Below are 57,339 nucleotides of genomic sequence, written 5' to 3' on the forward strand. Positions count from 1 at the left end.
TTCGCCTTGGCCAGCAGCGCATCGATCTGTTCTTTGAGTTCCAGCTCGGCTTTCTTCATCCGCTCGTAACTCATCGCCTTATGACGCGACGCATTGGCCTTGATCTTCGTGCCGTCAACGGCAATCGTCCCGAGCTTGACCAGTCCGCATTCCTTCGCCAGCTTCACCACTTGCACAAACAGCTCCGACAGTTCCTTCAAGTGAAAGGCGCGAAAGTCGCAAAGCGTGCGATGCGCCGGATAGTTGCCCGCGGCGAGGACCCGGAACGCGATATCTTCATGCAGCTTCCTGGCCAGCTTGCGCGACGAAAACACCCCGGTCGCATAGCCGTAGACGAGCACCTTCACCATCATCGCCGGATGAAAGGGTTGATTGCGCGGGCCGCCGCCCGCATACCGCGCATGGAAGCTTGACAGGTCGAGCGAATCCACCGTGTCGCTGATGTAATAAGCCAGGTGCCCTTCCGGCAGCCAGTCTTGCAGCGCGTGGGGCAGCAACATCTGCTGCTGCGGCTCGTATGGGAGATAACTTGTTGGCATCTGCTAACAACGTCTTCTCCGCTCGGCCGGATGACATCAGATTTCTGCCGCGCACGCTCCTAGGTCGAACGGTGGCAGCGAGACGCTTTCGAATTCGCGCAATGCCGCGATGTCGAGGCGCAGCGGCCGCTCCACCTGCCCGCCGATGGTCAGAAGCGGTTCAGTCGAAACATTCGCCGTGGACTCGTCCATTTGCAGCCTCGCGCTCACTGTGCGATCGGATCAACCGATCCGAACTATACGCGAGGATATAACGGAACCACGGCGCGTGAAACGAGTCGCCGCAATATGGCGTTCATGTCGGGTCCGACATAACGCGCGCCTGCCGGGCGGCAACCGGCCCGCTCAGCCGAGCGCAATTGGCACGCTCGATGGCTTCACGGTGCTCGCCCGGAGCGTCACATGTCGTGTTCATCCGCCTGCGCATCCCGGCCTGGAATCCTCAACTGCCGCAGCTTGTGATACAGCGTTTTGCGCGGCATGCCCAGTTCCTCGCTCGCCGCGCCGACGTTGCCGTTGTGACGCCGCATCATCTCCTCGATCAGCACGCGCTCGATATACGCAAGCTGCTCGTTCAGCGAGCCGCCGCGCGGCCGGTCGCCGGACGGAATAAGCTCGTCGCCCGCGAGGCCTAGCACGAAGCGATCCGCCACGTTCTGCAACTCGCGCACATTGCCCGGCCATTGATGCGCCGTCAGTTCCGAGAACTGGGCGGCGGTGATAGTGGGTGCGTCCGTACCGAAGCGCTGCGCCGCGGCGAGCACGAAATGCTCGAACAGCAGCGGCACATCCTCGCGGCGTTCGCGCAGCGGCGGCAGGTCGATCAACGCGACATTGAGCCGATAGAGCAGGTCGGCGCGAAAGCGGCCCTCGTTCGCGAGTAATGCGAGGTCGCCCTTCGACGCCGCGACCACGCGACAATCCACCGCGACCGATTCGTTGGAACCGAGGCGTTCCACGCGGCGCTCCTGCAGCACGCGCAGCAGCTTGATCTGCAATGCGATCGGCATGGTTTCGATTTCATCGAGAAAGAGCGTGCCGCCGTCCGCCCACTCGATCTTCCCGATGCGATTCTTCGTCGCCCCGGTGAACGCGCCCGCCTCGTGCCCGAAGAGCTCGCTCTCGAAAAGCTGCTCGGGCAAGCCGCCGCAATTGAGCGCGACGAAGTGATGCTCGCGCCGCCTGCCATGGTCATGCAGCGCCCGCGCGATCAGTTCCTTGCCGGTGCCCGTCTCGCCCGTGATGAGCACGGAGACCGACGTATCCGCGAGCCGCAGAATCTTCTTTCGCACATCGGCGATGGCTGGTGACTTGCCCAGGATGAGCGCCTCGATGCCGCGCCAGTTGTGCAGGGCGGCGCGCAGGCCTTCGACCTCGAGCGTGAGCCGGCGCTTCTCGACCGCCCGCGCGACGCGTCCCGCGATATGCTCGGACGAGAACGGCTTCTCGATGAAATCGTAGGCGCCCACGCGCATCGCGCCGACGGCCGTCGATATGTCGGCATGGCCGCTGATGAGGACCACGGGAATCTGCGCATCGATGGCGAGCACGCGTTCGAGCAGTTGCATGCCGTCCATGCCCGGCATGCGCAGGTCCGAGACGAACACCACCGGCGCGCCGGGCACGGCCGCGGCGAGCGCGCTTGCCGCCGATGCGTGCGATTCCACCGCGAAGCCCGCAAGCGCGACCGCCTGCTCGACGCCGAGGCGCACGTCCTCGTCGTCCTCGACGATCACCACGCGGATCTCGTCACGGGCCTGCTGGTTCGACTTCTTGTTCACTGTCCGTTCTCCCGCCGTTTGCCGCTACGAATTCGATCGTGAATTGTGCGCCCCCGCCTTCGGGATTGACAGCCGATATCCTCGCGCCGAATCCCTCGACGATGCGCGAGGTGATCGCCAGTCCGAGGCCGAGTCCGTGCCCGCGCGGCTTGGTCGTCACGAATGGCTCGAAGAGATGCGCGAGCACTTGCGGATCGATGCCCGGACCGTTATCGGCGATGAAGAACAGCACGCGGGACGGATCGTCGGACCGGTCGGCGCCGATGCGGATGCGGCGCTCGTCGCGTCCGGCGAGCGCATCGAGCGAATTGCCGAGCAGGTTGACGATTACCTGTTGCAGCCGTCCCGGCTCGGCTTCCACGACCGCGTCCGGCGGAATGGCGACATCGACATGCACGCCTTCGTCGCGGATGCGCGCCTCGTGGATGAGCCGCGCGTGCGCGACCGCGTCCGCGAGCGCGACGGGCACCGTGCGTCCGTCGGGCTTCCTCGCGAACGCCTTCAGCTCGGCGGTGAGATTCGCCATGCCGTCGACGAGCTTGCCGACTCTCGCCAGATTGGCGATGGCCTGCGCGGGCTGGTCGCGCTCGAAGAACGTGCGCGCGTTGTCGCACAGCGTGCGGATGGCGACGAGCGGTTGATTGATCTCGTGCGTGAGGCCGGCCGCCATCTGCCCGAGCACGGCGAGCTTGCCGGCGTGCACGAGCTCCTGTTGCGAATCGCGCAGCTTTTGCTCCGTCAGCACGCGCTCGTCGATCTCCTGCTGCATGCGCTCGTTGGCGAGCACGAGCGCGGCCGTGCGCTGCTGCACGGTCGCTTCGAGACGCTCGTTCGCGCGTTGGAGCGCGTCCTGCGCCGCGAGCCGCTCCGCGATCACGCGGCGCTTCTGCATGGCGTAGAGCGCGTACAGGACCGCGATCAGGAACGCGCCCGTCACGAACGCGAACGCGAGTTGCTGCTGACGCCGCGCCGCCGAAAGATCGAGGGCCACCATGATCGCGTCGCCTGCTTGCGGCGCGCTGCGCGACATCACGAGATAGCGCCGCTCGCGCCCCGGATGCGACCAGTCGGGCAGGCGCGCGAACCACGCGCCGTTGCGCCAGTCGTCGAGTCTCGCGTAGCCGAGGTTCTCGACCTTGTGGCCCGCATACTGACGCGATGCCTGGATCTGCTGCTGCTTCTGCGCGGCGATGGGCGCAAGCGCGGTGAACTTCCACGCGGGCACGGTCGAGATCACGACGACGCCGTTGCCATCGACGACCATTGCGGCTTCGTTCGGCACGCGCCACGCGGATTCGAGCGGATCGACGCTGATCTTGACGGCCGTCGCGCCGAGCACCTTTTGCGCGCCGCGCACCGCGCTCGCGAAGTACAGGCCCGGCTGGCCCGTGTTCGTGCCGATGCCGAAAAAGCGGCCGCTGCCGCTCGAAAGGGAATCGGCGAAGTACGGACGGTACGCGACGTTCGTGCCGACGAAGCTCACCGGCTGATTCCAGTTGCTTGCCGCGATGACGTCGCCATTCAGATCGATGACGTCGACAGCGACGCTGCCCGCGTCACCGTTGACCGCTTCCAGATACTCGTTGACGCCGGGAAGCAGGGCGCGCCGCGCGTCGGGCGGCGCTTCGAGCAGCGCCTTGATGCTGTCCTGACGCGCTGCGATCGCGGGCAGGATTTCATAGCGGCCCAGTTCGCTCCTGAGGCTCGCGGCGTACAGATCCAGCCGGTGCGCGCCCGCTTCGGTCAGTGCGTCCAGCCCGCGATGCCACGCCACTTCGACCGCGGCCGCCGCCACGGCGACATAGAGCGCCACGCCTGCCAACACCGCCCACAGCGGGACGCCCAGCATCGTCATCGTCTGTCATCCGAAGTGCGCCAGCACCAGCAAGGTGAGCGTGACCACGATCGCACCGCCGATGCGCGTCGCGATCTGCGCGAACGGCATCAGCGTCATGCGGTTCGCGGCGGTCAGGATCGCCACGTCGCCCGTGCCGCCCTGGCCGCTGTGGCACGCGTTCACGATCGCGGTGTCGATAGGGTACATCTTCAGCAGGCGTCCCACCACGAAGCCCGTGCCCATCAGGGTGGCCACCGTCACGACGATCGTCACGATGTTCGCCACCGTGAACGCCGCCATCAGCTTGTCCCACGGCGTCATCGCCACGCCGATCGCGAACAGCAGCGGATACGTCACCGCCGTCGAGAAGAACTTGTACACGACGAACGCGCCTTCCTGAAGCTGCGGCGACACCGCGCGCGCGAGCTTCACCAGCACCGCGAGAAACAGCATCGCGACCGGCGCCGGCAGGCCGAAGAGGTTCCGGCACATCAGGCCGAGCAGATACAGCGTGATCGCCGTGATGCCGGCCGCCGCGATATGCGTCACGTCGATATGCCCGCGAATCTCTTCCTGCACCGGGTCCATCTCGTCCTGCTCGCCGACTTGCAGGCGGCCCTGGCCCGTCAGATGCGGATAGCGGCGGCCCACCAGGTCGAGCACGCCCGACAGCAGGATCGCCGTGAGGCTGCCGAGCATGACCGGCGGCAACACCTGTGCGAAGAGTTCGCCCTGCGGCAAATGCATGATCTCCGAGTAGCCGATCGACAGCGGAATCGCGCCTTCGCCTACGCCGCCCGCCATGATCGGCACGACGATATAGAGCAGCGTATGACGCGCGCCGAGCCCGAACGCCATGCCGACCAGCGTGCCGACGATCGCCGCCGCGACTGAGCCGACCGCGAGCGGGATGAAGATCTTGATGAAGCCCTGGATCAGCACGCGCCGGTCCATGCTCAGGATGCTGCCGACGATGATCGACGCGATGAACAGATACAGGAAGTTGGTCTGCTTCGTGAACTCCGTCGTGAGATGCAGGATCGGCTTCGGCAGCAGATGGTAGTAGGTGAGCGCGGACGGAATGAAGGTCGCGAAGATCGCCGCCGCGCCGATGTTGCGCACGAGCGGCATGCGCTTGCCGATTTCCGCGCACGTGAAGCCGAAGAAGGCGAGCACGGCGATCGCCATCGAGATTTCTCCCGGCACCTTGCCCGTCACCGCGAAGCCGCTGATCAGAACGAGCAGCAGCACGTACACCGGCAGCGGAATGATGCCGATGCGGGTTTCCATCAGCTTCCACCAGCCCTCGGGCCAGAAACGCTCCTTCGGGATCGATGCCTGTTGCGCATCGTCATGCTGCGCGGTATGGGATGTGATGTGCACGAATGTCTCCTTGCTTCGGCGGGCGTGGTCGCCGGAATGGCGGCGACAGCCTCCCGCGCGGCGCCTTCGAAGGCGCGCGATGGTGATCGGGAAAAACAGGTCAGGGAAAAGCGGGGCCGGCTATCGGAATGCCGGTGGTCGGTTGGGCAAGGGCAGGGTCAAGGTGTCGTCTCCGTACGTGGCTGGCTCTGTGCCGGCTGGCTGGCCTCGAACCGCGAAACGCTTTCGCGGCGGGTCTATGCGCAATAACAAGGCAAGGCCCATGCCAAGCGAGACGTGCGCGCTAATATGCGTAAGTCTTTGATTTAGAGGGAAATTGTTTGGGACCGGACACAGGCCCGATCCGCGCCGTTCTGAAATCTCAGAATTCGTCGATTTGGATGGCCGAGCGCTCAGCCTGTCGCGCGATGCGCGCGACGGCAGAAGCGAAGATCAGCGACCAAGCCCGCTTGCCGCGATCTGCTGCTCCACGTATTGCGCGAAAAGCGCGTGCATGCGTGTCGTCGGGTGCAGTTCGTCGGCGAACATATAGGTCTGGTCGGCGTTCTGCGAAACGTAGGTGGGCGGCGAGCAGAGCAGGGCCGTGTCGCGCGGCGTCTTTTGCGGGTCGCAGGCCTGCGCCGTATTGGACACGGTGAACCCATTGGCCCGGAAGTTCCCGATGGTCTGCGTCGTCCACGTGTAGGAGTCGATCAGGATGACCTTGCCTTGCACGCCGTTGGCCTGCAACGCGGAAGTCAGGGTCGCATTGAAGAGCTGCGATAGCTGGGTGAAGTTCGCACCGCCGTCGGACGATTTGATGCCATCGGGTGCGAGTCCGATATTCGGCACGTTGACCAAAACGACGTGCGTGGCCCCGTGCTGCACGATCTGGCCGACGAGTTGCGCGAGCGTCGTGGCCGCATTCTGGACCGTCGTGTTGGCGGCGGGCGGGCTGCCTGCGCGCCGCACGTCGTTCGAGCCGGCCCAGACGAGCACCAGCTGGCCTGAATTGAAACTGCCGTGCGCGGACAGATAGCTCGAAATCTGCACGTTGACCGGCATCTCGACGTCGCCGATCACATCGGTCAGAAATTGCGCCTGATCGGCCGGCGTGGCGACGGTGGAACCGCCCTGCGCATAGCCCAATCCGCTCTGCGGCTTCAACTCGTGCCCGAGGTCGATGGTGTAAGCCGCCGTGAGCGTGTCGCCGTAATACTGCGCGACGTCCTGCGTCCATACCTGGCCGGGATTCGTCGTGAAGCGCCCGCCGCCGACCGTGTTCGCGACTGGCGCATAGGTGCCGACGTCCGACAGGCTATCCCCGAACGACACGACCTGCAGATGGATGCCGCCCGCCGGCGTGGACGCGCTGCTCCCGCCCGCGTTTCCGCCCGAGTCGCTTCCGCCGCCGCACGCGGTAAGCAGTGCAATCAGCGAGGCAGAAATTGCGCGGCGGATGCCGGATGTGATCCCGATATGGCGCATGGCTCCTCCGTTCCATCGCTTGCCAGGACGGCTTCGTGCCTGGCGAAGGTCGTTCGCCAGGCGAGGATGAAGTCGCCACGTCGCCTATCGGTCAAGCAAGAAAGATGCGCTGATGCGCTCGCCGGTTCGCGATGGCCGGGCTCAACCCGGCCGCGCCTGCTGGCATTCCGCCTGATACCAGCGATCGACCTGACGCTGCGCCGCCTGCAGGTCGTCCGGATAGTACGGATCGTAAAACTTCGACGGATCGTAGCCCGCGGCCTTGAGCGCCGCGAGCTCGCTCAGATTGCGCTCGCGCGTGGGGGGTGCGTTGTTCCTGAGCGCGGTGAGATCGCGGCATTGCGTCGGGCTGAGATGCGTCGCGCCTTGCGGCACGCTGCCCGCCGCACAGCCGGCGAGAGAGAAGGCCGACGCACAGATCATCGGCCAGATCTTCGGCGAGTTCTTCATGTCGGGTCTTCCTCTCGGACATTTTGCGCGAGCCGCTTCGACGACGAGCATTCTTGCATGACCGTGGTGTCGCCGCTTATCCGGAACGCAAATGAAGCGGGTTGGCTAAAGTCTGGCGATCACCCGGCCGATATACGGCGAACCATGCTCGAAAATTCATCCAAAGTGTCGACCTCCACGGTGCACTGGTTCAACAAGGCGCGTTTGCGTGCGTATTGCGGGACGATCCTGCTGGCGTCGCTGATCTACGGACTGCGCTGCGCCTGGCATAGCTGGACGCTGTATGGCCAGCCGAACGGGATGGACTTCACGACGTTCTGGGCGGCGTCGCGCCTATGGCTCGACGGCACGCCGCTCGAAGCCTACTCGTTCCCGGCGCTGGTCCATGCCGCGCGGCACATCTCACCGAACCTGCCGGCGCCCGGCCCGTTCTTCTACCCGCCGAACTTCCTTCTGCTGCTGCGGCCGTTCGCGCTGTTGCCCGCGCCGGTCGCCTACGTGATCTTCGCTGTCTCCACGGCCGCCGTTTTCGTCGTGCTGTTGCGCAAGGTATTGCCGATGCGCGGCGCCTTGCTGCCCATTCTCGCGTTTCCGGGTATCTGGCTGACCATGACGCAAGGGCAGAATTCGTGCATCACCGCCGCGCTCGCGCTCGGCGCCCTGCTGCTGTTGAACAGGCGGCCGATTCTCGCCGGTATATGCATCGGCATGTTGTCGATCAAGCCGCATCTGGCGATCCTGTTTCCGCTCGTGCTCGCATGCGCGGGAATGTGGACCGCCTTCATCGCCGCCGGCGTCACCGCGCTGCTGCTGACGGGAATATCGATCGCCGTCTTCGGCCTGGCCGTGATTCCGGTATTCCTGCATGGCGTGAGCCTCGCCAACAGCGCCATCGCGATCGGCGCGCTGCCGTGGTGGCAGACGGCGAGCCTGTTCGCGACCCTGCGCGTCATTCATGTGCCGATCGCGCCCGCCTACGTGGCGCAGGCGTGCCAGGCGATCGTCGCCGCGGGCGCGGTTCTCTGGGTATGGCGGCAGTCGGACGATCTGGCCGTGCGCGCGACGGCGCTCGTCGCCGGAACCTGCATGATCAGTCCGTATCTCTTCAACTACGATGCCACGTGGCTCGGCGTGCCCATTGCGCTGCTCGCCGCGAAAGCGCTGCGGGACGGATGGCTGCCCTGGGAACGCGAAATCCTGGGCGTGGCGTGGCTGTATCCGGGATTGGGCGATCTGTGCGGGCTGTTTCTGAATGCGGGGATCGGCCCGGTCGTGTTCGCTTCGCTGTTGTTCGTGGCGGTGCGTCGCGCACGGATGGAAAAGCAGCGTGGCCGTGACAGTTCAGCGGATTCTTCCGGCGACGGGGCGGGCGTGCGTCTGCCGGATGCCGCGCGCCCATCCGGAAAAATCGAGCCGAGCGCCGCGTGAATCGACCGATCGACACAACCTCGGGGTTTTCCATGACCCGCCCGGTTGTCGATTCCGGCTTCGATGTATCGTCGTGGAAGTGTGTCCAATTCATCCCGTGAAAGGTGAGCACACCATGACTACCGGCACCGTCCGTCTCCACCGCGTCTTGCGCGCAACGCCCGAACGCGTCTACCGCGCCTTCCTCGAACCCGATGCCATCGTGAAGTGGCTTGCGCCCTACGGCTGCACCTGCCAGGTCCATCAGCTGGACGCACGCACGGGCGGCACGCACAGGATGTCCTTTCGCAATTTCGGCACCGGCAACGGCCATTCGTTCGGCGGCGAGTACATCGAACTGGTGCCGTACGAGAAGATCCGCTATACGGACCGCTTCGACGATCCGAACCTGCCCGGCGAGATGCATATCACGGTTTCATTGCGACAGGTGTCGTGTGGCACCGAGCTCAGCATCGTGCAGGAAGGCGTGCCCGAGGCGATTCCCGTCGAATTGTGCTATCTCGGCTGGCAGGAGGCGCTGGTTCAACTGGAAAGACTGGTCGAACCCGAGATTCCCGACTGACGACACGCCTGCAAGCCGCGCCGGGTTGGGCGCGCGATGATCGCGAGCCCAACCGCCGGGCACTCACGCAGCGGCCTTCAGACTGCCGTGCGGATCGATGACGAATTTCTTCGGCACGCCGGAATCGAATTCGGCGTAACCGCCGGGCGCCTGATCAAGCTCGATGACCGTCACGTTGACGACCTCGGCGATATTCAACCGGTCCCAGAGAATCGCCTGCATCAGATTGCGGTTGTACTTCATCACCGGCGTCTGGCCGGTGAAGAAGGAATGTGACTACGCCCAGCCGAGCCCGAAGCGCACCGAAAGACTGCCGTGCTTCGCGGCGGTATCGGTGGCGCCGGGGTCATCGGTCACATAGAGGCCCGGAATGCCGATCTTCCCGGCGGCGCGCGTGATTTCCATCAGCGAGTTCAGCACCGTGGCCGGCGCTTCGACCTGAGAGCCCGAGTGACCGTGTCCGCGCGCTTCGAAGCCGACGCAGTCGATCGCGCAATCGACTTCCGGTTCGCCGGATCGACCAGTTCGGGAAACGCGATGCTCCGCACTTCAACTTTCCCCGGCCCCACATAAACGACTCCACGATTTCCTGACATGACGTCTCCTGATGTGATGGGGTTATCGACAACGCGCTTTTGCGACGCAAGTCACAGCCAGTCGGTCTCGAAGCTGCATGTCGTGAGCGGAACGCAGCCGTGCTCCGTGAGCACGACCTGCTGCTCGAGCTTGACGCCCTCGTTGCCGCCATCCGCGCCGATATAGCTTTCGACGCACACGGTCATGCCGACTTCGAAGCGGCCGTCGTAGCCCGCGCTGTCCCAGTCGACGCTATGCGCGATCGACGGATACTCGTCCACCATGCCGATGCCGTGTGCAAGGCAGCAGTAGCGGTTCTTGACGAACGGCTCCGGAATCTTCCATGCCTTTTCCGAGAACTCCCTAAAGGTCATGCCGGGCCGCAGAAGATCCATGTTGAAGTGGACCTGCGCATAGGCGTACTCGTACAACTTGCGCTGCTCATCCGATGGACGGCCGTCGCCGACGAGCCACGTGCGCGAGATATCGGAGCAGTAGCCGTTCGGCCCCACCATGTCCGTGTCGAACGCGAGCAGGTCGCCATCCTGCAGGACACGCGAAGAACACTCGTGCATCCAGGGATTGGTGCGGTCGCCCGATGCGAGCAGCCGGGTCTCGATCCACTCGCCGCCGTGCCGGATATTCTCGAAATGCAGATGGGCCCAGATATCGTTCTCGGTCAGCCCCGCGCGCAGTTCGCGCCGCATGCGCTCGATGCCCTTCTCGGCGGTGCGCAAGGATTCGCCGATCAAAACCAGCTCGCCGGACGACTTGATGAGCCGGGCCGTCTCCATCAACGCCTGGCCGTCGAGCAGCGTGATGCCGTGCTTTTCCAGATAAGCGGCGCCGAACGGGTCCAGCCGATCGACGGCCAGCACGCGGTCGCCGGGCGCATGCTGGCGGAACACGTCGACGATCTCGGCGCCCCAGGTCTCGGCACGGCGCTCGGCTTCATGGCCCGCATTGAAGAAGGTCCAGCTGATGGCGCCGCGCAGTTCGACATCGAGGTTGAGCCCGTCCCACACATGCTCGCTGCTGTGAAATTCCCACGCGACGATGCGGCCATCGGCGAAAACCATCACATAGCGCGCGGGATTGCGGCCCGCCCAGACCTGCATGTTCGACGTGTCGGTCGCGTATCGGATGTTCACCGGGTCATACAGAAGAATCGCCGGGACCTTGTGCTTGAGGAGTTGCTCCTGCACCCGTGCAAGCCGATACGATCTCACGTCCCGCAACATCACTTCTCTGCCGCCGGGTTCGACTGCGCTGCCTGCGTCAACGGCTGGTTCGCCTGCCATACTCGTGCTCCTGGAAATAGTTTTAATGTGCGATTGCAGGGCGTGAATGCTGCCTCTCAGGTTCGGCTGCCTTCGCTGTGCGACGAGTATTCGTTCGCGATAAAGCACCGTCAATGCGCTTTATTTTCCGGGCCGCATTACTTTAGGTTATGCATCAGAGGCGGAGCCAGTCGGAGAGGCGCGAACCGAAAAAACCACGCCATGATCACCTACATCGTTCCGCTCACGCCGGAAAAGACTTTGGTGCGCACGAAGTGGCTCGTGCATGCCGACGCGGTTGAAGGCGTGGATTACGACATCACGAAGTTGACCGAGGTATGGGTCGCGACGAACGCGCAGGATGCGAGTCTCGTCGCGATCGATCACCGTGGCGCGCAGGACCCCGGCTATGTGCCCGGACCGTACTCGCCTTTCACGGAAACGTATGTCGATCGGTTCGTCGACTGGTACGCGTCACGCCACATGGCGCACGGCATCTGACGCTTCGGCCCCATACGCGAACGGGCCCATGACGGGCCCGTTTTTCCTGATACGCGATGCAGGATCACAACTGCTGTGAAACACCCAGAGGCGGAGCGACGGTGTCGATGACCGGCGTGCTCTCGGGATGCAGTTCGCGGATGAACGCCTCGGACAGCGCGATCACTCTCGCGAATGCGCGCGGATCGTAGAGCGCGTGATCGACATCCTTGCACACCGCGGTCTTCACGCGCGGGGCACGCGACAGCTTCTTGCCGTGCCTGCCGAAGTGTGCATTGAGCTGATCGAGACCATCGTCGCCCGCGCCGTACAGCAGCAGCGTTTGCACGCCTTTGCGTTCGAGCGTCTGAATGACGCCGTGCGGATGCGTGATCGACGCTTCGCCGGTGCCGCCAACCGCTTTCTTGCGATTCACGCCGAGCAACTGCGATTGCAGGCGCGCCGCGGCATTCGATGCGAAAGCCTTGGCGATCGGCCTGAGCCCGCGCTTGCCGCTCAGAACCAGCCACCACTTCGAAGGCTTCAGAATGGCCGGACCGAGACGCGCCATCGAATTGCGCTTTTCGTTCCTGAGCTCTTGCAGCGTCATTCTTTCGGGAATGTAGAAGCGCTGAAGATTGACCGCGATGACAGCCGCGATCGACGGCTCGATGAGCGATGCGCGCAACGCGCTATACGCACCCGAGCAGATGCCGAACGTGAGGACCGTATCGTAGCCCTTGCGCTTGAGCCATGCAGCCGCGGTCGCCACGTCCTCGACGATGGACTGCGCGTGAATCGGCGCCGCCGTCTCCGGTGTTTCATCGGTCGAGCGCGGCGGGCTGTCACCGATGCCGCGCGCATCGATGCGCAAAGATGCGATCCCGCGTCGCGCCATCTCCCGCGCGATGCGAACGGACAGGCGGCTGTCGCCGTGATGCACGCTGCCCGCAGTATTGGTGATGACGATGGCCGGCCCGCCCACGAGCCTGTCGCGCGGCTCGCACAGGATGCCGAAGAGTCCCGCTGCACCGAATACCACCGGACGCTCGATCGCTTCCGGCATCTCGATGATCGCATCGCGGTTCGTGCCCGGCCGCGTCGGCTTTCTCGTGCGGACTTTCATCGGATCGACGGAGCTGCCTTCCATCATGCCCTGTGCGATCCATTGCGCCGTTCGCGTGAGGGTCTTCTCCGGCAGGATGGACGACGCGGTCTCCTGCATGAATTCGAAGTAGTCGTCGAAGCCCTCGGTGTGGACCTCGACGCCTCGATCGCGCAGCGGACCGTATAGCGCCTGACTGGCTCCGGGCAGCACATCGACGACGAATACGCGCTTCGGAATCGCGCTCTGACGGCTCATGGCCTTTGCGAGATCGAGCTCGCTCAACCGGCTGCGAAACGCATCGCTATAGATTTGCCCGAGCACGCTGACGGGCGAATCGATCTGCCCGGCCCGCACGGGCACGGGAAGATTCTCGACCCAGGCCTTGTGCAATGCCGTCAGCTCGCGAAGATAACGGCGGCCGTTCATCACGGGCGCAAGCAACGCCAGCGAATCCACCAGCGGATGATGCGACGCGAGCGCCGCCAGCGTCCCGCCGAGACGCAAACCGCATAACGTTACCTTCGTTACGCCCGTCTCGTTGCGCAGGCAATCAACAGCCGCACCGATATCCGCGACGAAGCCATCGAGCTGATCGCCTTCATGATCGAGGCCGACCGAATCGCCCGTGGCGAGATAATCGAAGCGCAAGACCGGAATATCCATGCGAGCCAGATCTTCGGCCAGATGACGCATGGCTTTATGACCCCACGACTCTTCATGTCCAAAAGGCTTGCATAGCACGACGCCGTGCTTTCCATGGCCGGCATGAAGCCAGCCGAAACGGCCTCCGAAAACAATCGGCGTCATGAGTTGCCTCCCCGCTCCAAATGACCGATGTACGCTTCTGCGGTCAAAGACGCGTGAGGGGCAACGTTCTTTCCCTCAGAGCCGCTATATGTATTTGTCTTTTCGCGCATGTTTTTTCGCGTTGTCTTGCACGTGTGCAGCGATTAAACCTCCTATCGATTTTCCCTTTCGGTGCGTTGTCCAACATTTTCAGAGGCGGTTGTCCAGCCGGGTAACAGTTACGCGATCGCACGCTTTTCAAGGCAAATTCTTCACGCGTAAAGACAGATCGCACGTTCGATGAGTCCCTGATCCTCAAAAGCAATGGGGTCGGCGAATCGAGAATGATTCCAGCAAAAGTTATGTCTGCTTTCCCTCATAGCGCTTAAGTATTTGCTCCTGAACTGCAAGACAATTCGCTAACATTACATTTGTAAGGAACGATTTCGCCATGGACGTGTCTTGTCAATGACACAACCAGACGAGCGAGTAGCGCGAATGAACGCGCGGCACAAGGCAACCGAGTCCGTTCCAGACGGAGCCAAATCAACGGATAAAACGAATGGGCATATTGCTTAATCGTTTTATGACCGATCATCAGCAACGTTGAGGGAACCTACATGACATCTTCCGTTTTCGAGTCTGTCCGGCTAGACGAAGTCCTGCTGGAGCCATCTCCGATCGATCCGTCATGGATCCTCGAAGGCAATCCGGTGGCGCGGTGCGGTCAGTGGTCGAAAAGTCCCGACACGACGACGACATCGTGGGTCTGGGATTGCACGGCCGGACGTTTCAACTGGTATTTCGAGGAGGACGAGACGATCTACGTGATCGAAGGCGAGGTCATCATCACGGCGGAAGGCCAGGAGCCGCGCACGCTGCGCGCCGGTCATGCCGCGCTCTTCTATGCGGGCACGCGCTCCGAATGGCACGTTCCGCACTATGTGCGCAAGCACGCGATCCTGCGTCCGCACATCTCGAAACCGGTGCTGTTCGCGCTCAAGGTGAGCCGCAAACTCGGCCGCAAGCCGGCGGGTTATCTTGCGCGCACGTCGTCGCTCTGAAACAACGGGATATTCGTCTCTCTACAGGGACCGCGTTCAGGCGCGCACCGGTTTGAAAGCGAAGTCGGCGAAAAAATGATCGCCGGCTTCGCGAAGAAAGGCCGGAAGCGGGTCCGGCAATCCGTGCGCGCTTTCAATGCTTATTGCTGCAACCACGCCTGGACTTTTTCCGGATGTGCGTCGACGAACTTCTTCGCTGCGGCATTCCAGTCGTTCGTCGTGTTTCCGTCGAGTTCGATCGCTTCGACGTCGGCCAGCGTCAACTTGAAGTGGCGAACGAAGACGTCGGCACGCGGGAATTTGGCTGCGAATTTCTTCGACGCGAATCCGTGGATCTGTTCCTCACCGCCCAAGGTGCCCTTGGGATCTTTCAGATACCGCATCTTCCACCGCTGCCACAACCAATGCGGGCTCCATACGGTCGCCACGATCCAGGTCTTCGATTGATAGGCACGCGAAAGCGCGGCCAACATGCCGGCCTCGCTCGCCGCAATCAGGTTATAACCCGCAAGGTCATAGGCCTTGATGGTCTTCTCGGAGGCGACCATCTCGCCCGCGCCCGGATCGATACCTTGAATCTTGCTTTCCAGCTTGGTCTTGACATCGGGCTTGTTGAGATCGGCGAGTGAGGACAAGTCGCTTTCGGGCACGTAATCCGGAACCGCCCAGCCGATCTTCGCGCCGGAATAGATGACGCCCAGATCCTCCATCTCATTCTTGTAGCGGCTGTAGTAGGCTCCGTGCGTGACCGGAAGCCACGCTCCGAGCATGAGATCCAGGTCGCCCCGGGCGATGCCCTGATACTGAATGCCGATGTCCGTCGTCACCAGCGTGACCGGTTGCTGCAGCTTCGTTTCGAGAACGTATTTCGCGGTGTACACGACAGCTTGCGTATCGGCCCAGTTGGCCAGCGCGATCTTGATCGGCTCGGCGGCGGTGGCGCACATCGCGAACATGACTGTCGAGGCTGCAAGCGCGGCCTTCGTGACGAATCGTACGAGCGAGGTATTCTTCATATCGAGTTCCCTATGTCGTTTCGAGCGTCCAACAGGTGCACGCGATGCACCGAAGCCGTAGTATTCGGGCGCATAAAAGCGCCGTCAATGCCCTTTGCTCAGGTTTCGGCTCCGGTAGGTGTTATCCCGCGTGGGCTGCGCGCCGCGCCATCGCGAGGAAAGCACCCAGTCCCACCATGACGCCGCCTGAAATCCGGTTCAGCAGCCGGCCTTTCAGCACGCCGGATCGAAGCAGGCGAGCCGCGGCGAGCACCGCGATGACGTCGACGAGCGTGTTCAGCACGACGCAGACACTTCCCATCAACGCCAGTTGCGGCGCCAGCGCTTGCGCCGGGTCGGCGAACTGCGGCAGAAAAGCGAGAAAGAAGAGGGCCGTCTTCACGTTGAACGCTTCGACCATGATGCCCTCGCGCAGCGCACGGCGAACACCCTGCGATTCGATTCGCTGGGCGTCATGCGGCTGATCCGCGCGCAACAGCAAGCGTATTCCCAGATAGACGAGATACGCGGCCCCGATGTACTTGAGCATGCCGAAGAGCATCGCGGACTTCGCGATCAAAAGGGATAGCCCGAGCACCGCGGCGAGTACGTGGAGCAGTCCGCCGATCGCGGTGCCGATGCACGAAGCCAGCCCTTCGGACCGTCCTGCCGCAGCCGTGCGCGCGACGACGTAAGCGATGCCCGGCCCGGGCGTCATGGCAAGAACGATGGCGGCGATCAGAAACGCAACGAACGACATGTGAGGCTCCCTGTGTCCGAACTCACGCATCGGCGCGCATCGATTGCGCGAGTTCGTGATGTCCGCGCGACGCGAGCGCGTCGGCGGCGCCGTTGCGATCTCGCGCCTCCTTGTTCTGACTGAGTTTCGATTTGCCCACCAGCGATGTGACCGCGATCTCGATGCCCACGATCGAGCGCAGCATGCCATCGATGAATTCGGGCGGGGCGTCGCCCATCTTCCACGGCGCGGGCTCGTTCGCTTCATGCCGGCGCGTCAGTCGCGCGACCAAGCCGCGCACGAAGCGCTCGTCGTCGCGAATGGTGAGCGTGCCGTGCGCGTGCACGACTTCGTAATTCCACGTGGGCACTTGTCTGTGCGCCTCGTGTTTGCTCGGATACCAGTTCGGCGAGATGTACGCTTCCGCGCCGCGAAAGACGACCATCACGGGCGAGCCTGACGGACAGCGGCGCCACAGATCATTGGCGCGCGCCACGTGTGCGGTGAGCACGCCATGCGTGCCCTGGTCCGGATCGAACTCGAACGGGATGTGATCGGCGTCGAACCCCGCGCTGTCATGCGTGACGAGCATGCCCAGCGGATGCGCGCGGATGATCCGAAGCAATTCATCGGGACGTGTCTGTGCGAAGTGCGGAGGGATATACATCGTGGTCTCTCGAAAGCGAGTGCGAATGGTCCGTCACTGTCGCCTGAAACAGGCACAATGAGAAGATCCAGTTTTGATGACTTTCTATGGTCCAGTTTCGCAAGTCCAACGATGGCGCCGCCGGAACCGGGCGCCGCATCTACGATCTGCTGCGCGCGCAGATCGCCGATGGCACGCTGCCCGCCGGCGCCACCGTGCCATCGACGCGCGCCCTCGCGGCCGAGCTCGGCGTATCGCGGACCACGGTCACGTCGGCCTACGAGCAGCTCGCCGCGGAAGGATTCATCGTCACGTCGGCGGGCCGTGCCGCGCGCGTCGCGAGCCAGCCGGCGACACGCGCATCATCGGCGCGTTCGCCTCGCCGCGCCCGCAGCGCGCCGGTCTTGTCCGAGTACGGGCGTCGCGTGGAAAAGATTCGCGCGCCGACGCTGCCTTCCGCCGATCGACGCCGCATCGACTTCCTGTATGGCGCGCTCTCTGCGCGCGACTTCCCCACGCTGATCTGGCGACGCGCGTATCAGGCCGAACTGCTGCGCCAGCGGGGCGATCTCTACTATGTCGCGCCCGAAGGCGATGCGTCGTTGCGGCGCGCCCTTCAGACGTATCTGGGACGCGCGCGCGGTCTCGTCTGCGATGCGGAGCAGATCGTCGTGGTGAGCGGGACGCAGCAGGCCATCGATCTGTGCGCGCGCCTGTTGCTCGATCCCGGCGATGGCTTCGTCTTCGAGGACCCCGGCTATCTGATCGCGCGTCACTGCTTCGAGGCGTCGGGGGCGCGGCTCTTGCCCGCCACGGTCGATGAACATGGCATCGACACGAGCCGCCTTCCCGACGACGATCGCGCACGGCTCGCCTATGTCACGCCATCGCACCAGTTTCCGCTGGGCGGCGTCTTGCCCATCGGCCGGCGCTTCGAACTGCTGCAATGGGCGCAACGTCGGCGCGCGTGGATCATCGAGGACGATTACGACGGCGAGTTCCGTTATGGCCAGCGCCCGATCGACGCATTGCAGTCGATCGACGCCGGGGGCCGCGTGATCTATATCGGCACCTTTTCGAAGGCGTTGTCGCCGCATTTGCGGCTCGGCTATCTGGTGCTGCCACATGAACTCGTGCCGGTCTTCCGGCAGGCCAAGCGGCTCTGCGACCGGCACGCGCCCGTGCTCGAACAGCGTGTGCTGGCGTCGCTGATCGAAAGCGGCGCTTACGAGCGTCACGTGCGGCGCATGCGGCGCGAGTACGAGCGACGTCGAACGGCGCTGCTCGATGCCATCGCGCATCATTTGCCCGCCGGCTCTCACGTCACCGGATCGGCGGCGGGCTTGCATGTGCTGTTGTGGCTGCCCGCGTTGCGTGCGAAGGACGAGTCCGCTCTGGTGAGGACGGCCAGCGAGAGGGGTGTGGGAGTCTATCCGGTGTCGCCGCTGTTCGCGGGCGAAGCGGCTTCAGGGCGAAGCCGCGCGGCGGGTTTGATTCTGGGTTATGCGAGCCTGAGCGTCGAGCAGATAGGGCAGGGGATGCGCCTTCTCGCGGAGGTGATCGGGCAATTCAGCCCACGGTCGAGACGGGCCCGTTAGACGGGATTCCGCCCGACCGCATCGGTCCTTATGCCGCCAGCACGACTTTGGCGGCTTCCTCTTCCGCTTCCGCGATAACCGCCGCGTGCTCGCGAATGAGACGATAAACCGTCTCGCCCGGCACGGTCTCCGACTCCAGCAACTGATCGGCGATCGCGCGCAAGACCGGCTCGTTCGCCTGCAACAGCGCGAAGCATGCATCGCTCAGATCGTGCAGCAGCGCGTTCGCGTGCTCGATCGAGTTCTTCAACTGCAAGCCCGCGTATTGCTGCGGCAGCGCCGCGAGACTGAACAGGTTGCCGTCGGCGTTGAAGCCGAACTTCGACACCATGTCGAGGCTGATCCGCGATGCTTCCTGCAGATCCGATGCCGCGCCGCTCGATGCTTCGTCGAACATCAGGAGTTCGGCATTGCGTCCGCCGAGCAGAACCTGAATCTCGTTGCGCAGCTCCGTCTCGCGATACAGATGCTTGTCCTGCATCTTCGTGATGAGCGCGACACCGAGCGCGCCGCCGCGCGGCAGGATCGTGACCTCTTCGAGCACGCCCGTGCCGAGCAGCGCGGCGACGAGTCCGTGACCCGCTTCATGCACCGCGATGCGCGTGCGTTCGTCGTCGGAAAGGGCACGCTCCGCGCCGTTCACATCACCGATGCGCGCGATCTTGATCGCTTCCATGAAATGCGTTGCGCCGACTTCGCGATCGCCCGCCTTGCGCGCGACGAGGCCCGCCTGATTCACGATCATCGACAACGTGGCAGGCGACAGGCCCGTCGTCAGCCGCGCGAGCTGGTCGAAATCGATGTCGTCGGATTTCGTCTTCAGGTTGTCCGCGTAGAAGCGCAGGATTTCCGCGCGGTCTTCGACGCTCGGCAGGCGCACCTGCACCGTGCGATCGAAACGGCCGGGACGCCGCAGCGCTTCGTCGAGATTGTCCGGATGATTGGTCGCCGCGACGATGATCACGCCTTCGTTCGATGCGAAGCCGTCCATCTCCGCGAGCAGCTGATTGATGATGCGGTTGCTTTCCGCTTCGACCGGGCCGCCGCCCGTATCGGTGCGCTTGCCGAGGCCGTCCGCTTCGTCGATGAAGATCACGGTCGGCGCGTTCTTGCGCGCGAGCTCGAACAGATGCTTCACCTTCTGAATGCCGACGCCGTAGTACTTCGCGCTGAAGTAGCTGCCCGTGATCGCGATGAAGTTCGCGCCGCATTCCCCCGCGAGCGCCTGCGCGAGCCGCGTCTTGCCGACGCCCGGCCCGCCCGTCATCAGGATGCCGCACGGCGCGCGCACGCCCATGCCGGTAAATTGCGCAGGCTCGGTAAGAAACGCGCGCACATCGGTGAGCGCGGCTTTCGCTTCGCCCGCGCCGATGACGTCATCGAAACGCAGCGCCGGCGATGTGCTGAGCAATTGCGCGCCGCCGCGCATCTCGCGGCGCATGAACCACAGCAGACCGCCGATCATCAGCACCGGCAGCAGAAGACTCAGCACGTCGCGCGAACGATCGAACGTCTCGGTCCAGCGCGCCATCCCGACGCGCACGTTGGCGTCGGGCAGCCACACGAGCTGATAGGGCGCCGACGCGCCCGGCTTGAGATCGCCGAGCAGCAGCGCATTGGAGAAGGCGCCGTTATGGTCGGCGACATAGTACTTTTCGCCCTTCGACGTGGAGACGAGAATCGCGTCGGGGCTCACGCCGATCGTCGCGACGTTGCGCTCGCGAATGTCGGTCAGCATTTCCGATGCGTCTTTCTCGCGATGCGTCCACGCGGCCGCGTCATGGCGCATCTGGCTCGCAACGCCGGTCAGCGCGGCGGACCGCGACTGCGCGGCACGCTCATTGCTCCAGTGCAGAACGCCCACGCCCGTCACGAGCGCCGCAGCGATCACACCATACGCGATATATCGGCCAACGCGTGACCGCAGCGAATTCCTTACCGGTTTCATCAATTCTTTCCCATGGGGCCGCGAGGGCGGCGCCCTTCAATCTATCGTCGGATGAATGGCATCCGGACGTGTCTCTCGTGCCTCGGTGGTGGGATGCCCGCCGCGTATGTCTTGATGCTCAAGATGGCGAAGCGATCGACCTTGAACCGCAGATCGTCAACCATGCGAGCATGGCCCTTTTTAGGGGATTGCTCCGCTGGAATGGTGCCCGTATCGCATGACCATTCGATAACGCGGAACAGCGCGCGAACGAGCTTCACCGCGCCTTACAGTCACGTCCCTTTTTTATGATTAACGGCAGAGGACGAATCTTCTTGACGGCAGTGTAAAAGCGGATGATCCGCGCTCGCGGCGTGATTGCAGGTTTGATGGTGTACGCAGGACGAAGCAAGGATATCACGGCAGAATCCGATGCTCCATCCGGTAAGGAATACTGCTTGCTTATGCTAGGGAACTGTCCGCGCACATGGGGCGCGCGGCGGATCCGAAACCGGAGGGAGATACCATCATGTTGTATTACGCGTTGGTCTTTTTCATCATCGCGATCATCGCCGCGGCCCTCGGGTTCGGCGGCATCGCGGCAGGCGCGGCGGGCATCGCGAAGATTCTATTCTTCATATTCCTCGTCATATTCCTCGTGACGCTGGTCATGGGTCTCATGCGACGTTGACGGCCATCACGCGAAGGCGTCGTGCCGAGGCTGGTCGGCACGACGCCTTTTTTTCAACCGGCGATCCCGTCGCTCGCCTGATCGATCAATTTGAGCGAGCCCTCCGGATCGTTCATCTCACCGATTGCAAGCAATGCAAAGCGCGCGAGAAAGAGCGAAGCGTGCGCCTCGCCGAGTTGCGTCATCGTTTTGCACAGGCGCGTGTAGACGGCGTCGAGTTGTGCATCGGTCATGATCTTCTCCATCGTTCAGTCGTTTGATGCGGACAGTGCGCGCGCAAGCGCCGCTTCGATATCGCGCGGCTGCGCGTCGCGCCAGCGCCCGAGCACGTGGCCGTCAGGTCTGAGCAAATACACGGTGCCGGGCTTCGCGTCATAACGCTCGAAGATGCGTCCGGTGTGATCCCATGCATGCACGCCCGGCGTTTCCGGATGCAGATGCGCGCTCAACGGCACCGCCTTGAACGGCACGCCGCCGGTGCGCAGCGCGTTCGCGAGCGTCGCGAAAGCGGCGGGCACGATGCCGTCTTCGGTAAAGCAAAGCGCGGTGAAGATCGGGCCGGCGAGATCGGTCAGATGCGCTTCGCGCCCGTGTCCGCTTTCCGCGATCGTCACCGGATATTCCGCGAGCACCGCGCCCGGCACCGGGCCTGAAGCGAACGCATCGCGATCGATGACGTTCAACGGCGAGTTCGCATACGTGATCGCGGAGGTCTGCCGCGGATTGATCAGCGAGCGCACCTCGGGATGCGTCGCGGCGAGACTCAGCACGGCCGTGCGCATCAGTTCGAACGCGAACGAAGGCGGCGCCATGAACTCCGTGCTCTTCGTCCCGTAGCTCAGGTTCTCGTGCGTCGCGGCGACGCGCTCGTCGGAATAGCTGTCGAGCAGCGCATCGGATGCGAGACCCTTCACGACGAACGCGAGCTTCCACGCGATGTTGTCGGCGTCGTCGATACCCGAATTCGCGCCGCGCACGCCGAAGATCGGCACGAGATGCGCGGCGTCGCCGGCGAACATCACGCGTCGGTGCCGATAACGTTCGAGCGTCAGCGCATTGGCCTTGTAGATCGTGATCCAGATCGGCGACCATGCGCCCGTTTCGCCCATCATGTCGAGCAGGCTCTGCACGCGCGGCATCACGTTTTCGGGCTTCACGGCTTCGTCGGCGTCCTCGCCGTCGCGCAGCTGATAGTCGATGCGCCATACGTTGTCCGGCTGCTTGTGCACGAGCACGGTCGAGCCCGGATTCGACGATGGATCGAAGTAGGCGAGGCGCTCGGTCGGCCGCGCGCTGTCGAGTTCGATATCGACGATCACGTAACGGCCTTCATAGCTCGTGCCCTTCAATTGCAGGCCGAGCGCTTCGCGTATCGTGCTGCGCCCGCCATCGCTGGCGACGACCCAGTCGGTGTCGAGCGCGTAGTCGCCGTCGGGTGTGGAGAGTTGCAGCGTCGCGCCGTCGTCGCGTGCGTCGATCGACTTCACGCGCGTTTGCCAGCGGATATCGATGAGGTCCGCGCGCTTCTCGGCGGCATCGAGCAGAAACTGTTCGATGTGGTATTGGGCGAGATTGACCATCGGCGGCAGCTTCTGGTTTTCATCCTGCGGCATCGTGAAATGCAGCACTTCCGTGTCGCGATAGAAGCTGCGTCCGCCCGTCCACGGCAAGCCGGTCTTCACAAAGCCGTCGAGCGCACCGAGCCGCTCGATGATCTCCAGGCTGCGCCGCGAGATGCAGATCGCGCGGCTGCCGTGACACACCGAATCGTCCGCTTCGATCAGCACCGAGCGCACGCCATGATTCGCGAGCCCGAGCGCGACCGCGAGACCGACCGGGCCGCCGCCGACGATCGTCACGGCATGACGCTTCACATCGACGCCATGCTGCAATTGGGGAATGCGTGCCGCGTATTTTTTCGCCGTGAACGGATACGGCTTGAATGCCTTGTTCATGCTGTGCTCCTGATAGCTTCCGTGATTCTTCAAGCGGCGCGCGCTTCGGTTTTCTGTATGGGCAACATCATCACGACGAGCGTGCCGATGGCAAGCAGCACGGCCGAATAGATCAGCCCTGACGTGAAGCTGTGCGTCGCGTCCTTCAGCCAGCCGACGATGAGCGGATTGAGCGCCGAACTGATGTTGCCCGTCGCATTGATGACCGCGATGCCGATGGCGCGCGCCTTGAAGCTCAATGCGTGATCGGGCGTGGTCCAGAAGATCGACATCGCCGTGTACGAGCCCGCCGATGCGAGGCACACGCCGAGCATGCGCAGCGCCGGATTCGCGGAAAACGCGGTGCACAGCCAGCCGGCGGCGGAGAAGAGCATCGGCAGCAGCAGATGCCATTTGCGCTCCTGCTTGCGATCCGAGCGGCGTCCCCACACGATCATCGCGACGATCGTGCAAACCTGCGGAATCGCCGCGAGCAGGCCGATCGTGCGATTGCTCGCATCGGCGCTGAAGCTCTTGACGATGAGCGGCGTCCACACGGCGACCATCGCGAGCGTGTTCACGAGACAGAAGTAGGCGATCGCGAACTTCACGACGGTCGGCGAGAGCAGCTCCGAGACGATGCCGTTGCCGCGCACCAGTGCCGGCGCGGTCGCGTCGTCGCGATGCTCGCTTGCGAGCGTCGCGGCGAGTGTGCGCTTTTCATCGGCATCGAGCCAGCGCGCCTTGTTGGGGTTGTCGTCGAGATAGCGATAGACGACGAGGCCGAGCAGCGCGGAGGGCATCCCTTCGAGCAGGAAGAGCCACTGCCAGCCCTTGAGGCCGAGCGTGCCGTCGAGCGCGAGGATGAAGCCCGACAGCGCCGAGCCGACAGCCGCGGTCACGGGCATCGCGATCATGAAGAGCGCATTGGCGCGGGCACGGTATGCGCCGGGAAACCAGTACGTGAGATAGAGCAGAATGCCGGGCAGAAAGCCCGCTTCCGTCACGCCGACGAGCACGCGCAATACATAGAGCGACGTGGGATTCGTCGCGAACATCGTGGCCGTCGAGGCGAGGCCCCACGCGATCATGATCGTGCCGATCCAGCGGCGCGCGCCGATGCGTGCGAGCACGACATTGCTCGGAATGCCGAAAGCGATGTAGGCGATATAGAAGAGCGTGGTGGCGAGACCGAACTGCGTACTGGTGAGGCCGAGGTCCTTCATCATCGTGAGGCCCGCGAAGCCGATGTTGATGCGGTCCAGAAAGGAGAAGAAGAACAGCACGAACAGGAACCACAGCAGATGCCGCGAGACTTTCGCGATCACCGCCTGTTCTTGCGTCCGCGATAAAGCCGTGTTCAATGCGCCCGTTGCGCTCGTCGATTCCATGCTGTCGTCTCCGTTCGTGTCGCTCTGTCGGACATCTGATGCGTCGGAGTATGGAGCGCGGGCTTGCGCCGTCTGTCCTCAATTTGGGTACAGCGCGAGCCCTTCAACGGCTTGGGGAAAACACGGATACGTCGATGTTCGAATCAGGGAGCGTCAGACCTTGCCCGGCCCGATGCACAGCGCGAAGAGCTGCCGCTGACTCGAAATGCCGAGCCTGCGGTAGGCGCGCTTCTGATAGGTGACGACGCTCGTCGCCTTGATGCCCATTGCGTCGCCGATTTCCTGCGCGGTGCGGCCTTCGAGCACACCGGTCAGCACGTCGAGCTCGCGCTTCGACAGCTCGGGGCACAGGCCGCGCACGCGCGCGAGCATCAGATGGGAGATCGGCATGTCGCGCTGCCCGCAGATCGCGTAGTGATGCTTCGCCGCGTGCGCGATGAGCGGCGCCATCGCCTCGATCATCGCGATCTCGCGCGGATGGTAGTTGCCGAAGCGCGTGTCGCGATAGAGATTCACGGAGAGCCACAAGTCGGGCGTGGGCTGCACGAGCAGCGATACGCGATCCGATACGTTCGGCTGGTGATAGCACGCCGCGCGATACGCCTCGTTCGCGATGTCCTCGCTCGTTTGCCGATGCAGCACGAGCACGGAGCCGGGCTTGTCGTTGCGCGCCGTCGAGACGATCTTCTGATTGCCGTCGAGCGCGTAGAAATGGCGCGCGTAGGTGTCGGCGACATCGCGCAGAAAGCGCCCGCCGCGATGATCGGCCACCGATACCGTGCGCGGCCGGTTGCCGAACTCGTACGCGAAAATCGTGCATTGCGAGATCGCGGCAACGTCGCCGAGCAGCTTGAGCACTTCGGCGGCGAGCGCGTTGGAATCCTCGCTGCCGATGGACGACACGAGCCCCGTCGCGCGGCTGAGATCCAGCTGCCCTTGTGAGGAAAGGCGGTCGAGTCGCCAGGAACGCATGATGTGCGGGAAGAAGAGCCGTGTCGATCCCGCTATTCTAGGCTCGCTGGCCGGCGCTAGCGCGCGATGACCGAGGGCGTCGCGGCCTGGCGGCGCACGATCCAGTTGAAGAGCGGCGTCGCCATCAGCGTGCTGAGCACGGCCATCAGCACGAGAATCGAGAACAGGCCGGGCAGGATCACGCCCGCCGCGAGGCCGATATTGATGATGATGAGCTCCATCAGGCCGCGCGCGTTCATCAGCGCGCCGATCGCCATCGCATCGCCGGGCGGCTCGCCGTTCAGGCGCGCGGCGGCCCAGCACGCGATCCCCTTGCCGCCGAACGACGCGAGCAGGATCACGGCGGCGGCGCCCATGATGGCCGGGTTCATCAGCATGTCGAGCCGTGTGTTCAGGCCCGAGTACGTGAAGAACATCGGCAACAGAAACACGACGACGAAGGGCTGCAGCATGTCGCGCAGCTTTTCGGTGAGCGGGCCGCGCGGCAGCGCCACTCCGAGCAGGAAGCCGCCGAAGACCGCGTGAATGCCGATGGCGTCCATCGCGAACGCGCACAGCGAGAACAGCACCATCACGGCGGCGAGCACGCTCGTGGGCAGCGGCGCGTCGGGACTCAGGCCGGTGGCGAGCCGTCGCAGCAACTTGCCGCCGGCGAAGATCATGAAGAGCGCGAAGACCGCGCCGCCGCCGATCGCGGCATACGCGCCCATCCACGAGCCGCCGAAGCTCGCGAGCACGATCGCGAGGATGCACCATGCGGCGGCGTCGTCGAATGCGCCTGCGGTCAGCGCGAGCGTGCCGAGCGCCGTGCCGGCGAGGCCGCGCTCGTGGATGATGCGCGCGAGCATCGGGAACGCGGTGATCGCGATCGCCGCGCCGAGAAACAGCGACGCTTCGTAGAGCCGCACGTTCGCGGCGAAGAGGCCGGAGATCGTGCGCAGCCACGGCGTGAGCGCGAACGCGAGCGCGAACGGCGCGACGATGCCGGCGAGCGACACGCTCATCGCACTCTTCGCGCGTGCGCGGAAGTGTTCCGCGCGGAACTCGGTGCCGACGAGAAACATGTACAGCCCGACGCCGAGCTGCGCGGCGACGTAGAGCATGCCCATGGTCGGTTTGGGGAACAACGCCTGCTGCCATTGCGGCAGCAGCAGCCCGAAGAGCGACGGGCCGAGCAATACGCCCGCGATCATCTCGCCGACCACTTGCGGCTGGCCGACGCGTTGCGCGATCCGTCCGACGAGCTGGCTCGTGAAGACGATCACGGCGGCCTGGAGGAAGAAGTGGACGGAGAGTTGGGAGGTGGGCATTGCTTGCGTGGCGGAAAAACGATGACCGCAGTCTCGTATCGGGAGCGAGGGTCTGTCAATGTGTCTGGAGATTGTTGTGGGGACTTTAGAATCGCAGACCGTGGCAGTTTGCACCTTTCTGGCATCTCAGTTAGATGGATCCTAGCTCGCCTTGCAATTTACGAGTTAAAAATTCCCGTTTCTTTTGAATTTCTCGAAGCTTGCTTACTTCCGAAATCTGAAGCGATTGGCCCGTCAATATCGAGCGTTGTATCGAACAAATCAGTTCTTGCCAATAACCTGGCTTGAAGCCTTGGTGAGATAGGTTAATTCGGGTAGATAGCATAAGATCCACGCTGTGTCGGATCTATGCTCGTCAAGAGAAAGTGGAGCTGAAATCACGGCGATAGCAGTACGGTCATAAGCTCAGAATCATATCGTTTCACGAGGAATATCCAAATTTCATCCTCTTCACTGACAACCGCCAGATAGGCATCCCCAGAAACGCTGGCAACAATGAATTCTGGGTACCCGTCATTCAACGCAAACACCTCAAGGATGGAAGTATCCAAAGGAAATTGGACCATTGCCCACGGAAGTGAGCCAAGTCCTCCTATTGAGATCAAGCAAGAAACTTCGAATCCTCGATCTGACACCATTCCAGCGTATTGCGCAAGTTCCCACCAACCCTTCGCCGCATCTTCCATGCATAGATCAGAGAAGATAGCTGATGGTCGCGACCCAATGCGTGCCACATGTGTCCAAACTTTCTGAGGCGCAAAGTGTTTACCGCTGCTATCAAAGCCGGAGAAGATAATCCCAGAGTGCTTCCGAAAAAGACTTTCCAGCCTCGAAGTAAACTCGTCTTTCATTTTTCTCCCGGATAATAGTAGTGATGTCCGCCTCCCATCTGTGAGTAGCGCTCCGCAGCATTTACGTCACCGCTCCAACCAAAATCGACGAAATTGCGCGTTGGATCGCCTTTGGGCTGCCCAGCGTGGAAGTGCGGGTCTCCATCGTTCAAGTGCTCTGAAATAACGATCGAGCCTCGATCCGTCTCGAACTGCATATATCGACCGTGAGATCCATTGTCGTGAGTAAACAGATAGCCAGGCATGCCTCGTCTTGTCACATCGTTCCCGACGTCCCACACTGCATCAGGCACCATTCCTCTCGGAATTCCAGCCCTTTCGAAGATTGCATCTAACGCTTCCTGTCGTGACTCGAAGTGCTCGTTACACGCTCTGAGACCCAATGGGTCAATCCACTTGAACGCGTTCGGCGCAAATTGATATGGATTGATGCCACCTGCGAGCCCAATCGGGTCTTGACTGACGAAACTGCCGGTCAGCGGATCAAAGTACCGATGCCTGTTGTAGTGCAGTCCACTTTCATAATCGTGATACTGTCCCTGCAATCGAATCGGCTGTTCGACCCGTCTTGTCTCAACGTGATCAATCCCGCCCTTAACGCCGTAATATACCTCCCACACAATCTCGCCGTTCCGATCTCGCAGCCGCACCGGCGCGCCGTTCGGATCGTTCTGGTAGTAGTACAGGCGCTTCGCGGTCGCGTTGCCCTCTGACGTGGCGACCTGCATCGCCAGTGGTACGAAGCTGCCCAGGTGGTAGGCGTAGAACCGCGCGCCGCGCCGCCCATCCGATGCCTGCCGCACCTCACCGGCCATTGCATCGCCATCCCACAGGAACCACGTCCGCGCGCCTTCCTGACGATGCCGGTTACCTTCGATCCCGACCTCACCGGCCTGTTTGCCGATACGACGCCCCAACGCGTCATAACGGTAAAGCCACCGCTCGTTGGACGTGTTCTCGAACCGGCTCAGCCTCCCGAACGCATCCCACGTGAAGCGCTGCACGCCGAGCTCGCGATCATGCCGTTCGATGAGTTGTCCCGCCGCATCCAGCCACCAGTGCGCGCCCTCCGCATGCTGCAACTCGCGCCCTTGCGCGTGGTCGTGGATGAGCTTGAAGCGATCTCCATGCGCGTCGTAGGTCAAGTGCTTCAGGCGTCCGACCGGATCGGTATGCGCGATGATGCGCCCCAACGGATCGTAGCGGAACCGATCCACGCCGAAGCGGCTGTCACTTCGCTCGATCAGATTGCCACTCAAGTCATAGCGAAACTTCGTCTCGTCGTCGCGATGGCCCGCGCGGCGGGTCGCGTGACGGCTCACGCGACCCGCGCGATCGTATTCGTAGGCGTGTTCGAGGTGTTCGGTGAAGTGTGTACCGCTCAAGCGGCCGGCAACATCCCGCGTGAAGCGGATCGGTTCGTGATCGTCGATGGTGAGCGTTTGCGGTTGGCCCAGCGCGTCGTAGGCATAAGCGAGCATCTGCTCGAAGGCGCCGCCGTCGGCGCGCAGCGTGCGCTTCTGTTCGCTCAGGCGGCCCACTGCATCATAGGTATACACGAGCGTGCCCTTGGCGTCGTCGTGCTGTTGCGTCTCGGCCGTCAGGCGTCCATCGGCGTCATAGATGCGCTCGACCGTGCCGTGCATGTTGCGCGCTTCGGTCAACTGGCCGCGCTTGTTATGGGCGAACACTTCGCTTTCGCCGGTGCCTTCGACGGTGCGGCTCGTGATACGTCCGAGCGGATCGCACGTCACCGCCAGCACGTTGCCCAACGGATCGATGCTGCGTGTGAGATGGCCGGCGGCGTTGTAGCCATATCGGCGCGAGCGTCCGTCATAGCCGACTTCCTCGACGAGCCGTCCAGCCGCATCGCGCTTCAGATGCCACGTCTGCCCGAGTGCATTGGTCACGCCGATCAGCTGCTCTTCCGTGTCGTAGCGGTAGCGGGTGACGCTGCCGTCGGCGTCGGTGCGGCTCGCCAGATGGCCTTGCCCGTAGTAAGTGAAACGCGTGACGTCGCCGGCTTCGTCCGTGTATTCGGTGAGGTTGTCCTCGGCGTCGTATCGGCAGCGTACGTCGCGCGCGCCGGGCAGCACGCAGGCCACCAGCCGCCCCTTCGTATCCCATCGATAAATGGCCAATTCCTCGCCGGGTGCGCGGCGCTCGATCAGATCGCCGCGCGTATTGTGCTTCAGGTACGTGGTGCGCCCCAGCGAATCGGTCATGCCTACGAGATAGCCCAGCGCGTCGTAGTCGAGCGTGGTGCGTTGCTGCGCCGCATCGCGCACCTGCACGAGCAGGCCCTGCGCGTCATAGCCGAATTCTGTGACGATGCCCGCAGGCGTCGTCTGCCCGATCAGATTGCCGCGCGCATCCCATGCCTGTTGCCATTGGCCGCCGGTAGGATCGGTGATTCGCACCGGCCGTTGATCGTCGTCGTATTCGGTCGAGACTTCGCTTCGATCAGGCAGTGTCCGCGACACGACGTTGCCGAAGACATCGTAGGTCCACGTTGTCCTGTTGCGTGCCGGATCGACAGCCGAAATGGTGCGCCCCAGTCCGTCGTAATGGAAACTCGACGTGCCGCCCAGCGGATCGATCAGCATCACCGGCAGACCGCGTTCATCGGCTTGTAGAAGCGTCACGCCGCCGAGCGAATCGATGATGCGGGTCTCGTGATGCGTCAGGTCATACTCGAAGCGATAGTCGTACAGCCCGCCATCGCCCCAGGCATGATCGACGCGCCAAAGGCCATCTTCATGCCGTGTGTGGTTGTAGTAGAACGACAGGCCGTTGCGGTCCGTGTGACGCACCATCACGTGACTGCCCGCGTACTCGAAGCAGTACGGCACATCGAGCGCATCGTGAACCACGGCCAGACCGCCCTCGTGGTTCTGTACATAGCGCACGAGCGGATACTGCTGGCCTTGACCGTCGTACAACGTGAGCTCGCCCAGACGGCCTTCGACGCTGCCGACTGTGCAATGCACTACTCGCCCCGTCGGCTGCTCACCCGCATACTCGATGAAACGCAGCAGCGGCTCGCGCGATGCGCGGTAATAGTCGCTGGACTGCCATTGAACACGCCACGCGTTGCCGTTCAGATCGCTGAACCGTTCGAGCCAAAGCGCGAGCGGACGTTGCGGATCAGCGGCCTGCGCGCGCTGCCGCCAATGCGCGGGCAGCGGAAAGCGATATTCGATGCCCCCACGCGTGCGCACGACGAACCGTGCGCCGTCACGATACAGCGCATGCCCGCCGATTCCTTCGACGATGCGCGCCGGCCATCCTTCATCGAGCGGTATCTGATCGAAGGCGACCAGCGTATCGGGAAAGCGGACGATGCCGCCCAGATCATTATCGTGTTCGAACAGATCGAGCCGGATGTCGGCGGGCGTGCGCCAGCCGTGCCCGGCCAACCCCGCCTGCATGTCATGACTGGCGTAGAAGCGGTTCCATACCAACGGCAAGCGTCCGCTGACCGTGAAATCGTGCTGTTCAACGATGACTTCACCGGTCACGCCATCGACTGGTTCGCCAAAGGCGCGCTGACAGACGCCTTTGAGAAACTTGCCCCATTTTCCATCGCCCAGGCGATCCTGAATCGCCTTCGATACCTTGCAGAACTTCGGCGGCTTCGACATCGCATGGGCGTTTGCCTTGCGCATGGCCATGCCCGCGAGTGCGGCGATGCTCGGCACCGGCGCGCCGCCGACCAGCACGGGACGCGATGCGGGAATCGGCAGCATCAGCGAGGTCGGCAGCGAAGCCGACTTACGCTTCGTGTGCGCGCTGTTGTGCGACAGCGGGAGCATGCCCGCGAACCAGCAGCTCAGGGCGGGCAGCAACGCGTAGGTCATCGGGTCGCCGTTGGCGCGCACGCTGAGGCTGCCGAGAAACGATTCGCTGTCGCCGGAGGGCTTGGGCGCGTCCGGGCCCGTGAACACGCCGCCAATCGGAAAATGCAGGCCGGGCAGATGCAGCGTTTGCGTGCCGGCGGTGGTGCGCATCAGGCCGTTCACATAGATGGGGCCGCCACCCCCGCCCGCGGCCATCGAGACGGCCATCGCGCCCGCGCCCACTGCTGCGGCCCCAAGGCTGCGCATACCCATCTTGACGATGGAGGCCGCGCCCATCGCCATCATGCCTATCGAGACCATGCTGCCGACGCCTTCGGGCAACAGGCTCAGATACTCCGCCGGATCGAGCACCATCCCGACATGCGGATGCGGCAAGGGAAGCGTGATGCCGGCAGGCGTCTGGATCAGGTGAACGTCGATGCCGATGACGGGCGTGAGGTGATTCACCGCGAGCAGCGCCATTACGCGTGATTCCTTTGCTCGTCAGCGAAGCGCTGCGTCACTTCGTCAGCAGGTAAAGGTTTGGTCGTGTCGGGCCAGTCCTCGCCGTAGAGTGCGGTCAGACGTGAGGTCAGTTCGCTTCGCCGTCGATGCAGGATGCCCATGTGCCCCAGCATGCGTTGCGCGACCATTTGCAGGTTGCTATTGGCGCGCATCGGCGAGGGAATCCACGCACCCGCATCGAGCGCGCGCAGGCCCGCGTCGATCGTCGGCTCGGCCCGGGTCAGTTGCGCGAAACATTCGCTGCACATGCGCCAGCCTTCCACGGCGAGCAGGCCATCCTGATCGGATTCGGCCAGTTGCGCGGCTTCGGTATAACGTTCGGCTGCACGGCGAAAGTCACCTTGCACCCAGTGAACGGAAGCTTCGCCAAAAAGGCCGTTGATCACAAGCTTGTTGCCCGCCGAATGATCGGCGTGTATCGCTTGTCGACCGGCCTGCGTAGCGGCTTCATAGGCGGATAGCGCGCGCGGGGCGTCGTTCCACTTCAGATATGCCGCGCCCGCCAGCAGATGCACGACCACGCTCTGATCGAACCATGCGTGCCGTTGCGTGACGGTGAGCGCTTGCGTGCGCAGCGTCTCCAACTGCGCGGGCGTGCCATTGGTAACGGTGTCGTTGAGCGCGACGAACAAGCGCCGGAAATCGGCTTCGGGACCGCGCTCATCGGATTCGGCCACGAGTTCACGAGGCAACGATTCCATGTGGTAGCGCGCGTGCAGGACACTCACTTGATGGGGACGCTGCTTCGTCAGCCACCACAGCGGCTCGGTATCCGTACCCGTGAGAATGATGCGCAGACGTTCAGCCTGCCACGCATCGCGCTCGATCATGCCAAGCAACTCATCGAGCCAGCGTTCGAACTGCGCGGGCTTGCAAATCGATTCAGGTTCGAGGATCAGCACCAGGTCCGGCAACACGTCCGGATGATGGTGCATCAGACTGGCGGTCAGCGCGAGCAGATCGGCTGTCGGGGTTTGGCGTTGTCCAACCGACGCGATGTGCGTTTCGCGTGCGACCGCGTAGAAGGCAGCGATCTCTTGCGAAAGTGCTAAAGGATATTGATCCGCGTCATCGAAGCGTGAGATCAGTTGCAACACCGCGTTCGACAACTTGTGTTGTCTTTGAATGTAAGCGGCGAGAATGCGCTGATCAGCCTCGTTGGCCTGCCAGTAAAGCAAAGTGGCCCGTGAATCGCTACGAAACCGCCGCCAGTCATCATGCACCGCCATCAGGCGGCGTTCGACCGGATTGCTGGGATGCCACGACTGCATATCGCTCTTGATGCCTTGCAAGATGAAGGATTAAGAGCCTGACCGGTTCGCGCGGCCAATGAAATGATGAAATTCTGATTTCTATTACGCACCGTGGCTTAGCCTGCTCGATGACAAAGCGAAGACCGCAGGCGTAATTCCAGCCGAGCGGCGTGCGCCCAATGAGCAATGCACGCCTGCGCCTGCGAGAAACCGGCACTGCGTATCCACTTGCGAACCCACGCCCCCGCTTCCTATAGTGAACTCGATGCATGACCGAACCGCCCCTTTGCAGACAAAGGTGACCACATGCCCATCCCGCCCCGATTCCTGGCCATCAGCGCTGCCTTCATCGCCGCCGCCGCATGGGCGCATCACGGCTGGAGCGCCTACGACGCCGCCAAGCCCCTGAAAATCGAGGCCCCGCTCGCGCAGGTGCAGTATCGCAACCCGCACGTCGAGGCCGCCGTGGACTATCAGGGTGCGCGCTGGAACGTCGTGCTCGCGCCGGTGAGCCGTATGGAGGCACGCGGGTTGCCGGCGAGCGCGCTTCCGGTCGGGAAGGTCGTCGCGGTCGAAGGTTTTCCGCGCACCGACGGCACGCACGAGTTGAAGGCGGAACGCATCACCATCGACAGCAAGACCATCGAGCTACGGTAGCAATGGAACTGGCGAGTCTTGCCGCGGCGTGGGCGGCATCGCTCGAAGGCTCGGCGCTCGCGGCATGGGTGCGTGCTTCGCCGTGGGCTTATCCGTTCGTCAATCTGATTCACCTGCTCGGCCTGACCTTGCTGATCGGGCCGATCGGTCTGCTCGATCTGCGCCTGCTCGGCTTCGGACGACGCTTTGCAATCGACGATGTCTCGCGCGCGCTCACGCCATACGCGGTAACCGGCCTCCTGCTCCTGATCGGCAGCGGCGTGCTGCTGTTCAGCGCGGATGCATCGCCGCTGCATCGCAATCCCTTGCTTCAGATGAAGCTCGGCTGCATCGCGCTCGGACTCGCGAACGCGCTGGCGTTTCGCCGGATCTGGGCGCACCGGCTCGCCGACTGGGACCGGCATCCGCCCCTTTCCGGCCGCGTGCAGGCGATTCTTTCCCTGCTGTTGTGGCCGATCGCCGGCACCTTGGGGCGGCTGCTCGCCTACCAGTAGCGGCAGGGGCGCGCGGCATCGCCATCGCGCCCGCATCCGTTCGGGTCAGGCGAGCGCCACGACCGCGATCTCCACCAGCAATTCCGGCGCGGCAAGCTGCGCCCGCACCGTCGCGCGCGTCGGCGCGCAGCCTTGCGGCACCCACGCGTCCCACACTTCGTTCATGCCCGCGAAATCGCGGCCGATATCCGCGAGCCACACTTGCGCCGACACGAGGCGCGTCCTGTCGATGCCGGCCTTCTCCAGAAAGCCGTCGATCTTCTCCAGCACTTTCGCGGTCTGCAGCTTCACATCGGGCGTGTGATCGGCCGACGTCTGTCCGCCGATGAACACGAGGCCCGCCGCCTTGACGACGCGGCTCATGCGTTGATTGGTGTCGATGCGAACGATATCGCTCATGAAAATTTCTCCGTTGAAAGTTGAAGGCGAACGAAGGCGGCGCGCGTGCTGCATCCGCCCGCGCGCGGCCAGAAAAAAACGTGATTCAGTGAGCGACGAGTTGCGACGCGCCCGCGTGAGTCGAAGCCGCATCGCGTCCGAAGCGGTCGACGGCGAACGCATCGAGCGAGATCGACGGCGTGCCGTCGAGCATCAGTTCGGATACGAGCTTGCCGCAGCCCGGCCCGAGCTGAAAACCGCTGCCGCAATAGCCGAACGAGTAATACAGATTCGACGCCTTGCGGCTCGCGGATATCACCGGCAACTCATCTTCCGTGAATGCCTCGACGCCCGCCCACGCGCGATTCACGCCGAGATGGCGCAGATGCGGAAAGAGATCGGTGACGGTGCGCGCGCTTTTCACGAGACGGATGAAATCCACTTCGCCATGACGATTCGCGAGATCCGCGATGCCGATCAGCTTGCCGCCGATCACCACCGTGCCGTTGTCGAACTGCTTGAACGAAAGCGGTCTGCCCGTCGCGCCGAGCGTCGCGCGGCAGAAGGGCGCGACGCGATGCGTGACCATCAGCATCAGGCCTTCGGGATGAACCGGCACGGGCTCGCCCACCTGCTTCGCGAGCTCGCCGGACCACGCGCCCGCCGTGACGAGCAGTTTCTCCGCGCTGAACGTGCCGCGCGGCGTGTAGGCGAACCAGCGCGTGCCGCGCTGCTCGATGCGGCGCACCGGCGTGCCTTCCAGAAAGCGCGCGCCGAGCTTTTGCGCGGCGAGCCTGAACGCGGTCGTGGTTTTGAACGGCAGCGCATAGCCGTCGCGCTCGACCCAGATGCCGCCCGTCACGTGCCGCGCGAGCGCCGGTTCGAGTTCGAGCACGGTGTCGCGGTCGATCACTTTCTCGTGCGTGAATCCATGCGATTCGAGCAGCGCGACGCGCTCGCGGCAGGCTTCGAGTTCGTCGTCGGTTTCGGCGATCTTCAACTGGCCCGAAGGCACGAAGCCGCCGTCCCCGCCGATGAGATCCGTCATGCCGTGCCAGATTTCGCGCGACATCAGCGCGAGCGGAATCTCCGGCACGGGACGCCCGAGCGTGCGCACGCCGCCCGCATTCACGCCCGACGAATGGCGCGCGACGTAATCCGCTTCGAGCACGATCACCTTCGCGCCGCGTCGCGCCGTGTGGAACGCGCTGCTCGTGCCGTGCAATCCGCCGCCGACGACGAGCACGTCCGCTTCCTGAATGTCGCTTGCGTCATTCACCGGCGAGTTCTCCGAGCGTGAGCGGCTTGATCGGCGGACGAATGCGGTAGTAGCCGACTTCGGCGGGCGAAACCTGACGCGCATCGGCGATGACTTCCGTCACCGTGAGACCGCACATGCGGCCCTGGCACGGCCCCATGCCGCAGCGCCCGAACGATTTCGCCTGATTCGGCCCGACGCAGCCCAGCTCGACGAACGTGCGCAGCTCGCCCGCCGTGACCTCCTCGCAGCGGCACACGATGGTGCCGTCGCGCGGAATGCGGTTGACGTCGCGCGGGCGATAGAGGCTGTCGAGAAACGGCCGGATGCGCATGACATCCGCGAGCGCGCGGCGCAGCGGGGCGGCTTCGGCATCGCGTTTGCCGGTGTCGATCGCGCCGAGTTGCGCAGCCGCGGCGAGTCCCGCGAGCGTGCCCTGCAACGCGGCCGCCTGCGCACCGCCGATGCCCGCGCCATCGCCCGCGACGAAAATGCCGGGCACGTCCAGCTCGCCCCAGGCGTCGGTCGTCGGCGTGAAGCACAGTTGCGCATCGTCCCATCGATGCGACGCGCGCAGCGCCTGCGTGAACTGCGTATTCGGCACGACGCCCTGATGCAGCAGGATCACGTCCGCTTCGATGCGATGCGCGACGCCCTGCGTCGTGAATTTGAGCGCCGCCGCGCGTTCCACATGATCCGTGCCGATGCGCGATTCCACGCGCAGATCGTCGGCGGCTTCGAAAATCGGCACGCCTGCTTCGCGCAGCGTGCGGATCAGTTGCAGGCCCTTCGAGAGAAACGGCCACGCGCGCAGCGCCGACACCAGATGACGCTTCGCGCGCCAGCGGTCTTCGTGACGCGTCGTATCGACGAGCGCGCGGATCGGCACGCCCGCGCGCACGTATTGCCAGCCGAGCAGATAGAGCAGCGGCCCGCAGCCCGCGAGAACCGGCGGCGCGGCGGGCACTTCGCCGGCGCTCTTCAAAAGGATCTGCGCGGCGCCCGCCGTCAGCACGCCGGGCAGCGTCCAGCCGGGAATCGGAAAGGGCCGTTCGAGCGCGCCGCTCGCGAGAATCACGCGCTGTGCATCGAAGGCGCCGATCTTGCCGTCCTTCAGATAGTTGATGCCGCGCTCGCGCGTGACCTGCCATACGCTCGCGTTCGTCACGTGACGCGCGCCCGACGCGGCGAACGCCGCCGCAATCGCGGAACCCGCCGCGTAGTCCGGGCCGAGAATCTCCTTGCGCCGCGCGTCCGCCTTGCCGATCGCGCGATAAATCTGCCCGCCGACGGCGTCCTGCTCGTCGATCAGCACGGTCTTGAGGCCCGCGCGTGCTGCGCGCGTGGCCGCGCTCATGCCGGCGGGACCGGCGCCGACCACGACGACGTCGACGGCTTCGGGTGCGAAATCAGCGGCCATGCGCGTTCTCCAGAGAGGCATCGACGGACTGGGTCGGCGGCAGATCGCGCGCGCCTTCCTGCGAGCGCACGCGCATGCCGGCCTTCACTTCGACCATGCAGCTCTGGCGGCTCGGCACGCCGTCGATCTCGACGAGGCATTCGAAGCACGCGCCCATCATGCAGTAGGGCGCGCGCGGCGCACCGGAAACCGGCGTCGCACGAAAGCGCGAGACGCCCGCCGCGAGCAGCGCCGCCGCCACCGAACGTCCGGCGGGCACGGTGAGCGCTTCGTCGTTGAACCAGATTTCGATGTTGCCGCCATCGGCGCCGGACAACGGCTTGAAAAGCGTGTGATTCGATTGGACTGTCATGTCGAACTCAATGTGCGGGAGTCAGTTCTTGTGCGTTCTCGAAGCGGCGCGCGGAGAAGTTGGGCAACTCGCCCGGCATCGGCGCGCCCAGGATCCACGGCGAGACGCGCAGCGCGTGCGCGGCGGCGAGCGTCACGCCGCTGTGGCAGGTGACGACGAACGCACCCGGATGCGCCTCCGACTGGTCGTAGATCGGAAAGCCGTCGGGGCTGTAGACGCGCAGCGCGGCCCACATGCGCACGAGCCTCACGTGTTGCAGCATCGGAAAGGCGCGCACGCCGCGACGGGCGATGTCGGCGAGCACGTGCGTCGTCGTGAAATCGTTGAAGCCGACTTCTTCCATCGAATCGCCGAACTGCACGGTGCCTTCGTCGGTCTGGCGCACGTTGAGCGTCGGATAGTGGAGAAACGGCGCGACGCGCTCGCTCACCAGCACTTGCCCGCGATTCGGCGCGACCGGCGCATTCAGCCCGACGAACGGCGCGAGCGTGCGATTGCCGAGCCCTGCGGCGAGCACGACGCGCCCCGCGCGATACGTCCCGCGCTTGCCCTGAACCGTGAAGCCGTTCGCTTCCGGCACGATGCGCTCCGCGCGCTCGGCGGACACGAGCCGCACGCCGCGCGCCTGCATCGCCATGTGCAGGCCGCGCAGGAGCTTGAGCGGATTCACGTGGCCGTCCATCGGCGTATAGCTCGCGCCGATCACCGCGGGGCCGACTTGCGGAATGCGGTCGCGGACTTCGGCGGCATCGAGCATCTGGAACGGGTAATCGCCGAGCTCGGCTTGCAGCGTCGAGAGGCGCTTGTTGCGCTCGGCGAGCTCGTCGTCGCTGAAGCAGAACTGGAAGCCGCCCGGCTGACGCAAGGCCACGTCGATGCCGGTTTCGCTCAGCAGGGCATCGGCGAATCCAGGCCAGCGCGTCGCGGAACTGCGCGACCAGGTCGCGTAAGGCGACAGCCCGTAACCCTTGCCCTGTATCCACACGAGGCCGAAGTTGCCGCGCGACGCGCGAAAGCCGCCGTCGTCCTCGTCGAGCACCGTCACGCGCGCGCCTTCGCGGGCGAGTCCGTAGGCCACGGCGGAACCGACGAGGCCGCCGCCCAGGACGAGCACATCGGGGCTGGCGGAGCTGGGAAATGTCATCGGGCTTCTCCGATCAGAATGCGGTCCAGACCGACCATGCGGTCGAGCAGGATCATCAGCAGAACCGTGCCGACGATCAGCACCGCCGAGACCGACGCGACCAGCGGATCGATCGTCTGCGCGATCTGGTTGTACATGGCGACGGGCAGCGTGGTCGTGCCGGGCGTCGCGACGAAGATGGTCATCGTCAGCTCGTCGAAGCTCTGGATGAACGACAGCACCCAGCCGCCCGCCACACCCGTGCGGATCATCGGCAGCACGACGCGGCGAAACGCGGTGAAGCGGCTCGCGCCACAGGACAGCGCGGCGCGCTCGGCGTCGCGATCCAGCCCGACCGCCGACGACAGCGCGAGCCGCAGCGCATACGGCAGCACGATGATCACGTGCGCGGCGACGAGCGACCAGAACGATCCCGACAGATGCAGCAGCGACAGGAAGCGCAGGAACGCGATGCCGAGCACGACCGCCGGAATCATCATCGGCGAGAGGAAGAAGCTCGTGAGCGCGGCGCGGCCCGGGAAGCGATAGCGCGCGATGGCGAGCGCGGCGGGCACCGCGAGCAGCACGCCGATGGTCGCCGCCGCGAACGCGAGCCGGATCGACAGCCAGAACGCCGAAACGATGTCGCCGTTCTCGATGATCGCGTGGAACCAGCGCAGCGACGCGCCGTCGAAGGGCATCGAGATGAAGCCCTTGTCGGTGAACGCGACGAGCATCACGACCGCGAGCGGCGCAACGATGAAGGTCAGAAACAGCGCGTTATACGTGAGCGCGAGCCAGCCGTTCTCTTTCATGATGTGGGTCCCTGGCTCAGTCGAAGATATGCCGGAAGCGGCGTTCCGCGAGGCGGCTGCAACCCATCACGATCGCGACGTTCGCGAACAGCAGCAGCACCGCGATGCTCGCGCCGAGCGGCCAGTTGAGCGTGCCGAGGAATTCGTCATAGGCGGCCGTGGCGACCACTTTCAGGCGCCGTCCGCCGATCAGCGCGGGCGTCGCGAAAGCCGAAGCCGAGAGCGCGAACACGATGATCGATCCCGACAGCACGCCCGGCATGATCTGCGGCAGGATCACGCGGCGAAACACCTTGAACGGCGAACCGCCGAGCGAGCGTCCGGCCCATTCCACCTGCGGATCGAGCTTCTGCATCGTCGCCCAGACGGACATCACCATGAAGGGCACGAGAACGTGCGTCAGCGCGATGATCACGCCCGTCATCGTGAAGACGAGGCGAATGGGTTCGTCGGTGATGTGCAGCGCCTGCAGCGCGTTGTTGAGCACGCCGTTGTTGCCGAGCAGGATCTGCCAGCCGAGCGTACGCACGACGACCGAGATCAGCAGCGGCCCGAGCACGATCAGCAGACACAGCGATTGCCACGGCCGCTTCATGCGCGCGAGCACGATGGTCTCCGGCACGCCGAGCACGATCGACAGCAGCGTGACCGCGAACGCGAGTCCGGCGGTGCGCAGGAAGATCGTGCCGTAGTACGGGTCGCTCACTACTTCCCAGTAATTCGCGAGCGTGAGGGCGGGCGTGACGCCGGCCGTATCGCTGAATACGCGGAACGACAGCATCAGCGTGAGCAGGAGCGGCACCAGCAGCAGGCCGATGAAGAGCAGCAGCGCCGGCCCCGACAGCAGCCACGGCGCGGCGCCGGGACGGGCGTCGTCAAGCGTGGCCATTGAGGTTCTCCCGGAGGTCTTGCGTCAGCACGCGCAGGTCGTCGTCGGTCCAGTCGAGGCCGACTTCGTTGCCTTCCTCGGGCGGCGGCGCGCCGTGATTCGGCTGCGCGACGCGCAGCTTGCCGAGGCCCGTTTCCACTTCGAGCAGCCATTGATTGCCGACGAACACGCGCGTCGCGATGCGGCCGCGCACGCGCGCATCGCCATTGGCGAGATGCACCTTCTCCGGGCGGATATAGACGTTCACCGCGCCATCGACATGACGGCCTTCGTGCGGCACATGCATCTGCGTGCCCGCGACATCGACGATCGCGCAGCGCGGATTGCGCTGCAGCACTTCGCCGGAAAACGCGTTGGTGCGGCCGAGAAACGTCGAGGCGAACGGCGTTGCGGGGCGTTCATACGCGTCGTAGGGCGTGGAAAGCTGCGCGATCGCGCCGCGATGCATCACCGCGATGCGGTCGCTCATCGTCATCGCTTCGACCTGATCGTGCGTGACGAGGATCGTCGTGATCCCGAGGCGCTTCTGGATCGCGCGCAATTCGATGTGCATTTCCTCGCGCAATTTCGCGTCAAGATTGGACATCGGTTCGTCGAGCAGGAGCAGTTCGGGCTGCATCGCGATGGCGCGCGCGATTGCGACACGCTGCCGCTGCCCGCCCGACAGCTCCTTCGGATAGCGATGCCCGAGGCCCTTGAGACGCACGAGCGCGAGCGCTTCCTCGACACGCTCCTCGCGTTCCTTGCGCTTCACCTTGCGCATCTCCAGCCCGAAGCCGACGTTGCCCGCCACCGTCATGTGCGGAAAGAGCGCATAGCTCTGAAACACCACGCCGATGCCGCGCTTTTCCGGGCGCTCGCTGGTGATGTCGCGGCCATCGAGCAGGATGCGGCCAGTCGTCGGCGCGACGAAGCCCGCGACCATTTGCAGCGTCGTGGTCTTGCCGCAGCCGGACGGGCCGAGCAGCGCCAGCAGCTCGCCGCGCTCGACCGAAAGATCGAGCTGCTCGATCGCCGTGAAATCGCCGTAGCGTTTGGAAATGCCTTGCAGTGTCAGAAAGGCCATGCGCCTTGCTCCTTCGTCACATCAACGGATCGCGGGTTGCGCTTAGCGCTCGACCGAACGGTTCCAGCGCTCGGTCCATTCGGTGCGATGCTGGTTGATCGTCGCCCAGTCCATCGCGGTGAGCTTCGAGATCTGCTCAGGGCCGTAAGGCACGCGGGCCGCGACGTCAGGCGTCAGCTTGACCGTCTTGTTGACCGGGCCAAGACCGATGTTCTGTGCCTGCAGCATCTGCACTTCCGGCGTCAGCAGGTATTGCACGAACTGCTGCGACAAAGCGGGCTGCGCGTTCTCCGCGATGGCGCACGCGGCCACCTGCAACGCGACCGCGCCTTCCTTCGGGTAGACGAACTTGAGCGGAAAGCCGGTGTTCTGCAAGGCCACCGCGCGGCCGCTGCCGTAGGGCGCGAGGATCACGTCGCCGGACTGCATCTGGCCGTCCATCTCGCCGGGCGTCGGGGCCCAGGAGAGCACGTTCGGCGCGACCTGCTTCGTCATTTCGGTGAAGCCCGGATCGATGTTCTTCTCGCCGCCGCCGGACAGACGCGCGAGCATCACGAGCGTATGCAGGCCGTAGGTGTTGGTGATCGGCGGCACGCCGAGCTTGCCCTTGATGCGCTTGTCGGTGAGCACCTTCCACGAGTCGGGCGGCGGCAGGCCGGCCTTCTTGAACGCTTCCTCGTTGTAGCCGATGCCCGTCGCCACCATGCCGACGCCCACCGCCGTCGGCCCGATCTTCGCGAGCGGATAGACGTCCTTCATGATGGGCGCGTCGTCGAGCTTCGCGCACAGGTTCATCTGCATCGCCTGATACATGGGGCCGTCGTCCATCACGGCGACGTTGATCTGCTGATGGCCCTTCTGCGCCTGGAGCTTGGCGAGCGTGTCGCTCGAATTGCCCGCGACGTAGACGATCTTGACGTTGTGCGCCTTCTCGAACGGCGGAATGATCTTCTGCCGGTAGAGCTGCTCGTTCGAGCCGCCGACGTTGGCGACATAGAGCGTGGTTTCGGCGTGGGCGGCGAGTGCGCCGGTGATGATGAAGCCCGCGACAGCGGTGCGGGACAGGGCAAACAGACGGCGATGCAGCGCGCTTCTCATGACGACGATCTCCAGTTCCGTTACGTGGGGAGCGGGCTTCTTGGCCCATCGAATGAGATGCAGTGTCGCTTTGCCAATTCATATCGTCCAATACGAATAAAATACCTATCTATGCAGGAATGATATGGATCGGGCGGAACGAGAATAGGGAAAACACGGGGAAATACGGGGAAATACGCAATGAACCTGAAGCACATCGAGGCGTTTCGCGCGGTGATGGTGTCCGGATCGATGACCGCCGCCGCCAAGGAACTGTTCACGTCGCAGCCCAACGTGAGCCGTCTCATTTCGCAGCTGGAGCGCGAAACGGGGCTGCAGCTTTTTCAGCGCAGCGGCGTGCGCCTGATTCCGACGAGCGAAGGCACCGCGTTCTTCCGCGAGGTCGAGCGGGCGTTCGTCGGCTTGCAGGGACTCGCGAACGCGGCGGCGCAGATCCGCAATCTCGGCAGCGGCCGTCTGCGCATCGCGGCGATGCCTTCGGCGGGCATCACGCTCGTGCCGCATGCGATCAAGCGCTTCGTCGAACTGTATCCGGAAGTCACCGTGTCGCTGCACGTGAACACGTCGGGCACGGTGAATCACTGGACGGCATCGCAGTTCTGCGATCTCGGCGTCGCGGTGTATGTGAGCGAGGCGTCAAATTGCGACGTGGAGCAGCTATCGAGCGTGTCCGCCGTGTGCGTGCTGCCGGCGAAGCATCGGCTGGCCGCGAAGCGCGTCATCCGGCCCGAGGACATGGAGGGCGAATCGTTCATCTCGCTGTGCCACGGCGACGGCACGCGCGCGCTGATGGACGAAGTGTTCCAGCGCGCGGGCGTGAAGCGCGTGCTCGCGATCGAGGCGCAATACACCGCGATGTGCTGCGAGATGGTGCGGCACGGCATGGGCGTGACGCTCGCGCATCCGATCGTCGCGCGGGATTTTCGCGGGCCGGGCATCGAGATTCGGCCGTTCCTGCCGGCGACGCGCTTTCCGACCTATCTGCTGTTTCCGCCGCATCGGCCGCGCGAGCGGCTGGCGTCGGCGTTCGTCGAGGTGCTGCGCAATCTGCACGACGAGTTGCTGGCCGATGTCGTGCCGCCCGTGCGCGGACGCGCGCGTGCGTGATATCGTCGGCGCACTGTTCACTGTCTCGAAGGAGTGTGCGATGGCCGAGCTCGTCACCTGCCTCTGGTTCGATGGAAAGGCGCGTGAAGCGGCGGAGTTCTACGCCGCCACGTTTCCCGATAGTCGCGTCGGCGCGGGGCATGTCTCCGCGAAGCCGGGCGTCGGACAGGGGCCGGAATTAACGGTCGAGTTCACCGTGCTCGGGCAGCGCTTTCTCGGGCTGAACGGCGGCCCCAACTTCAGGCCGAACGAAGCGGTGAGCTTCATGATCCACACCGGCAGCGCGGAAGAGACCGACCGTTACTGGAACGCGATCCTCGGCAATGGCGGCGAGGAAGGGCCGTGCGGCTGGTGCAAGGACCGCTGGGGCTTCTCGTGGCAGATCACGCCGAAGCGCCTGCTCGATATTCTCAACGGTTCCGACCGCGAAGCCGCAAGACGCGCGATGGACGCGATGATGACGATGAAGAAGATCGACATCGCCGCGATCGAGCGGGCCGCTGCGGGGCAGTAGCGCTCACCGGTCGAACTCCTTTGTCTGCTCGGCCTCCTCGAACATCTTGCCGAAGCCGGTCGGCACGAGCACGACGGAGCGGTCGGCGGGATCGTAGCGATCGGCCAGCGCGAACGCTTCGGAAATGATCGTCTGCACATCCTGACGCAGCATGGTCACGTCGAAGGGCAAATGCGCCGCGAAAGGGTCCCAGTCGAAGCAGCCGACGACCGCCGATTTCCACGCCTCCGCCGACAACGTCGATGTGAACTGCACGAGGCCTTCGAACGCGGTGATCGAGTTCATCAGCAATCCGCAGGGAAGCCGCCCGAGCTTGTCGTGGCGGATCGCGAGCGCGCGACTCGCGGACGCGGCGTTGTAGCCGCAGCATTCGATGGCATCGGGCGCGGGCACGATGCGCCGTGCCTCGAACGCGTCGCGAAAGCCCGCGATGCGCATCTCGGTCGCGTATTCACCGGCCACGCCGCCGAGCAGGATGAGTTCGCCGGGCGATTCGCCGCGCGCGATCAGCTTGTCGATCAGCACGTCGGTGATCGCGCGCGCGCCGCCGCGATTGTCGGACACGACGGACGGCGCGCCGTCGCCGGGAAGATCGACGTTGATCGACGGCACGCCCGCCGCCGCGCACAGCGCATTGAGCGGCGCCGGATTGCGCACGCCCGCGATGAACAGCAGCTCGACCCGTTGCGACAGCAGCGTCTCGACGACGCTCACTTCGACAGCCGGATCGCGCTGCGTGCCGACGACGATCGGACACAGTCCACGGCTGCGCGCCTGATCCTCGAAAGTCTGCGCAAGGCCCGCGAAAAAGCGGTTGCGGTAATGCGGCAGCACCATGCCCGCGAGCCCCGATCTCGACAGCCGCAGCCCGCGCGCCTTCATGTTGACGTTGTAGCCGAGCTTGCGCGCGCTCTCGAGAATGCGCTCGGCCGTTTCCTCCTTGATGCGATAACGCGCCCAGGTGCCGTTCAGCACCATGCTCACTGTGGACGTCGATGATCCCGTCGCCTTTGCGATGTCGTAGATCGTCGACTTCCTTGCGGGGGTATTGCTGGCCATCGGTCTTGCTCCACTGCATGCGTTTCCCGGACGGTAGCCGTTCCCAAATCAGGAACCGAGCTAGGGTTTGTCCGGGTCGACCCTGTTGCTGAATAGATTCAGCATAGCCCAACCCGGTTTGCTGAATGGATTCAGCATAATTCAGCCACAGCGCCGGCGCATCTGGAATTCCGATCACTCAACAGGGCGTCTGCTCGACGTGCGCGGATGGCCTCCGGAGGAGACATGACCAAGAATCTGATTCGCTCGTTGTGTGCAGGCGTGGCCGCATTCGCGTTGGCGATCGGCATGGCGGCGGCGTCGCCCGACAAGCCGGTCATCGGCGTCGTCGTGAAGATCGGCGGCATTCCCTGGTTCAACGCGATGGACGCCGGCATCAAGAAGCGCGCCGGGGAGCTCGGCGTGAAGGCGTTCATGGTCGGCCCGACGAGCGCCGATCCCGCGCTGCAGGTCCGCGCGATCGAGGATCTGATCGCGCAAAAGGTCGATGTGATCGGCGTCGTGCCCAACGATGCCGAAGTGCTCGAACCCGTGCTGCAACGCGCCCGCGCGGCGGGCATCAAGGTCATCACGCACGAGTCGCCGAAGCAGAAGAACGCGGACTGGGATTTCGAACTGGCGTCGGTGAAGGGCTTCGGCGAGGCGTATGCGAAGCGGCTCGGCGAAGCGCTCGGCGGCAAGGGCGAATACGCGGTGTTCGTCGGCTCGCTGACGGTGCCGCTGCATAACGCATGGGCCGATGCGGCCATCGCGTACATCAAGGCGAACTATCCGGGCATGACGCTCGTCGGCGACCGTTACGGCGTGGCCGAAGATGTCGATGCATCGCGCAAGACCGCGCTCGATCTGATGCGCGCGCATCCGAACCTGAGGGCGATTCTCGCGTTCGGCAGCCAGGGCCCGATCGGCGCGGCGCGTGCGGTTCAGGAAAAGCAGATGAAGGGCAAGGTGATCGTGCTCGGTCCGTTCTCGCCGGGACAAGGGCGGCGCCTCGTTCACGACGGCGTGCTGACCGGCGGCTACATGTGGAATCCGGCGCAGGCGGGCGAAGTCTTCGTGACGCTCGGCACGATGGTCGCGAAGGGCCAGCCGATCAAGGACGGCACGAACATTCCGGGCCTCGGCGTCGTGCATCCGGATGGGCACAACCTGATCGTCGATCAACTGGTCGATCTCAACGAGAAGACCGTCGACGAGCTCGCGAAGTCGGGTCTCTGAGCGCAATTCTTTTCTGCGCGCGGGTGTGTGCGGCGAACGCGGCATGCACCCGGCAGGGAGCGTTTCATGATGCACGCAGCGCCCACCGGCTCGCAGGCGGTTGCCGCGCAAGCCGGCCGCACGCCTTTGCTTCAGCTCGACAACATCTCGAAGGTCTTCGGCGGCGTGAAGGCGCTGAAGGCCGTGAAGTTCGACGTGATGCCCGGCGAAGTGCTTTGCCTCGCGGGCGAGAACGGCTGCGGCAAGAGCACCATCATCAAGATCATCAACGGCGTGTATCAGCCTGAGCCGGGCGCGGTGATGCTGATGGACGGCGAGTCCATCGAAGGGCTCGATCCGGCGAGAGCGCGCGAGCTCGGCATTCAGGTGATCTGGCAGGATCTCGCGCTGTTTCCCGAGATGACCGTCGCGGAGAACATCGCGTTCGAGCAGAACCTCGGCGGCCGTCCGCGCTTCGTCAGCTACGGGAAGATGAAAGACGCGGCGCGGCGGATTCTCGCGCGGCTCGGCGTGACCATCGATCTGAATCGTTCCGTGCGTTCATTGTCGATCGCGCAGCGGCAGATCGTGGCGATCGCGCGGGCGCTCGTGCGCGACGCGCGCCTCGTGTTCATGGACGAGCCGACCGCGTCGCTCAGTCATGCGGAGACGGAGGCGCTGCTTGCGATCGTGCGTCGCCTGTCGGCGGACGGCATCGCCGTGGTGTTCGTGAGTCACCGGCTTGCGGAAGTGCTCCAGGTCTGCACGCGCGTGACCGTGCTGCGCGATGGTCAATACGTCGGCACGTTCCCGACCGAAGGCATGACGCAAACGCGTCTCACGGAACTGATGACGGGCCGCACCTTCGATTACGAAGTGCGCAAGACGGATCTTTCATCGGCGCCTGTCGTGCTGGAAGTGAAGGGCTTGTCGCGCGGCCGCGAATACGCGGATATATCGCTCGAGATCAGAAAGGGCGAGATTCTCGGTGTCACCGGACGGCTCGGCGCGGGTCGCACGGAACTCGCGTTGTCGCTGTTCGGCATGACGCGGCCGCGCGCGGGATCGGTACGCATCGAAGGCCGGGAGATCGCGCTGCGCTCGAACCGCGATGCGATCCGCAAGGGCATTGCGTATGTGTCCGAGGACCGGCTTTCGCTCGGCCTCGTGCAGCCGCAATCGATCGGCGACAACACGGTCGCGGCGGTGCTCGACCATCTGCTCGACGCCACGCGGCTCATTTCCTCGCGCAAGCGCGACGATTTGATTCGCGACTGGATCGCGCAACTCGCCGTGAAGATCGGCAAGCCGGACGACGCGGTGTCGACGCTATCCGGCGGCAATCAGCAACGCATCGTGCTCGCGAAGTGGCTCGCGACGAACCCGAAGCTGCTGATTCTGGATTCGCCGACTGTCGGCGTCGATGTGGGCGCGCGCGCCGGCATCTTCGCGATCATCCACAAGCTCGCGGCGCTCGGCATGGCGATCCTGCTGATCTCCGACGAAATCCCCGAGGTCTATTTCAACTCGGACCGCATCCTGCATATGCGCAATGGCCGCATCGTCGGGGAGTACGTGCCGGGCGCGACGACCATGGAACACATCGAGCGAGACGTCCATGCCTGATCTACGCAAAGTCGGCATCGGTTCGATCGAGGCGCTGCTGATACTCGTCATCGTCGTGATGATGATCGGTCTGAGCCTCGCGACATCGACCTTTCTCACGCTGTCGAACCTGTTCGACCTCATCAACCAGAGCTCCGTCAACATCATCTTCGCGGTGGGATTGCTGGTCGTGCTGATCGCGGGCGGCATCGATATCTCGTTCGCGGTTGGCGCATCGGTCGTGCAGTATCTGACCGCGCTGACCGTCATGCGGCTCGGCGGCGGCAACTGGGCGCTCGGCTTCATCGTCGCGGCGTGTTTCGGCTTTCTGCTCGGCGCGGTGAATGCGACGATCATCTATCGCTTTCGCATCGTGTCGATCGTCGTGACGATCGCCACGTTCAACGTGTTCTTCGGCGGCCTGATGTTTCTGACGGGCGGCGTGTCGATCTACGACTTGCCCGACTGGTGGGTCGATCGCGTGTCGATCGTGCATTTCGATACCGCGAGCGGCGCGGCGAATCTCGCGCTGCCCGTCGCGGTGATGGTCGTGATGGTCTTCGCGACGTGGTTCCTGCTTCGCCGCACGACGACCGGCCGCCAGCTCTACGCGATGGGCGACAACCCCGAGGCGGCGCGGCGCGTGGGCGTGAACATCGGCGCGATGCATTACATCGCGTTCGGCTGGCTCGGCATGATGGCGGGCATCGCGGGACTCATGCAGGCGCATTACGTGCAGGAAGTGGTGCCCAACGCGCTCTATGGCCGCGAACTCGATGTGCTGGCCGCCGTCGTGCTGGGCGGCGCGCGGCTCGGCGGCGGGCGCGGCACGATCCTCGGCGCGATTCTCGGCATCCTGCTCACCGCGATCACCGCGAACGGCCTCAACCTGCTCGGCATCTCGCCTTACGCATTCAAGATGATCATCGGCGCGATCATTCTCGTCGCGATCACCTTGTCGAGCGGCGGCTTCGCAAAGCTCGTCGGATCGCGTTTCGCCGCGTCGCAGAATGCAAAGGCATCGTCATGAAAGATCGTTCGTCTGCGTCGTTCATTCCCGCCGATGTCGCCGGGCTGCTCGGCTTTCTCGTCATCGTGATCGCCGTGATGAGTTTCGCGTCCGATCGCTTCTTCACGGCGAGCACGTTCGTATCGGTCGCATTCCAGTTGCCCGAGCTCGGCTTCTTCACGCTCGCCATGTTGATGCCGCTGATCTCCGGCGGCTTCAATCTCGCGGTGACGTTCACGGCCAATATCTCGGGCCTCGCGATGGCCTATGTGCTGCACACGCACGGCGGCGCGGATGCGGGTGCGCTCGCCGTTCTGCTCGGCATCGTCGCGGCGCTGGCGACGGGCGCCGCGTCGGGCTGGGTGATGGGCGCGGTCATCGCACGAACGGGCGCGAGCCCGATCCTCGTCTCGCTGTCGATGATGATCTTCCTGCGCGGCCTCGGCGAATTCCTCACGCGCGGCGGCGATATCTCCGGCTTTCCGCCGTTCGTGCGCGAGATGGGCAACGGCGTGTTCATCGGCGTGCCGATTCCGCTGTGGATTTTCATCGGCTGCGCGCTGCTGTGGCATGTCGTGATGACGCGCTCGCGGCTCGGCTTCGCCACGCGCATGATCGGCTCCAATCTCGAAGCGACGCGCTATTCAGGCATCGCGACGACGCGCGCCGTCACGCGCATCTACATGCTGTCCGGGCTGATGTGCGGCGTCGCGGGCGTCGTGATGGCGGCGCAGTTCAATTCCGTGCGCGTGGGTCATGGCGAGGCGTTCCTGCTGATCTCGGTGCTCGCGTGCTTTCTCGGCCGCGTCGATCCGTTCGGCGGCTTCGGGCGCGTGGTGCCGGTCGTCATCGCGCTGGTGATTCTGCAGGTCATCGCGTCGGGGCTGAATCTGCTCGGCGCGAATCAACATCTGGCGACCGCGCTGTGGGGCGTGTTCCTGCTGGTTGTGATGCTCATCCGTTGGGCGTGGGCCAACGGCATTTCGAAGACACTGGTCCGCAGGCGCGTGACCGCATCGGAGGGAGTCGCACGATGAACAAGCTTGGCGTACATGCACTGGTATGGGCGGGCGATCTGACGCCGGACTCGACGCGCAAGGTGATCAGCCAGACCAAAGCCGCCGGTTTCGATCTCGTCGAGCTTTCCCTGCACGGCCCGAAAGTCATGGACCTCGCGCTGACCCGCGATCTGTTGCAGGAGCACGGACTGGATATCGGCTGCTCGCGCGGACTGACATTCGATGCGGACGTCTCCAGCGAAGATGCTGCGACGGTCGCGCGCGGCGTCGCGTTGCTGGAGGAAGGCATCACGATTACGTCGGAACTGGGCGGCGGTTATTTCGGCGGCATTCTGTACGGCGCGATGGCGAAGTATTCCGCGCCCGTCACGAAGCAGGGGCGTCGCAATTCGGTGGATTCGCTCAAGCGCATCGCCGAATTCGCGCAGAAGAAAAACGTGACGCTCGGGCTCGAAGTCGTGAATCGCTACGAAAGCAATCTGCTGAACACGGCGTCGCAGGCGCTCGCGCTGATCGACGAAGTGAACGCGCCGAATGTCGTCGTGCATCTCGATACGTATCACATGAACATCGAGGAATCGGACTTCATGCAGCCGGTGCTGGAATGCGGCAAGCGGCTGGGGTATGTGCATATCGGCGAAAGCAATCGCGGCTATCTCGGCTCGGGCACGATCGACTTTTCGCAGTTCTTTCACGCGCTCGCGATGGTCGGCTATGAAGGCGTCGTCACGTTCGAGAGCTTTTCGTCGACGGTCGTGAACGAGCAGTTGTCGAACACGCTCGCGATATGGCGCAACCTGTGGGACGACGGCATGGATCTCGCGAAGCATGCGCGCGAGTTCATCGCGGGCGGCATCAATGCGGCGTCGAAGGCGAGGGCGCATCATTGATCGCAAAGCGGCAAACCCCGCGTGTCGATGCACGCAGGGTTTGCCGAAGCACTTACAGCGAACGCTCGATAGCCTTCCCGAGCAAATCCAGACCGAGATCGATCTCTTCCTCGCTCACCGTCAGCGGCGGCGCGATGCGGAACACGCCGCCCATGCCCGGCAATTGCACGATGTTCATGCTCAGTCCGAGGTTCATGCACTCGCGCGTGATCTTCGCGCCGAGGCCATCGGCGGGTTCCTTCGTGCGGCGATCCTTGACGATCTCCACGCCGAGCAGCAAGCCGCGTCCGCGCACATCGCCGATGCAGTCGAAGCGCTCCATCAGATCGAGCAGGCCGGTCCTGAGCCGCGCGCTCATCACGTTCGCGCGCGCGACGAGACCTTCGCGTTCGACCACATCCAGCACGCGCAGACCGACCGCGGCGGGCAGCGGATCGGACACGTGCGTCGTATAGAACAGATAGCCGAGTTCGTGCGCGCGTTCCTCGATCTCCGCTGACGTGACGACGGCCGCGAGCGGCAGGCCCGCGCCGAGCGTCTTCGACAGCGTGAGAATGTCGGGCGTGACGCCGTCGCGCTGGCACGCGAACATCGTGCCCGTGCGGCCGATGCCCGTCTGCGCTTCGTCGAGGATCAGCAGCATGCCGCGCTCCTCGCACTTGCGCTTCAGCGCCGCCATGTAGCCTTCCGGCAATTCGATGATCCCGCCCGAGCTCAGAATCGGCTCCGCGATGAACGCCGCGAGATTGCCGCTCGACTGACGGTCGATGAGATCGAACGCGTAATCCAGTTCCGCGAGCCAGTCGTACTGGCCGTTGCGCTCGAAGCGCGCGCGATACGCGAACGGCGCGGGAATCGCGAACGAGCCGACCGCCGCCGGACCGACGCCCTTGCGCCCGGCGCTGTACGTCGCGGACGCGGCGTGGCCCGTCATCCCGTGCCACGACTGCGCGAAACCGACGACTTCGTATTTGCCCGTGACGAGCTTCGCCATGCGGATCGCGGCTTCGTTCGATTCCGCGCCGGTGCTGAGCAGGAGCGCGCGGTCGAGGCCGGCGGGCGTGATATCGGCGAGGCGCGTCGCGAGATCGACGACGGGACGCGACAGCATCCCGCTGAAAAGGTGATCGAGCTTGCCCGCGTATTCGCTGATCACCGACACGATTTCAGGATGGCTATGACCGAGCACCGCGCTCATCTGACCCGAAGTGAAATCGAGGATCGCGCGGCCGTCGGCGTCGTAGACGAAGCTGCCCTGGGCGCGCTCGATGATCATCGGCTCGAACGTGCCGCCGTAGCGGATGAGATGCTGCCTGGCGTTGTGCCAAAAGCTTGCGTCGTTGTTCAGGGACACCGTGCTTCTCCTGGCGGAAGGTGGAAGAACTTGCAGTGTAGTCGGCGCTCTGGTTTTATAGAATCGAATAGTTCTAATGCGAGATAGAAGAGGTTCTAATACCTTGGGCCTGTCACTCGAGATCGAATTGCTGCGCTCGTTCGCCGTCATCGCGGAGGTGCGGGCGTTGAGCCGCGCGGCCGAACGCATCGGGCGGACGCAATCCGCGCTGAGTCAGCAGATGAAGCGGCTGGAGGAGATCGTCGATCAGCCGCTTTTTCAGCGCACCGGGCGCGGCGTCGTGCTGACGAATCCCGGCGAGCGTCTGCTCGTTCACGCGCAACGCATCCTGCGTCTGCATGACGAAGCAATGGCCGATCTGTGCGGAAAAGGGCTGTCGGGCAGCATCCGCTTCGGCTGTCCGGACGATTATGCGGCGGTCTTTCTGCCGACCTTGCTGCGGCAGTTTTCGAGTCAGCATCCGCATGCGCTCGTGGAAGTCGTATGCGGCCCGACGCCCCGACTCGCCGAGCAGTTGAAGAAGCGCGCGCTCGATCTCGCAATGCTCTCGCTGCCCGAAGACAGCCCCGGCGGCGATGTCATCCGGCGCGAGCAGCTCGTCTGGATCGGCTGCCCGGGGATGGAATCCGCGCACTACGATCCCTTGCCGCTCGCGCTGTCCGATCCCGACACGCTCGATCACATCGCCGCGTGCGACGCGCTGCAGCGCGCGGGCAAGGCGTATCGGATCGCGTATGCGAGCAGCAGTCTCGCGGGTCTCACGGCGCTGGTGCGTTCGGGGCAGGCCTTCGCGGTCATCACGCAGACGGCCGTGCCCGCCGATCTCTGCGTGCTGAACGCGGATACCGGACTGCCCGCACTGCCGGGCGTCGGCATATCGCTGAAGTTCGCGCGGGAGCGGCCGTCGCTGTTGACGGCGGCGTTCGCGGAGCACATCCGTCTGACGCTGCCGTTGCTGTAGCGCGATGCGTCACATCGCGTAAATCTTCTCGCAGAATCCGGCGCTCGCGCCGAGCCTTCTCGACAGATCGGCGGCGGCGCTCAGTTGCGGCTCGATCAGCTCGCCGGTTTCATGCGCCGGGATCAATCGCGACGCGGGCCCGGAAAGCGTGAGCGCGGCCATGAACGTGTCGCCGGCGCCGAAGACGGGCGTCGCGAAGGCAGCCGTATGCTGATCGCGTGCGCCGGACGTGAAGAGCGGCATCTTCGGCGGCGCGTCGTAAATCGGTTCGTTCAATCCCCAGTAGCGGATCACGTGGCTGATGGCCGTCTCGTCCAGCGGAAACGACGTGCCCGCGAGCCGCGTTTCCCGCAAGCCTTCGGACGGCTCCGCGCGGAAGAGACACAGCCGTTGCCCGTTATCGAGCACGTAGTACGATGCGCTTTCCTTCGTCGATGCGGCGAGCGCATGCAGCGCCGGCTCCACCACCGACGACAGATGAAACGACTGCTCGAAAAGCTTGCCCAGATAGAGCACGCGATGCCCGAGCGAGTAGTTGCCCGCCTGCGAGCGCACGACGTAACCCATGCGCTCGAGCGAGTTCATAAGTCGGTACACGGTCGTCTTGTGCATGCCGGACGCCTGCGCGAGCGCCGCCAGTGACTGCGATTCCGCGCCCGGCTTGAAGCAGTCCAGCAGCGAGAGCGCCTTCTCGACCGCTGCCACGCCATCGTTCCCCATTCCCGTCTCCCGGTTTTCGATCACGGACCATTGTACACAGTAAAATGGCGTTTCACCTGATAAAAGGGTTAACGCTACTGGTCTCGTTCGGCCGCGCTGTTTTATAGTGATTTCACTCCGTACACCACAGTTGTACATCGTACAACATGACCTTCGAGGTGAAATTCATGAGCATGACGTCCGCAGGCAATTCCCCCATCAATCGCAATATCGAGCGCGTATCGCCGGAGCTCGTCGAAGCGGCGGCGAAGTATCAGGCGGCCATCCTCGCCGATGTCGCCGGCCGTCGCGGCACCGTGCATGGCCGCGTGAAGCCGCTGTCGCCGACGATGAAAGTCGCCGGTCCGGCCGTGACCGTCGAAGTGCGTCCCGGCGACAATCTCGCGCTCCACGCCGCGCTGGCCATCGCGAAGCCGGGCGATGTGATCGTCGTCGATGGCAAGGGCGATGTCACCTGCGCGCTGCTCGGCGAAATCATGGCGACGCAGGCGAAGGCGAGCGGCATCGCGGGCATCATCATCGACGCGGCGGTGCGCGATGCGCACGAGCTCGCGCAGGGCGACTATCCGATCTTCTCGGCGGGCCTGAATCCGTGCGGCCCGACCAAGAGCGTCGCCGGTCTCGTGAACGCGCCGATCTCCATCGGCGGCACGGCGGTGAATCCGGGCGATCTCGTCGTCGGCGATGCCGATGGCGTCGTCGTCATTCCGCGCAAGGATGTCGCGCGCATCGTCGATCTCGCGCAGAAGAAGCTCGACATGGAAACCGCGCGCATCGCCGCCATTCACAAGGGCGACGTGCGTCCCGGCTGGGTCGAGAAAGAGCTGCGCGCCGCCGGCATGCTGGCCGAAGGCGAGGCACTGTGATGCAGACGACTTCGCACAAGCCCGTCGTTCTCGTGACGGCAGCCGATCTCGCGCCGCAAGCGCTCGACATGCTCGGCCGGTTCGAGGTCGTCTATGCGGGCAAGCAGCCGACCGAAGACGATGTCGTCGCGCTCTGCAAGCAGCACAAGCCGGTCGCGATCATCGTGCGCTACGGCAAGGTGAACGCGCGCATCATGGACGCCGCCGAAAACCTGCAAGTGATTTCGAAGCACGGCAGCGGCATCGACGTGATCGATCAGGCAGCGGCGGCCGAACGCGGCATCGCGGTGCGCGCGGCTGTCGGCGCGAACGCGGCGGCGGTGTCGGAACATACGTGGGCGCTGATTCTCGCGTGCGCCAAGGCCGTCCCTCAACTCGATGCGCGCATGCGCGAAGGCCACTGGGACAAGTCGACGCACAAGTCGGTCGAGCTCGCGGGGCGCACGCTCGGGCTCGTCGGGCTGGGCGCGATCGGCCGGCGGGTCGCATCGGCGGGGCTCGCGTTCGGCATGAACGTCGTCGCGTTCGATCCGTATGCGAAGGAAGCGCCCGAAGGCGTGACGCTCGTCGCGCTCGACGCGCTGTACGCGGAATCGGACATCGTCTCGCTGCATTGCCCGCTCACGGACGGGAACCGCAAGATGCTCGACCGCGACGCCTTCGCGCGCTTCAGGCAAGGCGCGATTCTCGTCAACACGGCGCGCGGCGGTCTCATCGACGAAACCGCGCTCGCCGAGGCGCTCGCCTCGGGCCAGTTGCGTTCAGCCGGTCTCGACAGCTTCGACATCGAGCCGATGACCACGCCGCATCCGTTCCAGCGCATCCCTAACGTGATCCTGTCGCCGCATATCGGCGGCGTGAGCGATGCCGCCTACGTGAACATGGGCAAGGGCGCGGCGGCCAACATCCTCGCCGCGCTCGAGGAACACGCCCGCGACGCGGCCTGACGTTCGATAGCAAAGGTTGATCATGTTCTATCTCACATCGCCCGTGGTGCGCGAAGCCGAAGTATTCACGCGCATGCCGGACACCTTCCGCAAGCCCGACGTGCAGACCGACTGGGCGCGCGCCAATCGCGGCGGCATGGCGACGGATTCGTTTCTCGAAGGCCCCGTCTGGGATCCGGACGGCCATCTCTTCGTGACCGACATTCCGCATGGCCGCATCTTCCGGATCACGCCCGCGGGCGAGTGGGATCTCGTCGCGCAGTACGACGGCGAGCCGAACGGCATGAAGCGTTTCGACGATGACCATCTGCTCATCACCGACTATCGCAACGGCCTGATGCTGCTCGATATCACGCGCGGCGACGTGCGGCCTTATCTCGAACGCCGCAACAGCGAGCGCTTCAGGGGCGTGAACGATCTCACGTTCGATTCGCACGGCAACCTCTATTTCACCGATCAGGGGCAAACGGGTCTGCACGATCCGACGGGCCGCGTGTACCGGCTTTCTGTCGACGGCAAGCTCGACATGCTGCTCGGCAATTGCCCGAGCCCGAACGGACTGGTGCTGTCGCCGGACGAGAAGGTGCTGTTCGTCGGCATGACGCGCGGCAACTGCGTGTGGCGTGTCCCGCTTCAGGCCGATGGCTCGGTCAGCAAGGTCGGCCAGTTCTTCACGTCGTATGGACCGAGCGGTCCCGATGGACTGACCGTCGATAGCGAAGGGCGGCTCTTCGTCGCGAATCCCGGACTGGGGCGCGCGTGGGTGCTGAATCACCGCGCGGAGCCCGTCGAGATTCTGACGAGCCCCGAAGGCGCGTCGCTCACCAATCTCTGCTTCGGCGGCGCGGACATGAAGACGCTTTTCATGACCGAGTCCGTGTCCGGAACGATCCTCAAAGCGCGAATGAGCGTGGCGGGACCGCTTGCCAAGCGCGCAAGGAAATAGCCCCGAAGGCCGGCTACACATCAAGACATCGCGCTCGAAGAAGCGCGGTGGAGGAGCAAGCATGAACATTTCGCATACTCTGGGCGCGAGACGTGCCGCGCGCCGTGTGGGCAATGAGCCCGACGCCGCCATCGCCAGCGAGGATTACGCGGCAAGCGAGCGCACGCTCGCGAAGGCATTCCG

General features: G+C 64.2%; 52 protein-coding genes and 2 pseudogenes (1 of these 54 only partly in view). 20 read left to right on the plus strand and 34 right to left on the minus strand.

Annotated elements, in window-relative coordinates; translation table 11 throughout:
• The 7 genes from AWB78_RS18605 to AWB78_RS18630 all read right to left on the minus strand — a co-directional run.
• The coding region (locus tag AWB78_RS18605) for a transposase (protein ID WP_198399248.1) at window positions 1–539 on the minus strand (539 nt) is incomplete at its 3' end.
• A gap of 36 nt (window positions 540–575) precedes the next feature.
• Window positions 576–731: a hypothetical protein gene (locus AWB78_RS46570; protein WP_157697548.1), complete on the minus strand. Its 156-nt coding sequence runs from the start codon at window positions 729–731 to the stop codon at window positions 576–578.
• 206 nt (window positions 732–937) lie between these two features.
• Window positions 938–2,320 (minus strand): sigma-54-dependent transcriptional regulator, encoded by a 1,383-nt coding sequence (locus AWB78_RS18610; RefSeq protein ID WP_062606873.1) that lies wholly within the window; start codon window positions 2,318–2,320, stop codon window positions 938–940.
• Window positions 2,289–4,175 (minus strand): sensor histidine kinase, encoded by a 1,887-nt coding sequence (locus tag AWB78_RS18615; protein ID WP_062606875.1) that lies wholly within the window; start codon window positions 4,173–4,175, stop codon window positions 2,289–2,291. The genes AWB78_RS18610 and AWB78_RS18615 overlap by 32 nt, the downstream gene beginning before the upstream one ends.
• A 6-nt stretch (window positions 4,176–4,181) precedes the next feature.
• Window positions 4,182–5,540 (minus strand): 2-hydroxycarboxylate transporter family protein, encoded by a 1,359-nt coding sequence (locus AWB78_RS18620; RefSeq protein ID WP_062606877.1) that lies wholly within the window; start codon window positions 5,538–5,540, stop codon window positions 4,182–4,184.
• Window positions 5,541–5,972: 432 nt separating this feature from the next.
• Window positions 5,973–7,007 carry an SGNH/GDSL hydrolase family protein gene (locus AWB78_RS18625; RefSeq protein ID WP_062606878.1) on the minus strand — a complete coding sequence of 345 codons (1,035 nt, stop codon included), beginning with the start codon at window positions 7,005–7,007 and terminating at the stop codon, window positions 5,973–5,975.
• A 141-nt stretch (window positions 7,008–7,148) separates the two neighbouring features.
• Entirely contained in the window at window positions 7,149–7,457 is a 309-nt protein-coding gene (locus tag AWB78_RS18630; RefSeq protein ID WP_062606880.1) for a DUF4148 domain-containing protein, read from the minus strand.
• A 144-nt stretch (window positions 7,458–7,601) separates the two neighbouring features.
• Between AWB78_RS18630 and AWB78_RS18635 the strand changes: the two genes are divergently transcribed.
• Window positions 7,602–8,885, plus strand: coding sequence for a glycosyltransferase family 87 protein (locus tag AWB78_RS18635; protein ID WP_062606882.1), 1,284 nt, complete (start codon window positions 7,602–7,604; stop codon window positions 8,883–8,885).
• A gap of 115 nt (window positions 8,886–9,000) precedes the next feature.
• Entirely contained in the window at window positions 9,001–9,447 is a 447-nt protein-coding gene (locus AWB78_RS18640; protein WP_062607105.1) for an SRPBCC family protein, read from the plus strand.
• 63 nt (window positions 9,448–9,510) lie between these two features.
• Here AWB78_RS18640 and AWB78_RS18645 read toward each other — a convergent pair.
• Both AWB78_RS18645 and AWB78_RS18650 read right to left on the minus strand, forming a co-directional pair.
• Window positions 9,511–9,960: pseudogene (locus AWB78_RS18645) on the minus strand (MDR/zinc-dependent alcohol dehydrogenase-like family protein); the annotation flags it as partial.
• Window positions 9,961–10,094: 134 nt separating this feature from the next.
• Entirely contained in the window at window positions 10,095–11,264 is a 1,170-nt protein-coding gene (locus AWB78_RS18650; protein WP_232477748.1) for a M24 family metallopeptidase, read from the minus strand.
• Between the two features lie 252 nt (window positions 11,265–11,516).
• Here AWB78_RS18650 and AWB78_RS18655 point away from each other — a divergent pair.
• Window positions 11,517–11,804: pseudogene (locus tag AWB78_RS18655) on the plus strand (SRPBCC family protein); the annotation flags it as partial.
• Window positions 11,805–11,868: 64 nt separating this feature from the next.
• Here the strand turns inward: AWB78_RS18655 and AWB78_RS18660 are convergent.
• On the minus strand, window positions 11,869–13,698 hold the full coding sequence (locus AWB78_RS18660) for a serine aminopeptidase domain-containing protein (RefSeq protein ID WP_062606888.1): 1,830 nt from the start codon (window positions 13,696–13,698) through the stop codon (window positions 11,869–11,871).
• A 599-nt stretch (window positions 13,699–14,297) separates the two neighbouring features.
• Here AWB78_RS18660 and AWB78_RS18665 point away from each other — a divergent pair.
• Window positions 14,298–14,741 carry a cupin domain-containing protein gene (locus tag AWB78_RS18665; protein WP_062606890.1) on the plus strand — a complete coding sequence of 148 codons (444 nt, stop codon included), beginning with the start codon at window positions 14,298–14,300 and terminating at the stop codon, window positions 14,739–14,741.
• 140 nt (window positions 14,742–14,881) lie between these two features.
• On the opposite strand, the gene AWB78_RS18670 is transcribed toward AWB78_RS18665, so the two are convergent.
• The 3 genes from AWB78_RS18670 to AWB78_RS18680 form a co-directional block, all read right to left on the minus strand.
• Window positions 14,882–15,697 carry a glycine betaine ABC transporter substrate-binding protein gene (locus AWB78_RS18670; protein ID WP_232477749.1) on the minus strand — a complete coding sequence of 272 codons (816 nt, stop codon included), beginning with the start codon at window positions 15,695–15,697 and terminating at the stop codon, window positions 14,882–14,884.
• 181 nt (window positions 15,698–15,878) lie between these two features.
• Window positions 15,879–16,496, minus strand: a complete 618-nt coding sequence (locus AWB78_RS18675; RefSeq protein ID WP_062606894.1) for a LysE family translocator — start codon at window positions 16,494–16,496, stop codon at window positions 15,879–15,881.
• Window positions 16,497–16,518: 22 nt separating this feature from the next.
• Complete coding sequence (locus AWB78_RS18680) at window positions 16,519–17,142, minus strand: FMN-binding negative transcriptional regulator (protein ID WP_062606896.1); 624 nt, start codon at window positions 17,140–17,142, stop codon at window positions 16,519–16,521.
• Window positions 17,143–17,228: 86 nt separating this feature from the next.
• Between AWB78_RS18680 and pdxR the strand changes: the two genes are divergently transcribed.
• Window positions 17,229–18,719, plus strand: coding sequence for a MocR-like pyridoxine biosynthesis transcription factor PdxR (gene pdxR / locus AWB78_RS18685; protein WP_062606898.1), 1,491 nt, complete (start codon window positions 17,229–17,231; stop codon window positions 18,717–18,719).
• Between the two features lie 28 nt (window positions 18,720–18,747).
• Here pdxR and AWB78_RS18690 read toward each other — a convergent pair whose 3' ends face one another.
• The gene (locus AWB78_RS18690; RefSeq protein ID WP_062606902.1) at window positions 18,748–20,667 is read right to left on the minus strand and encodes an AAA family ATPase; all 1,920 of its coding nucleotides are present in this window, start codon (window positions 20,665–20,667) and stop codon (window positions 18,748–18,750) included.
• Between the two features lie 508 nt (window positions 20,668–21,175).
• Between AWB78_RS18690 and AWB78_RS18695 the strand changes: the two genes are divergently transcribed.
• Complete coding sequence (locus AWB78_RS18695; protein WP_008346326.1) at window positions 21,176–21,337, plus strand: DUF1328 family protein; 162 nt, start codon at window positions 21,176–21,178, stop codon at window positions 21,335–21,337.
• Between the two features lie 53 nt (window positions 21,338–21,390).
• Here the strand turns inward: AWB78_RS18695 and AWB78_RS18700 are convergent, their stop codons facing one another.
• The 8 genes from AWB78_RS18700 to AWB78_RS18735 form a co-directional block, all read right to left on the minus strand.
• Window positions 21,391–21,570 carry a hypothetical protein gene (locus tag AWB78_RS18700; protein ID WP_062607107.1) on the minus strand — a complete coding sequence of 60 codons (180 nt, stop codon included), beginning with the start codon at window positions 21,568–21,570 and terminating at the stop codon, window positions 21,391–21,393.
• A gap of 15 nt (window positions 21,571–21,585) precedes the next feature.
• Window positions 21,586–23,292 carry an FAD-dependent oxidoreductase gene (locus AWB78_RS18705; RefSeq protein ID WP_062607109.1) on the minus strand — a complete coding sequence of 569 codons (1,707 nt, stop codon included), beginning with the start codon at window positions 23,290–23,292 and terminating at the stop codon, window positions 21,586–21,588.
• Window positions 23,293–23,321: 29 nt separating this feature from the next.
• Window positions 23,322–24,662, minus strand: a complete 1,341-nt coding sequence (locus AWB78_RS18710; RefSeq protein WP_062606905.1) for an MFS transporter — start codon at window positions 24,660–24,662, stop codon at window positions 23,322–23,324.
• 153 nt (window positions 24,663–24,815) lie between these two features.
• Entirely contained in the window at window positions 24,816–25,634 is an 819-nt protein-coding gene (locus AWB78_RS18715) for a helix-turn-helix transcriptional regulator (protein ID WP_062606907.1), read from the minus strand.
• 56 nt (window positions 25,635–25,690) lie between these two features.
• Window positions 25,691–26,944, minus strand: coding sequence for a cation:proton antiporter (locus AWB78_RS18720; RefSeq protein WP_062606909.1), 1,254 nt, complete (start codon window positions 26,942–26,944; stop codon window positions 25,691–25,693).
• 377 nt (window positions 26,945–27,321) lie between these two features.
• Entirely contained in the window at window positions 27,322–27,795 is a 474-nt protein-coding gene (locus AWB78_RS46575) for a hypothetical protein (protein WP_157697549.1), read from the minus strand.
• Window positions 27,792–32,117: an RHS repeat-associated core domain-containing protein gene (locus AWB78_RS18730; protein ID WP_062606913.1), complete on the minus strand. Its 4,326-nt coding sequence runs from the start codon at window positions 32,115–32,117 to the stop codon at window positions 27,792–27,794. The genes AWB78_RS46575 and AWB78_RS18730 overlap by 4 nt, the downstream gene beginning before the upstream one ends.
• Window positions 32,117–33,430: a hypothetical protein gene (locus AWB78_RS18735; RefSeq protein WP_063958983.1), complete on the minus strand. Its 1,314-nt coding sequence runs from the start codon at window positions 33,428–33,430 to the stop codon at window positions 32,117–32,119. Before AWB78_RS18735 ends, AWB78_RS18730 begins: the two co-directional genes overlap by 1 nt.
• A 288-nt stretch (window positions 33,431–33,718) precedes the next feature.
• On the opposite strand from AWB78_RS18735, the gene AWB78_RS18740 reads away from it, so the two are divergent.
• Both AWB78_RS18740 and AWB78_RS18745 read left to right on the plus strand, forming a co-directional pair.
• Complete coding sequence (locus tag AWB78_RS18740) at window positions 33,719–34,069, plus strand: DUF6152 family protein (RefSeq protein WP_062606916.1); 351 nt, start codon at window positions 33,719–33,721, stop codon at window positions 34,067–34,069.
• A 2-nt stretch (window positions 34,070–34,071) separates the two neighbouring features.
• Window positions 34,072–34,563, plus strand: coding sequence for a hypothetical protein (locus tag AWB78_RS18745; protein WP_062606917.1), 492 nt, complete (start codon window positions 34,072–34,074; stop codon window positions 34,561–34,563).
• A 45-nt stretch (window positions 34,564–34,608) separates the two neighbouring features.
• Here AWB78_RS18745 and AWB78_RS18750 read toward each other — a convergent pair whose 3' ends face one another.
• The 9 genes from AWB78_RS18750 to AWB78_RS18790 all read right to left on the minus strand — a co-directional run bounded on the left by AWB78_RS18750 (window position 34,609) and on the right by AWB78_RS18790 (window position 42,962).
• Window positions 34,609–34,962, minus strand: a complete 354-nt coding sequence (locus AWB78_RS18750; RefSeq protein WP_062606919.1) for a RidA family protein — start codon at window positions 34,960–34,962, stop codon at window positions 34,609–34,611.
• 85 nt (window positions 34,963–35,047) lie between these two features.
• On the minus strand, window positions 35,048–36,220 hold the full coding sequence (locus tag AWB78_RS18755; protein WP_062606921.1) for an NAD(P)/FAD-dependent oxidoreductase: 1,173 nt from the start codon (window positions 36,218–36,220) through the stop codon (window positions 35,048–35,050).
• Window positions 36,213–37,619, minus strand: coding sequence for an FAD/NAD(P)-dependent oxidoreductase (locus AWB78_RS18760; RefSeq protein WP_062606922.1), 1,407 nt, complete (start codon window positions 37,617–37,619; stop codon window positions 36,213–36,215). The genes AWB78_RS18755 and AWB78_RS18760 overlap by 8 nt, the downstream gene beginning before the upstream one ends.
• A complete protein-coding gene (locus AWB78_RS18765; RefSeq protein WP_062606924.1) occupies window positions 37,609–37,971 on the minus strand; it encodes a (2Fe-2S)-binding protein in 363 nt (120 codons plus the stop codon). Before AWB78_RS18765 ends, AWB78_RS18760 begins: the two co-directional genes overlap by 11 nt.
• Window positions 37,972–37,978: 7 nt before the next feature.
• Entirely contained in the window at window positions 37,979–39,115 is a 1,137-nt protein-coding gene (locus AWB78_RS18770; protein WP_062606926.1) for an NAD(P)/FAD-dependent oxidoreductase, read from the minus strand.
• Complete coding sequence (locus AWB78_RS18775) at window positions 39,112–39,909, minus strand: ABC transporter permease (RefSeq protein WP_062606928.1); 798 nt, start codon at window positions 39,907–39,909, stop codon at window positions 39,112–39,114. Before AWB78_RS18775 ends, AWB78_RS18770 begins: the two co-directional genes overlap by 4 nt.
• A gap of 16 nt (window positions 39,910–39,925) precedes the next feature.
• Window positions 39,926–40,798, minus strand: coding sequence for an ABC transporter permease (locus AWB78_RS18780; RefSeq protein WP_062606931.1), 873 nt, complete (start codon window positions 40,796–40,798; stop codon window positions 39,926–39,928).
• On the minus strand, window positions 40,785–41,864 hold the full coding sequence (locus AWB78_RS18785; protein WP_062606933.1) for an ABC transporter ATP-binding protein: 1,080 nt from the start codon (window positions 41,862–41,864) through the stop codon (window positions 40,785–40,787). Before AWB78_RS18785 ends, AWB78_RS18780 begins: the two co-directional genes overlap by 14 nt.
• 42 nt (window positions 41,865–41,906) lie before the next feature.
• Window positions 41,907–42,962 carry an ABC transporter substrate-binding protein gene (locus AWB78_RS18790; protein WP_062606935.1) on the minus strand — a complete coding sequence of 352 codons (1,056 nt, stop codon included), beginning with the start codon at window positions 42,960–42,962 and terminating at the stop codon, window positions 41,907–41,909.
• A 180-nt stretch (window positions 42,963–43,142) separates the two neighbouring features.
• Here AWB78_RS18790 and AWB78_RS18795 point away from each other — a divergent pair, with 180 nt between their 5' ends.
• Window positions 43,143–44,069, plus strand: a complete 927-nt coding sequence (locus AWB78_RS18795) for a LysR substrate-binding domain-containing protein (protein ID WP_062606937.1) — start codon at window positions 43,143–43,145, stop codon at window positions 44,067–44,069.
• Between the two features lie 40 nt (window positions 44,070–44,109).
• Entirely contained in the window at window positions 44,110–44,583 is a 474-nt protein-coding gene (locus tag AWB78_RS18800) for a VOC family protein (protein WP_062607112.1), read from the plus strand.
• Window positions 44,584–44,586: 3 nt separating this feature from the next.
• Here the strand turns inward: AWB78_RS18800 and AWB78_RS18805 are convergent, their stop codons facing one another.
• A complete protein-coding gene (locus tag AWB78_RS18805) occupies window positions 44,587–45,642 on the minus strand; it encodes a LacI family DNA-binding transcriptional regulator (protein WP_062606943.1) in 1,056 nt (351 codons plus the stop codon).
• Window positions 45,643–45,867: 225 nt separating this feature from the next.
• Here AWB78_RS18805 and AWB78_RS18810 point away from each other — a divergent pair, with 225 nt between their 5' ends.
• From AWB78_RS18810 to AWB78_RS18830, 5 genes are all read left to right on the plus strand, one after another.
• Window positions 45,868–46,860 carry a substrate-binding domain-containing protein gene (locus AWB78_RS18810; protein WP_062606945.1) on the plus strand — a complete coding sequence of 331 codons (993 nt, stop codon included), beginning with the start codon at window positions 45,868–45,870 and terminating at the stop codon, window positions 46,858–46,860.
• 66 nt (window positions 46,861–46,926) lie between these two features.
• Window positions 46,927–48,465, plus strand: coding sequence for a sugar ABC transporter ATP-binding protein (locus AWB78_RS18815; protein ID WP_082883339.1), 1,539 nt, complete (start codon window positions 46,927–46,929; stop codon window positions 48,463–48,465).
• On the plus strand, window positions 48,458–49,474 hold the full coding sequence (locus AWB78_RS18820; protein WP_062606947.1) for an ABC transporter permease: 1,017 nt from the start codon (window positions 48,458–48,460) through the stop codon (window positions 49,472–49,474). The genes AWB78_RS18815 and AWB78_RS18820 overlap by 8 nt, the downstream gene beginning before the upstream one ends.
• Window positions 49,471–50,490, plus strand: coding sequence for an ABC transporter permease (locus AWB78_RS18825; protein ID WP_062606948.1), 1,020 nt, complete (start codon window positions 49,471–49,473; stop codon window positions 50,488–50,490). Before AWB78_RS18820 ends, AWB78_RS18825 begins: the two co-directional genes overlap by 4 nt.
• On the plus strand, window positions 50,487–51,362 hold the full coding sequence (locus AWB78_RS18830; RefSeq protein ID WP_062606950.1) for a sugar phosphate isomerase/epimerase family protein: 876 nt from the start codon (window positions 50,487–50,489) through the stop codon (window positions 51,360–51,362). The genes AWB78_RS18825 and AWB78_RS18830 overlap by 4 nt, the downstream gene beginning before the upstream one ends.
• A gap of 52 nt (window positions 51,363–51,414) precedes the next feature.
• Here the strand turns inward: AWB78_RS18830 and AWB78_RS18835 are convergent, their stop codons facing one another.
• Window positions 51,415–52,716, minus strand: coding sequence for an aspartate aminotransferase family protein (locus tag AWB78_RS18835; RefSeq protein WP_062606952.1), 1,302 nt, complete (start codon window positions 52,714–52,716; stop codon window positions 51,415–51,417).
• Between the two features lie 76 nt (window positions 52,717–52,792).
• Between AWB78_RS18835 and AWB78_RS18840 the strand changes: the two genes are divergently transcribed.
• On the plus strand, window positions 52,793–53,677 hold the full coding sequence (locus AWB78_RS18840; RefSeq protein ID WP_062606954.1) for a LysR family transcriptional regulator: 885 nt from the start codon (window positions 52,793–52,795) through the stop codon (window positions 53,675–53,677).
• A gap of 9 nt (window positions 53,678–53,686) precedes the next feature.
• Here the strand turns inward: AWB78_RS18840 and AWB78_RS18845 are convergent, their stop codons facing one another.
• On the minus strand, window positions 53,687–54,397 hold the full coding sequence (locus AWB78_RS18845; RefSeq protein ID WP_062606957.1) for an IclR family transcriptional regulator: 711 nt from the start codon (window positions 54,395–54,397) through the stop codon (window positions 53,687–53,689).
• 167 nt (window positions 54,398–54,564) lie between these two features.
• Here AWB78_RS18845 and AWB78_RS18850 point away from each other — a divergent pair, with 167 nt between their 5' ends.
• From AWB78_RS18850 to AWB78_RS18865, 4 genes are all read left to right on the plus strand, one after another.
• A complete protein-coding gene (locus AWB78_RS18850; protein ID WP_062606959.1) occupies window positions 54,565–55,263 on the plus strand; it encodes an RraA family protein in 699 nt (232 codons plus the stop codon).
• Window positions 55,263–56,210 (plus strand): hydroxyacid dehydrogenase, encoded by a 948-nt coding sequence (locus tag AWB78_RS18855; protein WP_062606961.1) that lies wholly within the window; start codon window positions 55,263–55,265, stop codon window positions 56,208–56,210. The genes AWB78_RS18850 and AWB78_RS18855 overlap by 1 nt, the downstream gene beginning before the upstream one ends.
• Window positions 56,211–56,232: 22 nt before the next feature.
• Entirely contained in the window at window positions 56,233–57,156 is a 924-nt protein-coding gene (locus tag AWB78_RS18860) for an SMP-30/gluconolactonase/LRE family protein (RefSeq protein WP_062607115.1), read from the plus strand.
• 61 nt (window positions 57,157–57,217) lie between these two features.
• Window positions 57,218–57,339, plus strand: partial view of an MFS transporter gene (locus AWB78_RS18865; protein WP_062606963.1) — the 5' end (the start) only. It continues 1,258 nt past the right edge of the window; only the first 122 of its 1,380 coding nucleotides appear in the window; the start codon lies at window positions 57,218–57,220; its stop codon lies beyond the right edge, outside the window.

This window comes from Caballeronia calidae, assembly GCF_900044055.2.
GTDB classification, from domain to species: Bacteria; Pseudomonadota; Gammaproteobacteria; order Burkholderiales; family Burkholderiaceae; genus Caballeronia; species Caballeronia calidae.

Coding starts and splice junctions, on each gene's coding strand:
- AWB78_RS46570 (WP_157697548.1), bottom strand. CDS start 731: ATGGACGAGTCCACGGCGAATGTTTCGACTGAACCGCTTCTGACCATC.
- AWB78_RS18615 (WP_062606875.1), bottom strand. CDS start 4,175: ATGACGATGCTGGGCGTCCCGCTGTGGGCGGTGTTGGCAGGCGTGGCG.
- AWB78_RS18625 (WP_062606878.1), bottom strand. CDS start 7,007: ATGCGCCATATCGGGATCACATCCGGCATCCGCCGCGCAATTTCTGCC.
- AWB78_RS18630 (WP_062606880.1), bottom strand. CDS start 7,457: ATGAAGAACTCGCCGAAGATCTGGCCGATGATCTGTGCGTCGGCCTTC.
- AWB78_RS18635 (WP_062606882.1), top strand. CDS start 7,602: ATGCTCGAAAATTCATCCAAAGTGTCGACCTCCACGGTGCACTGGTTC.
- AWB78_RS18640 (WP_062607105.1), top strand. CDS start 9,001: ATGACTACCGGCACCGTCCGTCTCCACCGCGTCTTGCGCGCAACGCCC.
- AWB78_RS18650 (WP_232477748.1), bottom strand. CDS start 11,264: ATGTTGCGGGACGTGAGATCGTATCGGCTTGCACGGGTGCAGGAGCAA.
- AWB78_RS18660 (WP_062606888.1), bottom strand. CDS start 13,698: ATGACGCCGATTGTTTTCGGAGGCCGTTTCGGCTGGCTTCATGCCGGC.
- AWB78_RS18665 (WP_062606890.1), top strand. CDS start 14,298: ATGACATCTTCCGTTTTCGAGTCTGTCCGGCTAGACGAAGTCCTGCTG.
- AWB78_RS18670 (WP_232477749.1), bottom strand. CDS start 15,697: ATGTTCGCGATGTGCGCCACCGCCGCCGAGCCGATCAAGATCGCGCTG.
- AWB78_RS18675 (WP_062606894.1), bottom strand. CDS start 16,496: ATGTCGTTCGTTGCGTTTCTGATCGCCGCCATCGTTCTTGCCATGACG.
- AWB78_RS18680 (WP_062606896.1), bottom strand. CDS start 17,142: ATGTATATCCCTCCGCACTTCGCACAGACACGTCCCGATGAATTGCTT.
- pdxR (WP_062606898.1), top strand. CDS start 17,229: ATGGTCCAGTTTCGCAAGTCCAACGATGGCGCCGCCGGAACCGGGCGC.
- AWB78_RS18690 (WP_062606902.1), bottom strand. CDS start 20,667: ATGAAACCGGTAAGGAATTCGCTGCGGTCACGCGTTGGCCGATATATC.
- AWB78_RS18695 (WP_008346326.1), top strand. CDS start 21,176: ATGTTGTATTACGCGTTGGTCTTTTTCATCATCGCGATCATCGCCGCG.
- AWB78_RS18700 (WP_062607107.1), bottom strand. CDS start 21,570: ATGACCGATGCACAACTCGACGCCGTCTACACGCGCCTGTGCAAAACG.
- AWB78_RS18705 (WP_062607109.1), bottom strand. CDS start 23,292: ATGAACAAGGCATTCAAGCCGTATCCGTTCACGGCGAAAAAATACGCG.
- AWB78_RS18710 (WP_062606905.1), bottom strand. CDS start 24,662: ATGGAATCGACGAGCGCAACGGGCGCATTGAACACGGCTTTATCGCGG.
- AWB78_RS18715 (WP_062606907.1), bottom strand. CDS start 25,634: ATGCGTTCCTGGCGACTCGACCGCCTTTCCTCACAAGGGCAGCTGGAT.
- AWB78_RS18720 (WP_062606909.1), bottom strand. CDS start 26,944: ATGCCCACCTCCCAACTCTCCGTCCACTTCTTCCTCCAGGCCGCCGTG.
- AWB78_RS46575 (WP_157697549.1), bottom strand. CDS start 27,795: ATGAAAGACGAGTTTACTTCGAGGCTGGAAAGTCTTTTTCGGAAGCAC.
- AWB78_RS18730 (WP_062606913.1), bottom strand. CDS start 32,117: ATGGCGCTGCTCGCGGTGAATCACCTCACGCCCGTCATCGGCATCGAC.
- AWB78_RS18735 (WP_063958983.1), bottom strand. CDS start 33,430: ATGCAGTCGTGGCATCCCAGCAATCCGGTCGAACGCCGCCTGATGGCG.
- AWB78_RS18740 (WP_062606916.1), top strand. CDS start 33,719: ATGCCCATCCCGCCCCGATTCCTGGCCATCAGCGCTGCCTTCATCGCC.
- AWB78_RS18745 (WP_062606917.1), top strand. CDS start 34,072: ATGGAACTGGCGAGTCTTGCCGCGGCGTGGGCGGCATCGCTCGAAGGC.
- AWB78_RS18750 (WP_062606919.1), bottom strand. CDS start 34,962: ATGAGCGATATCGTTCGCATCGACACCAATCAACGCATGAGCCGCGTC.
- AWB78_RS18760 (WP_062606922.1), bottom strand. CDS start 37,619: ATGGCCGCTGATTTCGCACCCGAAGCCGTCGACGTCGTCGTGGTCGGC.
- AWB78_RS18765 (WP_062606924.1), bottom strand. CDS start 37,971: ATGACAGTCCAATCGAATCACACGCTTTTCAAGCCGTTGTCCGGCGCC.
- AWB78_RS18770 (WP_062606926.1), bottom strand. CDS start 39,115: ATGACATTTCCCAGCTCCGCCAGCCCCGATGTGCTCGTCCTGGGCGGC.
- AWB78_RS18775 (WP_062606928.1), bottom strand. CDS start 39,909: ATGAAAGAGAACGGCTGGCTCGCGCTCACGTATAACGCGCTGTTTCTG.
- AWB78_RS18780 (WP_062606931.1), bottom strand. CDS start 40,798: ATGGCCACGCTTGACGACGCCCGTCCCGGCGCCGCGCCGTGGCTGCTG.
- AWB78_RS18785 (WP_062606933.1), bottom strand. CDS start 41,864: ATGGCCTTTCTGACACTGCAAGGCATTTCCAAACGCTACGGCGATTTC.
- AWB78_RS18790 (WP_062606935.1), bottom strand. CDS start 42,962: ATGAGAAGCGCGCTGCATCGCCGTCTGTTTGCCCTGTCCCGCACCGCT.
- AWB78_RS18795 (WP_062606937.1), top strand. CDS start 43,143: ATGAACCTGAAGCACATCGAGGCGTTTCGCGCGGTGATGGTGTCCGGA.
- AWB78_RS18800 (WP_062607112.1), top strand. CDS start 44,110: ATGGCCGAGCTCGTCACCTGCCTCTGGTTCGATGGAAAGGCGCGTGAA.
- AWB78_RS18805 (WP_062606943.1), bottom strand. CDS start 45,642: ATGGCCAGCAATACCCCCGCAAGGAAGTCGACGATCTACGACATCGCA.
- AWB78_RS18810 (WP_062606945.1), top strand. CDS start 45,868: ATGACCAAGAATCTGATTCGCTCGTTGTGTGCAGGCGTGGCCGCATTC.
- AWB78_RS18815 (WP_082883339.1), top strand. CDS start 46,927: ATGATGCACGCAGCGCCCACCGGCTCGCAGGCGGTTGCCGCGCAAGCC.
- AWB78_RS18820 (WP_062606947.1), top strand. CDS start 48,458: ATGCCTGATCTACGCAAAGTCGGCATCGGTTCGATCGAGGCGCTGCTG.
- AWB78_RS18825 (WP_062606948.1), top strand. CDS start 49,471: ATGAAAGATCGTTCGTCTGCGTCGTTCATTCCCGCCGATGTCGCCGGG.
- AWB78_RS18830 (WP_062606950.1), top strand. CDS start 50,487: ATGAACAAGCTTGGCGTACATGCACTGGTATGGGCGGGCGATCTGACG.
- AWB78_RS18840 (WP_062606954.1), top strand. CDS start 52,793: ATGCGAGATAGAAGAGGTTCTAATACCTTGGGCCTGTCACTCGAGATC.
- AWB78_RS18845 (WP_062606957.1), bottom strand. CDS start 54,397: ATGGGGAACGATGGCGTGGCAGCGGTCGAGAAGGCGCTCTCGCTGCTG.
- AWB78_RS18850 (WP_062606959.1), top strand. CDS start 54,565: ATGAGCATGACGTCCGCAGGCAATTCCCCCATCAATCGCAATATCGAG.
- AWB78_RS18855 (WP_062606961.1), top strand. CDS start 55,263: ATGCAGACGACTTCGCACAAGCCCGTCGTTCTCGTGACGGCAGCCGAT.
- AWB78_RS18860 (WP_062607115.1), top strand. CDS start 56,233: ATGTTCTATCTCACATCGCCCGTGGTGCGCGAAGCCGAAGTATTCACG.